The following is a 57,671-nucleotide window of genomic DNA, read 5'->3' on the forward strand; positions in this document are numbered from 1 at the left end:
CCGATCGCGCGATCGAAATGCCGCCGAGAAGGACTCCGCCGGTTTGCTGTCTTCGCGGGTGTCGCGGGCCCCGGCTCCCAACTGAAGCTGAAAGCTAGTGCCATAGGGTGCTGGGCGATCGAGCGTGAAGGCCATGCGAGTTCCGGCCCAGCTAACTTTTCCTTCCAGGGGAGGATCCAGTTTTAAATTAGCCTCCACACTGTCTCGATTCATCGGCCGATTGAAGGCCAACACAAAGGCGCGATCGTCCGCTCCAATGGTGCGATCGGCCCATGAGAAATCGCGCACCCGCGCCGCCGATCGATCGCCCAGCACCAACAAAGCCGCGATCGCCACCACCAAAGCCGCGATCACCAGCCAGGCGGCTCGGTCAATGGGTTGCCATTGGGGATTGCCCTTGGGGCTGTTTTGCCATCGATGTTGCACGGATCGCCACATACCCAATCAGAAATTCCTCAGTTGATTGCACCGGATTGCGCCTTTGCTGCCGCCCGATCGCCCCTAAAAATTACGCCCAAGAGTCATGCCCAAGAGTCACGCCCAAGGGTCACACCCAAAACTCATCTAGAACTCATAGGGATTTTTGGGAACCGGAATCGGGCGCATCGTTTGTGGCGCAATGCTCAACACTCGCTCGCCCTTGATTTCATCCACCGCCATTCGCCCCTGAATTTCTAGCCAAGTATCAGGGGGATAGTCCGGCATATTGGCCGGCCGGCGCACGGGCAGCCCGATCGGGTAAGCATCCGCCGCACAGCAGGTGATCGTAAATCGCGAAATCCAAAACACATCTGCCGGATAGCCCTCCACCTTGGTGACAAAACCGCTGATGTTCACCGGTTGGTTTCGGTAGGCTTCCGGTTCGGGATAAACCTCCAAAGTCCGCACCCACTCAATCAGCGATCGCTGTTCTGGGCGCTTGTTGCTGCGAAAGGCCTTGGGCGCACGGGCGATCGCGGTGGTGGGGTCGCCAATGCCCCGTTGCAAAGCTTTGTGGCTGGTGAGGGGCTGCGGCGCAATCCAAAACCCCCCGATCGCCGCCAACAGCAATAACAGCGTTGCCCACCCCTTGGGCAGCAAACTGATGTGTTGTTCTGAGTCAGGATCCGCCGCCAACGACAATCGCCGCCGCAACAACCGCCCAGATTGCACCAAATTAATCGCCAGACTGGCCGCCGCCATCAGCAACAAAAACCCCGTGACCACCACCAAGCCGTGATAGGCGGGATGGATCAGCAGGGCCAAGCGGCCACCGTGCCAGTAGTGCAACATCAGCGCTCCCCACGCTGCGATCGCTGCCACATCGACCCAAGGCAGCCAGTTCGATCGACTTGGTTGTGACAACACGGCCGAAGCAGCTCCCATTGGAGCCGTCGCGCTAAGGAATGGCTTCATTGTACGGGGTGGTTTTGACCCCAACCTAGCGTTCCCGTGGTCATGCCGCCCCTCAAATGCCCAGTGAATCAGCCTTTCAGCCCCCTTCGGCCTCCATTCTGAGCCAACGACCACCGGAAGATTCAGAAGGGGCGCGAGACGGCCCCACGGCCCAAAAAGTTCCGAGGGCAAGACAATGCAACAAGCGGCTAAAACCCACCCAAATTCGGCTGCTGTCCCCTTTACCGTTAAACACAGGCTTGATCGTTTATGGCTGGTTTTGTTGATAGTTTCATGGGTAGTTTTGTTGATAATTTTTCGGGTGATTACTTGGGGAACTTCATGAATGGTTTCACAGAAAATTTCATGAACTATTTCGTGCTGTTTCACTGAGCCATTCACTGATGTTGACGGAAAAACAACAGCAGGACTAACAACCCAAATTTGGCCAATGCGTCTTGAATTTATTTCAATGGTTCATGATGGTTAATGGTGACCTTCCGGTTAGCAAGTTACGGCAACCAACGTGATGGGGAGATCATGCCCCATTGCGCCACCAAAATCGCCTCAAGATCCGCTGACATCACCACCAAGCACCTAAGCGCCAACTGTCATGCTGCTGGCAAAAACCCAAAAAAATCCTTGCAATTCCTGAATTCCGCCCCCAGAGTCGAGAGACTGAGCCTGGAGGTTTGTGGCTAATTCAGAGTGATGCCAAACAATCAAAAAACAGTTCATCCATCGTGACATCTCCCCAGGAGACACAATGGAGGCTCAACCATTCAATCAGGAGATGATTCCTATGAACCGTTCTGTGAACCGCACCTGTACTGCATTGGCAGCATTTTTGTTAGGGTTAGGAGTGGCCCATGGGGGCGCGATCGAGCCAGCCATGGCCCAAAGTTCCTGCCGCTGGGAAGGGGGCCAGTTGCGCTGTGATGATGGCAGCCGATCGGACAGCGATCGCAACCGGAATCGAGACCGCGATCGGGATGATTATCGCTACTACGATCGCAACGAAGAACGGTATCGCGACGACTACGACAACGATCGCAACAACTATCGAGGCGATCGACAGGACTTGGAAGATCGGATCGATCGGCTCTATCGCGAAGTGTTGGGCCGGCCAGCCGATCGCAACGGACTGCGTACCTACGTGGATCGGGTGCGCGATCGCAACTGGTCGCTGCAACGGGTGCGGGACGAATTAGCCAACAGCCGCGAGGCCGAATCCGCCATCGATCGCGCCTATCAAGAAATTTTGGGTCGCCGGGCCGACAACCGAGGCATGCGCACCTACCTCGAACGGCTGCGGGGGGGCTGGTCAATCCAGCGCGTTCGGGAAGCCCTCATGAACAGCCGCGAGCGACGATAACACCCAGCTCAGCTCCACTTGCCCGGGGAATCTCGGCATTGCTGGACGGTTCCTAACCCATTCCTAAAAACCACCCATTCCTGAACAGAGGACAGATTCTTCACCATGGCTCGGACGGATATTGACTATCTCGATCTCACCAACAACAGCGAAACCATCTCCCTCGCAGCCGGCCAGCAGGGCCGCCTGGGTGTGCGGGCCCTCGCAGGCAACGATTACATCAACGGTTCCAGCGACAACGACACCCTCTATGGCAACAGCGACAACGACACCCTGATTGGCAACGAAGGTAGCGATGTGCTCTTTGGGGGCCAGGGCTTTGATTTTGTGATTGGTCGCGATGGGGATGACCTGCTCACGGGCAACCTGGGCAACGACCAACTAGAAGGCGGCGCAGGACGCGACACCCTCCGTGGCGGTCGCGACAACGATATTCTCTACGGCCAAGAGGGCGATGATCTTCTGGCCGGCGACTTGGGCATCGACACCCTGATCGGCGGCACTGGGCGCGATACCTTCGTCCTGGCGGTTGATGATGCCACCACAACCATTGCGAACGCCGATGTGATTGTGGATTTTGACTTCAACGGTGGAGATTTCATCGCGATCAGTCGTCAGGTAGACCTATTTTTTGATAATTCCCTCGACTATTCGCGGATTGTGGGTTTTGGCAGTCCCGATGTGAAGGATGTGTTGATTCGTGTGGGCGGAGCTGTGGGGCCAATCATTGGAGTTGTGGTGGATGCGACTGATCGCCAAGTGGCCCAAGCCTTTGCTGAAGGGCCAAGGGTTCTGTAGCCCGCTGCCAATTGAGGGCTGATCAAAGGGTTGATCAATTCGTTGCTACGGCGATCGCACCAAAATCTGGCGATCGCACTAAACCAAAAGCGCCCCGCTACGGGTTCGTAGCGGGGCGGTCTTTAGGGTTTCAGATTTCGAGACCTTTGAGGGGTCTCTTCTTCAGTTCGCTCTGACTTGATGTTCAGATGATTTGGTGGCGGGGAGCGGATTTGAACCACTGACCTTCGGGTTATGAGCCCGACGAGCTACCAGACTGCTCTACCCCGCGGCGCGAATTCAAATATAACCGGAAGCCCTAGAAAAAGCAACTACTTTCTGAAAATTTTCTCCCGCGCCACCCACAAGGGCCCAAAGGGAGGCTGAAAAAGCTGAAAAAACGTTGAGCGAACGGTTTGAGCAAACGGTTCAACCAGACCCAGCCTTAGCCGCGATCGGCTCCATCCGCCCACCGGTCAACTGAGCGATCGCCCCAACCGCCGGTCAAAACATGTCGAGATCGTCTACCTGCACAATTTCGCCATTGAACAATTGCGCCAAGCTACGGGCACTGCGGGCCACCAAGTCATCGGGCCCTGGTGGCGGGGGTGGCCCCGCTGGCGAAGGGGGCGAAACGGATTGGGGAGAAGCGGCGGGGGGCGGTTGGGGCGATCGCACAGGGCGATCGGGGGCGGGCGCGGGGGGCCGGGCCGGGGCCGGCAGGGGATTCGCAGCGGGAGCTGTGGGCAACAGGGCTGGGGATGCGGTGGGCGGGGGAGCCACCCTAGTCGCGATCCCACCAAACCCGCCCGCCGTTGGGTTCGCGGCCGTAGTTGGCATCGGATTCGGGTTCCGGGCTGGGTTCGGGGGCGGGGGGGGCGTTCCCCTGGGTGGATTTTTTGGGAAGGACGCGGGCGCGCTGGCCTGGGGGGACATCACCACATTCGCCCGAATCGCAACCGTGACGCTCCGTTGCAGGTGCTGCTGAAAGGCCGTTTCGATCGCCTTGGTGCGGGACTCAAACTTGGCGACCCAACTGGGCGGAATCCCCACGACGGCGTTTTGACCATCAAAGGACAGCAGTTGCCCCATTTGCGACAACATCATCTTGGTGGCCGGGGGTTGCACATGGACCAAGATCGCTTGCCACAGTTGATCCAGCTCCGCAGAAGCGGGAACCGGCGCGATCGGGCTGGGTTCCGGTGCAAAGGTTTCATCGGGCCCAGCGCTGACCGGGGCCGACTCCGGAACGGGAGTTGGCGCGGGGGCCGGAGCAGCGGCCACCGGAGCGATCGTCGCCGGAGTCGTTGTTGCGCTTGGGGTAGTTGCGGTGGGGGTGCTTGTTGCGATCGGGGCTGGAGCCACGCCTCCCATGGACTGCAACAAACCGATCAACTGCGTCAGCGCAGCAGGATTCGTTTGGGCCCATTGGGTCACGCCCTGGGCAAATTGGGCGATCGCCCCCGGATCTAGCCCCAACTGGGCCAACAGAGCCGAGAGCGGATCGCTCGACGCAGGAACCGAAACGGGCGCGATCGGGGCCGGCATTGGAGCCGGAAGCGCGATCGGGGCGATCGGGCGAGGCGGCATCGGAGCCACCGACCCAACAGCCCCCACCGGAGCCACCGCCCCCGGCAACAGCCCCATTAACGTCACCTCCAACCACAACCGAGGCTGGGTGGAGTTTTTCAGCAGCGATTCGCCGGTTTTGAGGTACTGCTGCCCATGCAAGATCCAGCTCAGTTCCTGACTGCGGGCAAATTCACAGAGTTGCTGCCAAGTTGGCTCCGTCAGGGCCACCAAATCACCCCGATCGGGCGCAGTCTTCGCAATCAGCAGATCTCGATAGAAACTCGCCAAATTTTGCAGCACGATCGTCGGTTCCCGCCCCCGATCCATCAGCCGACGCAAACAATCCACCGCCCCTTCCGCATCACCCGCCGCCAAACTGGACACCAAAGCCAGCAAATCTCGCTCCGGCACAGCCCCCACCAGATCCCAAACGGCCTCCACCGTCACCCCCGTGGGAACCAGGCTCAGTTGATCCAGCAGGCTTTCCGCATCGCGCAAGCCCCCCTGTGCAATTTGGGCCACGAGAGTCAACGCTTCCGGCACAATCTCGATCGACTCCTGTTGGGCGATCGTCCCCAAATGACTCACCATATCCACCAGGGGAATCCGCCGAAAGTCAAACCGCTGACAACGAGAAATAATCGTCGGCAAAACCCGCTGCGGATCCGTCGTGGCCAACACAAACACCACATGGGCCGGCGGTTCCTCCAGGGTTTTCAGCAGCGCATTGAACGCCGCCCCCGACAGCATATGCACCTCGTCCAGCACATAAACCTTGTAGCGGCATTGCACCGGGGCAAATTGGGCCCGCTCAATCAGCTCCCGGATGTTGTCAACCCCCGTATTGCTGGCTGCGTCAATTTCCACCACATCCAGCGCCCGCCCCTGCGTAATTTCCACGCAAGTTTGGCAATGGCCGCAGGGTTCCGCTGTGGGCCCCTCGCTGCTCAGGCAGTTCAACGATTTCGCCAAAATCCGAGCGCTGGAGGTTTTGCCCGTTCCCCGAGGCCCCGCAAACAGGTAAGCCGGCGCAATTCGATTCTGCTGAAGCGCGTTGGTCAGCGTTTGGGCGATCGCCTGTTGGCCCACCAAGTCGGCAAACCGTTGTGGGCGATATTTGTGGTGCAGCGGTTCGTAGGGCATGGCTAGGAGCGGGTCAATGAAGCGACCAGACAGCCATCTTACAACCGCCACAAAGAGGGGAATGATTGATCGAGATTTTGCGGAAGATCGACGCTTGTGTTAAACCGCTAGAGGGTTAATCAACCGGAAATTGGCGCTTAGGAGCTTGGGGATGGCAAAACGATCGAACGAAGGCACCGTCGCAGCCCCCGTTTCGCCAATGCCCGATCGCCCCGCTTCTGGGGTTTATGTGGTGGTGCACGGGCATTTTTATCAACCCCCTCGCGAAAATCCCTATTTGGAGGCGATCGTGCGGCAGCCCAGCGCGGCCCCTTGCCACGATTGGAATGAGCGGGTTTATCGGGAATGCTATCGACCCAATGCCTTCGCCCGAATTTTTAATGATTCGGGGGCGATCGTGGGACTGGTGAACAATTTTGAGTGGATGAGCTTTAACGCGGGGCCAACGCTGCTGAGTTGGTTAGAGCGGTTTGACCCGGCCACCTATGCCCGAATTTTGGAGGGTGATCGCCTGAGCGCGGCCCGGCTGGGGGGCCATGGCAACGCGATCGCCCAGGTCTATAACCACATCATCATGCCCCTGGCCAATCGGCGGGATAAGCAAACCCAGGTGCGATGGGGCGTGGCAGATTTTCGATCGCGTTTTGGTCGATCGCCCGAAGGCATTTGGTTGGCGGAAACAGCCGTGGATTACGCCACCCTTGATGTGCTCATCGAAGAGGGCATTAAATTTGTGATTTTTGCCCCATCCCAGGCCCAGCGCTGCCGACCGCTGCCCACGGAAGCCGATCCGGAGCCGGATTGGGTGGATGTGGGATCGGGGCAAATTGACCCCACTCGGTCTTATCGGTGTTTTGTGCCCAAGGGAGGGGAACCGGAGCCGATCGACCCGGCAGCGCCTTCGGATCCGGCGGCCACCTTGGCCCGCGATCGCTACATTGATCTGTTTTTTTACGATGGGCCAATTTCCGGCGACATGGGTTTTGGGGATGTGCTGACCAGTGCCGCCTCCTTTGCCGATCGGTTGGGATCGGCGGTGCGGGCCGATCGCCCCAGCCAGGTCATTTCCGTGGCCACCGACGGGGAAACCTTTGGTCACCACAAGCGCGATAAGGAAAAGTGCTTGGCCTATGCCCTCAGCATGGAGTTTCCGGGGCGAGGCTGGTGTACCACCAATTTTGCCCATTACCTAAGCCTGCACCCGCCGGAGTGGGAGGTGGCCATGAAGCCGGTGACGGCCTGGAGCTGCTCCCACGGGGTCGATCGCTGGCAGGATGATTGCGGTTGTGGCGGCGGCGGCGGCTGGCACCAGCGCTGGCGGCGACCGTTGCGGGACAGTTTGAACTATTTGCGCGATCGACTGGTGGCGGTGTTTGAACGCTATGCCACACCACTGCTGCGGGATCCTTGGCAGGCCCGCGATGAATATATTGAGTTGGTTTTGGATCGATCGCCCGATCGGATGACAGCGTTTTTGGAACGTCATCGGGCCCGCCCCCTGTCAGCCCAGGAGCGAATCGATGCCCTGCGGTTGCTGGAAATGCAGCGCCATGCCCTGTTGATGTTCACCAGTTGCGGCTGGTTTTTTGAGGAAATCTCTCGCCCGGAAGGAGTGCAGATTTTGCGCTATGCCAGCCGGGCGATCGAGCTGGCGGCCGAAGTGGCGGGCGTGAATTTGGAGCCGGACTTTGTGGCCCAACTGGCGGCGGCTCCCAGCAACGTGCCGGAATTTGGCGACGGGGCGGAGGTTTATCGACAGTTGGTTTTGGATGATCATGTCAGTTTTGAGCAGGTGGTGGCGGCCCACGCGATCGGCTCTTTGATTCCCAACCAACCGCGCCAAAGCCGAGCCTATTGCTACACGATCGAACAGCAGGATTACCAACTGCAACGGCTGGGATCTCTGGCTTTGGCCGTGGGCGAGTTGGTGGTGACTTCGGATATTGCGGGCGAGTCTGCCCATTTTGTCTTTGGAGCCTTGCACTTGGGCGGTTGGGATTTTCACTGTTGTGTGCAGCCGTTTCAAGGCCGGTTAGCCTACAGCAAGCTGAAGGAGCGGCTGTTTGCGGCGTTGGAGTCTGCCAGTGCGGCCCAGGTGGTCTTGGCCCTGAGTGCCACCATGGGCGGCCAGTCCCGGGGATTTGCCTTGGCGGATCTCTGTGCGGAGGATCGCGATCGGCTGATGCGGGTGCTGGTACAGGAAACGACGGCAAGGCTGGATACGCTGTACGATCGCGCCTATCGTGACAACTGCGGGATCATGACCCGGTTCTATCGAGATGCGCTGCCGGTTCCCCGCGAATTACAGGTGGCGGCGGAGTTGGCCTTGGGTCAGCGGGTGTTGTCTTTGGTGCAGCGGTTGGCCGGCGAGTTGGAAACTTGGCCCTTGGCAGCGATCGAGGCCGGGCCGGGAACGCTAACGGAGTTGGAAGCGGTGGCCGCTGAAGCCCAGCGCCTCCACTGTCAATTGGATGGGCTGGAAATTGCCCCTTGGATTACGCGGGCGATCGGGCGGTTGCTGGAACGGGCATTGGGCTTGGTGGAAACGGAACTGAACGGGCATCCTGCCACTGACCCAGAACAGTCCCTGGGCGGGTTCCGGGTGGCTGTGGATGCGATCGAGCGCCTGACCAGCCTCAGCCGATCGCTTCAACTCACCTTAGATCTGGATTTGGTACAGGAACGGCTCTTTTTCTGGTGGCAGGGTTCCATGGCCGCCGCGCCCTTGGATGATCGGTGGTTGGGCTGTTTGGGGGATTTGGGGCAGGCCCTGGCCGTGCGGCTGCGACCGGGCCCCTACAGTAATTTGCTGATCGATCGCCCCCGATCATCTTGAGCCAATTGGCAGCAATCTGAATCGATCAGGGGCAATCCGAGGCGATCGCCCCAAGGCTAATCCCGTCGGGCCGCCGTATCTCCTAACCCGGATCGCAAAAATCTCGGAAATACCGGAGATATCAGAGGTTTACCCTGCTTTTGTGGTGGCGGTTTTCAGTATCATAAAGGGCGGTCAAAATGTCAGCCCTATGACCTACAACCCTCGGATTCAGGATCTACCCGCCACAGAACGCCCCCGGGAGCGGTTAGCCGCCTTTGGCCCCCGCAGCCTCTCGAATGCGGAACTGTTGGCCATTTTATTGGGCACAGGCCAGGGGCCGGGCAAACTCTCGGCCGTGGGGTTGGGGCAACTGATTTTGCAAACCTTGGGGGGCGATCGCCAGGATCCGCTAGCGGTTCTGCGCGATGCATCCTTGGCGGAACTGACCCAAATTCACGGGGTGGGGGATGCCAAGGCGACGGCAATTTTGGCGGCGGTGGAGTTGGGCAAGCGGATTTTGCAAACCCGACCACTCGATCGGGCCGTGATTGACACCCCAGCCGCCGCCGCCGCTGCCCTCAGTCAGGATTTGATGTGGCAACCGCAGGAACGGTTTGCCCTGTTGTTGTTAGATTCCAAAAATCGACTCCTAGCCACCCAAGTCCTGACGATCGGGACGGAAACCCAAACCCTGGCCCATCCTCGCGATATTTTTCGGGAGCTGATTCGTCAGGGCGCTGCCGCCTGCATTGTGGCTCACAATCACCCCTCGGGCGACCTAACCCCCAGTCCTGAGGATTTGACCCTCACGGAGCAGCTTTTGGCAGGGGCCCATTTTCTGGAACTGCCGCTGTTGGATCATTTGGTGGTGGGCTATGGGGAATTTCGCAGCCTGCGCGAGACCACCGATCTTTGGGCCGCCTATCCCGACATGGGCTAAGGGGGCTAGCTCAAGGTTGGGCGGGTGGCTCCGGCGGTTCGGGATTCTCCGGGGGATCTTCCGGCGGGTCAAAGGTGGGCCCATCCCAAGCACTCGACCAATAGACCCGACCGCCGCCGGTCATTGGTTTGGCCGGTTGCCAGCCGTTCAGCATCTCTTGCAGGGCATCCAAAGAGATCGATCGAGTCTCCCGCAGCTTGTGCCAAACCGATCGCGACAGCAGCAAGGAATGCTCAAATCGCTCGGCCCCAATGCTTTCCAGATAGGCTTCCCGCTCCGGCTGGTAGTCCGCAGAAGCCAGCAAGAGGGGCAAATCGGGATTGAGCGATCGGGTAATCCGCGCCATTTGAGCCATCAACTCGGGATAGAGCCAGGTATAGGCCGGATGCACGGTTAACTCCGCCCGGTGGGGCAGCGCTGCATATCGGTGCGATCGCACTTGGAAATAGCCGATCGCGGCCTTCCGTTGGGGTTCAAACACATAACCCATCGTGGTTTCCAGCCCATCCATCCGCTGCCGGGTGTCCGCCAGGGCCGCCAACCAATCCGCCTTGAAGTCATCCACGCGCAAATCAAAGGTCTGGCGCACATGGGGGGGCATGGCCGCCGTATCCAGTTGATACAGCAAGGGCGCATCGGCATTCCCCACCGGCATCAGGTTGGGCAAGTCCGGTTCCCGCTCCGCCAGGGCTGTGAGGGCGGCCGGCGGAATAGACCAATAGGTTAACTGGGCGATCGGCTGGAATCCGTTTTGGCGATAGAGCGCCAGGGCATCTTTGCCATGCACATTCACCTCCAGCATCCAGGTGCGTGCTTCCCAAATGGTTTCAAAGCAGTAGCGCAACAGCTCGGAACCGATGCCCTGGCTGCGACATTCCGGCATCACAGCCACCTGCTTCACACGCCAAGTGCTGCGCGATCGATTCACGGGCATCACTGCGATCGCGCCGCAAACCCGCCGATCGCGCTCAGCCACGCTGGCCCGTAACCGTCGCTGGCTGGGGGCCATCATATCCATCAGTGCCGATAAGCCATACCAAGTGCGCAGCCGCGACCAATCCACCCCTGCCGTTTCCAGGGGGCTTCCTAGCCCGTCAAAGTCCGCTGAGTCCGCCGCAAGCTGGGCGATCGCATCCAAATCGCGATATTGGGCCCCTCGCAGGACAAGATCGGCATTTTGAGGCAAAAAAGCAGGCATCGCGCAGCCGCTCCCACATGGCAGGTTGCTCCTACTGTAGCGGTTTTGATTCCCAGGTGGGGTAACCGTTGGCGAATCCCGATCGTCAATCCCAAACGCCAGTGCTGCGATCGGGGCTAGGGCCTTAATTTTCGGGTGAGTAATTCAGCCTCTTCCTTAACCGCTATTCAAGCCGTTGGATTGATTATTTTCAATTTTGCACTTTCGGTTTCTGATTCAAGAATCGCCTGATTCTTTATTCGTCAACATTCCAATTTTCAGTGGTTTATATCCAAATTCTTAATTGTCACAAGCTTCCAAAATTCAGAAAATTCAACACCCTGATTCGTTGCTTCAAGTAGTTGCAAACCTGACAGATTGATAACTGGCCCACCCCAGGAAACCAACCGAGAACCGCAGTTGTCTGATAAAGCAACTGAGAAGGAAAACCTCGGAATTCAATCGGGTTTGGGAATTTTGAAATACTCGGCTCCGTCAAGATCTGCCAGTTTTTCAACTGTCCATCCCTCCGATCTCCGGATTTTAAACCCCTTTTCAGAAGTATGCAAAGAAGCGCACAGAATGCTTCTCTCAGAATTTTTCAGGGGATTCTTGATCGGGTTCCCCCTCGCTCCTCAGGATTTAAAACCATGCTGAATCGCAATCGCTGGAAAGCCGCCGCCGCTCTGTTGATGACCTTCGGAATGAACGTCACCACCATCACCCCGATGCTGGTTGCTCCTTTGGCTGCCCCTGCTCCGGCCGTGGCCCAAACCATTTCATTCCCTGATGTACCTGCCAATCATTGGGCCAGTGATTACATCCGCGCGCTGGTTTCTCAAAACATTTTGGCGGGTTTTCCCGATGGCACTTTTCGTCCCGATGCACCGGTCACGCGGGCAGAATTTTCAGCCATGTTACGCAAGGTTTATCAACGGGGCAGCATCCGCAGCGCAATCAATTTTGTAGATGTGCCCAGCAGCCATTGGGCCTATGATGCCATTCGCCGCGCCTATGAAATGGGCTTTGTTTCTGGTTATCCCGATGGCATCTTTTTGCCGGAGCAAAACATTCCGCGCGAGCAGGTTTTGGTGGCGTTGGCAAATGGTTTGAACTATCAAGCAGCGGCTCCCACGGAACAGGTTTTAGGCAATTTTGCGGATAGTGGGGCCATTTCCAATTTTGCCCGCGGCCCGATCGCAGCAGCCACTGAAAAACGGATGGTGGTGAACTATCCAAACATCAGCTATTTGAACCCTGGACGCAATGCCACCCGAGCGGAAGTGGCGGCTTTTCTCTACCAAGCCTTGACCAGTGAAGGGCGAGTGGCGGCTCTGAGTTCGCCTTATATTGCCAATGCTCAAACCGTGGCCACCAACTATCGGATTGCGGCGGGCACATCCCTTCCTGTGAGCTACATGAAGGAAAAAATCCTGTTGATGCCGGATGAAACCTTGCCGGTGACTTTTAATGTGCGCAACAACATCACCACCACCACGGGCCAGGTGTTGATTCCGGCGGGCAGCCAAGTGAAGGGAAATCTGCGGCCGGCCGGCGACAAGGCGACGCAGTTTGTGGCGCAGGAAATTGTGATGCCCGATGGTTCAACGCGCTCCCTGAAGGCCACGTCCAGTGTGATTACAACGACGGAAACGGTGCGCAAGGGGGCTGATTTGGGTCGGTTGCTGAAGAATACGGCGATCGGGACGGCGGCAGCGGCGGCCATCTCGGCGGTGACGGGCGATCGGGCGATCGCCACGGAAGAGTTGCTGATCGGTGCGGGTGGCGGTGCGCTCTTGAGCCTGATCGATCGGTTCTTGGGTCGCAACAGCATCGATGTGCTGGTGGTGCAACCGGAAACGAATCTGAACCTGACCCTCACGGATGATTTTGTGGTGGCGGCTCGCTAGGCGGGAAGTCCGCAAACCCGGCAGCGGGACTGAGACCCTGATTCAGAGCGTTCTCAGTCCCGTTGAGAGCATCCCGTTGAGCGCGATCGAGCGCCATGGCCCTTAGCTTGCGGGTTGCGGTTTCGATTTTGCTTCCAAATCTTCCAGGCGCGATCGCAGGGTTTGGTTGTCTTTTTTCAGTTGATCTAACTCTTGGCGCACCTGATCCAAGGCGCGATCGGAACCCGCATTGTGCTGCACTCGCTTCACGGCTTCTTCTGCCATCCGGCGCACGCGGCCATCGGGCGACTGGCTGGCCAACCCTTGCAAAATCCCGATCGCTTTGGTGGTTTCCATTTGTCCCAGGGCAGCCACCACCGCCACTTGGGTTAGGAAAAAGCTCTCGCGGGCGTAGGTTTGCAGCCCATTCAAGACCCGATCGACCGCTGGGGCTTCTTGACCGTTGGCCACCGCGCCCAGGGCCCGAATGGCCGCCAAGCGCAGGGCCTGGGGAATGCCCGGTTGGCTGGTTTCCAAAATCAGTTCCAGGGCGGCGGCGGAGGTTTTGAGGGCGCTCAGGCCACTGATGGCCCCCGATCGCACCACTTCATTCCAGCCCGATCGCTTTTTCAGGGCAGATTTGAGCAGCGTAATCGCCCGATCGGCCAAGGCCGGTTGGGCAGACGCGATCGACCCGATGGCCGCCAAGGCCGCCGACTCGGTGGAATAGCTGGCATCACCCTTTTTGGCGATCGGCTCCAGCACTGAATAAGCCGCCTCGGTTTTGAGGGAAGCAATGGCCTGAATCACCGATCGACGCACGCGGGGATCCGAATCCTTCAACCCCGGCTTCAGGGCCGCCAACACCCCGTCCAAGCCAATGGTGGCCAGGTGATCGGCCACCTCGGCACGCACCCCCCAGAAGCGATCACGAGTCAGGGATTGGGCCAAAGCATTCAAGGCCTCCAGCGTGCCTTTTTGGGCGATCGCCTTAGCCGCAAACACCCGGGCGATCGGGTCAGGATCAAACTGCAATTGGGCTTTCAATTCCGGCAGCGGATAATCTAACTCCACCGTTTTGAGCCAATGATTCCCCGGATCAAAACTGACGAAATCTGGTTTTTGCTCCAAGGGGAAATAGAAGGTCTGTTCCCGATCGTGAATGGCCAGCTTCACGGTTTTGAACGTGACCTTGGGGGCGGGGGCTGACGCTTTTTTTGACTTTTTCGATTTCGGAGCGGGGCTGGCTGCTTCATAGCTGAGGGTCGCAAAAGCCACCGGAATTTTTAAATTAAACAGCGTCTCCAAATCCCCTTCCTTAGCTTGGGTTTGGATCACAGTCAATTTTGCAATGTTATTTTCCCCATCCCAGCTATAGGCAACCTTGAAATCAGGATGGCCTCCTCGAAACACATACTGATCAAACAGAAACAACAAATTGCGACCCGTTGTCTGTTCAATGGCTCGCAAGAGGTCGATCGTTTCGATGGCACCAAAGGCGTGATTTTTGACAAATGTTTGAATTGATTTCCAAAACAAATCATCGCCCAGTTCCTGATGCAGCATGTGATAAACACAGCCGCCCTTTTCATAGGTATGGCAATCGTAAAGTTCGATCGGCTCGCGATAAACATGGGTCACCATGGGCCGCCGGTAGCGCCGCCGATCTTCCCCTAAATAGGCCCGCTGATCACCCAGGCGATAATAGGCCGCTTCCTCCGATCCATATTCATGCTCAGTCCAGAGGGTTTCGGAATAGGTAGCCATGCCTTCTTTCAGCCAAGCATGAGACCAATGCTTAATGACCAGCAAATCGCCAAACCACTGGTGAGCCAGCTCATGAACCACCAAAGCTTCGGAATTGCGATTATCGCTCGCCGCTCGTTCATCTAACAAACAGCGATCGGTTAACAGGGTCATGGAGGTGTTTTCCATACCCCCGAAAATGAAATCCTCCATGCAAGCTTGTCCATACTTGCTATAGGGATAGTCATAGTCAAATTTTTCGCTGAGAAAATCCATCATCGCGGGCGTTTTGCCCATGGTGCGCTGGGCTTCCGAAGCCCGATTCTGAGCGGTGTAATAGCTCACAGGTCGGCCGCGCCACTCATCCTTAATCTCTGCAAAATCTCCCACAGCCAGGGTAAACAGATAAACCGGATGAGGCTGTTTTTGATGCCAATGGTAAGTGGTGGTTTTGCCTTTAGTGGTCTGATTAATCAGCTCTCCATTTGAGAGCACCAGCAAACCACTGGGCACTTGCACTTGCATTTCGGAGGTGCAGAGTTGCCCTGGAAAATCAAAGCAGGGAAACCAAAACCGAGAATCTTCATCCTCGCCTTGAGTCCAAACCTGCACATTTTTATTGGGATAGTCCGCCGTGGGCTGCACAAAATAAATGCCTCGTTGGGGACGATCTAATTGATAGTCAATGACTAATTTAAAGAGGTGATTGCGCTGGGTTGGTTGCGCAAGGGTAATGGCTAATTTTTCGCCGTCATACTCAAATTTCTGGGCGGTTTTGCCCACTCGCACCCCTTGAATTTGCATCGCCACCGCATCTAATTCCAGGCGATCAACTCCATCTTGTACGGGTAACAGGTCGATCGAGCAAGTTCCCGCGACCTGGCAATTGGGAATATCCAACACCAAATCAAGGGCCACATGTTGCGTGCGCACCGGGCGATCAGGGAGATAGTGGGGCTTGGCTCCGGGAAGTTGAAACGATCGCGCTTCATCTGCACTCAAACCCCAAAATGCTTCCAAAAACCGATTCCGCGACATGGTGGATTGCCCCTAACGATGATGGACTAGCGAAAAATTGCTGACCAATTGAACAATTCGAGCCAGCCTGATAAATTATTGATGGTCTTGGGCGCGAAATTATTGGTTCATTCCAGACTCGCCGTAGTTATTTTTAACATAACCATCGAGAAATGACTGCGTTTAATCCCTAGAAGTCTATAATATTTGCCCAAAACTCAAAACAAGTAGGCTATCATCTCTATAGTCTGGTGTTAAATCACAGGGGTAATCAGGTGAGATCAAGTAATTTACTAGGATCATGATTTTGCTTTTTTGATTTAGTAGAAATCAACTAATATTCAATATCAACTCTTAAAAAGTTGTTGACTCTTAAAAAATTTAGACTAATTTTATTTTTAATTTCAATTTCGAGTTGAATTTCAAATTCAATTTCAAGTCTAAAATCTATTCAAGCCATTTTATTAGCTTACATGATTCGTTGATCATATCCATCAATCATAAATAAAGATGAGCTTTGCAACCTATCTTCATCTTCAATCGTTCAACCTTTCCAAGCCACTCGACGATATTACATTCGGCAGATACTCATTGCCCTATTATCAGCAAGTTTGCCAAGCCCTTGCTCAAAGCTGTTCACAATATCAGTCCTTGCCCCTTAGAAAAGCTCAGTTAGCAGACTATGCCAGTGTCCATAGTCAAGCCTATCTGAAAAAGCTAATTCTGAAAGCGCTCGATCGTCCATTAGATCAGGCCAGCCTTGCGCTGCCAGCTATTGGTTCTGACTGTCAAGGACTTGAGTATGCGATTCCAGGCTATCTATATGGCTTGGGCGGTATGCTAGAGGCCATTGATTGGATGAAACAGGGCATTCTTCAGCGAGCTTATTGCTTTAGTATGGTTGGTCATCATGCCCATCGTGAATGGGGTCATGGATATTGTTTACTTAATCCTTTAGCGGCAGCAGTACGTTATGCCCAACTGAGTGGTTTCGCCAAGGTCATTGTCATTGATTGGGACATTCATCATGGTGATGGCACTCAAGAAATTTTCAGCCATGATTCATCTGTTTATTGTATTAGTATTCATAGCACTGTAGATATTTACATGGCCAAGGCTTCTGGTCTTCAGTGGGGAACTACGGAACAAGCCGATCGCGTGGGTCATTGCAATATTCCAATTATTCCCAAGAATTTTCCGCGCACTGCGCTTGCAGAAGACGGTTTAGGTGGTGAATTTTATGAGGGTAAGGAAAGTATCAAGGTATTTCAAGAACGGTTGAGTCATTTACCATGGAAACCTGATTTGATCACTATTTTCTCAGGATATGACTCTCATCGAGAAGACTGTGGAGAAGATACAACCAACTGGACTAATGAAGACTTTGTGCAATTGACTGAGATCACCTTACGAGTTGCCCACCATTTTAATTGTCCGGTGCTATCTTGTCATGGTGGAGGATATCGATTACCGACTACAGTATCGGCAGCTAGTGATCATATAAGCACTCTAGCCAAGTATTTGATTTAGTGGTGAACAACGACTTTAAACAGATTGAAATATAGCCTTTATGACAGATTCTAAAATTGCTACTTCTATCAATAATCTCTTTCAAAATCTCCCGATCGAGTTACCCGAAGAGATCTTTGAGACGATTTTGCAAACTCCCGAGATCAAAATTGAGCGAATCTTATCAAAGGGACACCGATCAGAACCTGAGTTTTGGTACGACCAAGCGCAATCTGAGTGGGTTTTAGTGCTTCAAGGTCATGCCCATTTGGAACTACCGGAAGGCAGGGTTGAGCTAAAGCCTGGCGACTATTTCAATATTCCTGCTCACCAAAAACATCGGGTTGCTTGGACAGACCCGGATGTGGAAACCATTTGGCTGGCAATTTTCTATTGAAATTTGTGGTCTGATGAGAGGGAATGAATTATCGTTTTTGAGGCTTGATTAGCCCCGAAATGTTACTTTCAAGATTGATTTCAAGATCAACTTTTAACCTTTGGTTCTTTTAATTTTGGGTTCTTTTAACTTTGGGCCACAACGACTCGATCGCGCCCGGCCCATTTCGCTTGATAGAGAGCGGCATCGGCCGCTTGCAAAAGGGTGGCTACGGTAACCGCATGTTGCGGAAAACTGGCCACCCCAAAGGAGGCAGTAATTGCCCCCAGGGTTTGCCCACCGTGACGCAAGGATAAATACTTCAGCTCTTGGCACATCACCTCCGCCCGTTGCACCGTTTCTTCGAGGGTGGCTCCGGGCAAAATCAGTGTCATTTCCTCGCCACCATAGCGACAGGCGATATCGGAACCTCGGATGCGACTTTGCAGAAATTGCGCCACTTCCTGCAACACCAAGTCTCCGGCATCGTGGCCAAAGGTGTCGTTGAATTGTTTGAAATGGTCAATGTCCAAAATGATCGCCCCGATCGGGGAGCGATCGCGCCGGGCCCGACAAACCGCTTGCTCCAGGGCTTCCTCTAAATAGCGTCGGTTATAGAGACCGGTGAGCGGGTCGCGGATGCTTTGTTGTTGCAGGGTTTCCCGCAATCGCAGGTTGGAAATGGCCAAGGCCACCTGCTCCGCCACGGTGCGGGCGAGCTGCTGTTTTGGAGCCGAAAGGGAATCGTGCTGCGGGGTGCAAAGATACAGCAGTCCTAGGGTTTCACTTTGGGCCATCATTGGCAAACAAAGGGATTCCGCTTGGGATCCCAGGGGGTGGGCATGGCGACAGAGCAACCCCGTGTGTTTGTGCTCGGCCCAATGGATGCGGCCACGACGCAGGGCCCAGCAATCATCGGGGTAGAACAGGGTTTCCCCGATCGGGTCAGGGCCCCAAGTGGCCACCGCCTCCAGGGCCACGCGGGTCGATTCCAGGGTAAACAGGGCCCCGGAACAACCGGGAAACAGAGCCTGCACCAGGTCAGCCACGGCGGTGTAGGCTTCCTCCACGGTCACGCAAACCTGCAGGAAATCAATCATTTCACTCAGCAGCGCCATTTCGCGGTTGCGAAACTTCAGCTCCTCAATGCGTCGCTCCAGTTGTTGATTGGTTTCCTGAAGCACCTGTTCGGCCTGCTTGGTTTGGGTCACATCCCGAAAAGTCAGGGTCAGGCCGTCGCCTAATTTCACCGCCGTGAGTTGCAACCAAGCGTCGCGGCCGTCAACTTGGGTGATTCGGAGCGATCGACTGAAGGCTTGGCCAGTTTCCACCACCCGCACATAGGCTTCAAAGAGGCCGTCTTGGCGCACAAGGGGCACTTGATCAAGCAGTTGTCGATTCAGTAGTTGATTGCGCGATCGCCCCAGCACCATTTCGGCCGAGGCGTTCACCGCCGTCCACAAAAAGTCCACAATTTGCCCGGCCCCGTTGCGGATCGTGCGCAGGGCAGCAATTCCATCGATCGAACTGTCGAGAATATCCGCCAGCTCCTGTTGGGTGCGGGCCAATTCGCTAATGTCCGTCAGGACTCCCCAAAAGATATCTTCCCCGTTGACTGCGCTGTGGCGCACCGCCCGCACCAGGCCATGAACAATGTTTTGATTGCGGTGCTCAAACCGCTGAATCAGTTGAATGCAGTTGGCCTGGTTCACCTGCACCGCCTGCCGCAGATTGTTCAGGGTCGATCGATCTTCCTCAATGAGCCGCTGTTCCCAAGTGGCCCACTCATCGGCCAACTCCGAGGGGCCATAGCCCAACAGGGCCTTCCACCGAGGCGACAACACCAGGCGATCGGTCGTTAGGTTCCATTCCCAAACCCCATCGTTCACCACTTGGGCAACCCCATCGCCCACTTGTCCCAGGAAATGGGTCAAACCGGCGGACCAGTAGCCATGCACCGGCTGCGAACAAATTAGCGGGGAATAGTCTGAGTCTGGGGCTGGTTCTGACAACTGACCAGCCAGACCGCCCCGTTCCACCACCGCTTCCAGCAAAGCAGTACGAGAAATAACCCCCGCAAAAACTCCCTGCTCCTCTAGCAACACTAACCAGGCGCATTTTTGAGCCTGAAACGTGTCCCAAGCGGTTTGCAAATTGGTCTGAGCGGGCAAGGTCACGGGTGGTCTAGCCAGGCTCATGAGGGCAGAGGTGGCCAATTCCCGCTGGGTCGCCACGGCCCAGGCCAGCTCGCTCACCGTCAGCACCCCGATCGGCTTCTCGCCCTGGGCCGTCGGCAACACCAGCACAATCAATTGTGATTCAGCAATCTGCGATGGGTGAATTCCCTGAAGATGCTGCACCATGTCTGCGATAGTTTTGTCCGCTGAAATCACCAGCGCTTGCGTTGCCGCAAGGTAGCCAGCTTCGCCCAGGGACAGGGAACGGACAGCGGGAATAATTTGGTGAGAATCAAGCACAGGATAGGAAAAAGCAAACGCCTGAATCAGTGAAATCGTTTGAATCGTTTTTGGCAGCCGTGATGCAGTGTTTGGGCTGATGGGGCCGGCTGACCATGAGCAACGTCCCCAGCGATCGCTAAGAGGTAAGCGGGCGGCTTGGGGCTAATTGATCACGACTAATATCCAAATTAATATCCAAAATCAGTACTCAAACAGTGCTAGGGCTGTTTATCGCCGCACAGAGCCGCGCGATCACCTGATCCTAACCCATTCATCCCAAGACCCTGATGGATTGCCTGATGCATTTCCCGATGTACTAGATCTCCAGATCTCCGACTAGATGCACGAACTGAGGTGCTCGTTATTGAATTTCCATTGAATCCCCATTGAATCGCCGAATTGAATCACCGATTGGATTACCGGATGGACTGCTGAATCAGTTGTTGGATGAATCGAGCGTGGACAGCTTGCAGCAACCACCAAGCTGAGTGGCCAGTCACCACACGGCGGGACTAACCAGCAATCAACAGCTCCGCATTTATTATGAGTGGGTTGGCCCGGTCTTCACCAAGGGTTGTTGATGATCAGCCCTGTTGTTGAGGAATTGGGGGCGGCAATCCAAGAAAGTTCGCCTCAAAATCCGTATGGATTGATACAAATCACCGCAAGCTCTCTACCAATTGCTAGGATTGCCCTAATGATGGCGGTCGGTATGTGATCAGCGAGGCGGCGTGATGACTGATAATGCGGCCTTTTGGGAGGGCATCGAGCAGGCAAAACAAGGCGACCAAGCAGCGGCGATCGCTTGCTTTGACCAAGCCATTGCGGCGGATCCCCATTGGTCTGAAGCCTATTACCGGCGGGGTTTGGCCTATTTTGATATGGGCCGGTTGCAACAGGCTGCCTTTGACTATTCACGGGCGATCGAACTGGCCAATGATTATCAACCGGCTCTCTATGGCCGAGCCTTGGTTCGTGTGGTTTTGGATCACTTTGATGGAGCGTTGGATGATTTAGCCAGCCTGCTTCAGCTCAATCCCCAAAATCCAGCGGCCCACCAACTGAAGGCAACGGCCCTGCGCAAGCGAGGAGATCTGGCCGCCGCGATCGTCAGCTTGCGCAAGGCGACGGAGCTTTATCTCGATCGCCGCGATCCCGTGGGGGCCCGGCAATGTTTGGATTTACTGAAGCAGCTACAACCCAACGCCAGTCCGCCCGTGCTGACGGAACCGTTGCCCCCGCTTAATGCGCCGCCCACGTTGGCCAGTTTGCAGGCCACCGCCACGGGGGCATCCACTGCGGGCACATCCAGCACGGGCACATCCAATACAGGTACACCCAATGCGGTCGCACCCGTGGGAGCAATGATGCGCCCAGAAGCCTTTTATGCCCAGGCTTTGAACCGGGCGGAGTCGGGAGATGTGCAGGGGGCGATCGCGGAGTTAGATTGGGCCCTGAAGTTGGATCCACAGGATCCAAAGGCGCTGGCTTGTCGGGCAGCGGTGCGCATTAAGCAAGGCAACTGGCAAGGGGCGATCGCGGATTGCAACCGGGCGATTCAAGGGGGTGGGGCTGATGCCACGCTTTACCGTTACCGGGCCAGGGCCAGGCTGGAAATGGGCGATCGGGCGGGGGCGTTGACGGATTTAGATCAAGCCTTAGCCCAAGATGACCAAAACCCGCTGCTGTGGTTGGCGCGGGGCGATGCCCAACAGGCACTGGGCAACTACAGCGCCGCGATCGGGGACTATAACCAAGCATTGGAGCTGGGGGGCGATCGGCCCGCCATTTTGCTGTTGCGGGCCCAAGCGGCCGTTCGCCAAGAAAACCTAAAGCAGGCGATCGAGGACTACCAAACCGCCGCCAGCTTGTTTTGCGATCGCAACGACTGGGAACGCTATCGCGCCACCTTGGAACAACTCAAGATGTTGCAGCAGCCGGTGAACCTGTCTCCGGGGTTGCCCCAAAAATCCCAAAATCCCCTTTGGCAGCGGCTGTTGGGGCGGGTTGGCGGCCAGGAAGCGATCGCACAAACCCTGCTCGATCGGGCCCGAGACCATTACCCCAACATGGATGAGGATTGGTATTTGGAAAAGGTGCTCTATGACCTGGAACGGGATGACCTCCCGGAGGATTAGGGCCCGTCGTCAAATCGCCTGAAACCCTGATGACCTCGTTCTTCAAACAATCAGTCGTAGGGGCGAGGTCTCCTCGCCCATTCCCGTGATCCTTGGGTGTTCCCAGGGGTGGACAGGGTTGTGGCGATCGCCCGGGTTAGGGTTGGGAGACCCAACCCCTACGACGATTGGGGCAATGAAAACAGGCCCCAAAGACCCATGATTTCGATTCGCGAAAAGTCTGGGAACTGGCTTTGGGAACTGGCAACGAAAGGGTTGATCAGCTTTCGCCAGCCACAGGGGTTGCGATCGGGGAGAACATAATCGATTCCAGTTGAATCAGCGCCTTGTCTAGGTCGTCGTTCACCACCTGCTGATCAAATTCATCGGCGGCGGCCACTTCCTCGCGGGCCCGGGCCAAACGCCGCTCGATCGCCGCTTCGGCATCTTGGCCCCGCGATCGCAACCGTCGTTCCAACTCATCCAGCGACGGCGGCAACACAAACACCCGAAACGCCTCGGGAAACGTGGTTTTGACCTGACGCGCTCCCTCTAACTCAATTTCCAACAACACCTGCTCGCCCCGCGCCAGACGCTCCACAATCGGTTGGCGCGGGGTTCCATAACAATTACCGGCAAACTCAGCCCACTCCAGCAGGTCACCCGCTTCGGCCATGGCCATGAACCGATCGCGCGACACAAAGAAATAATCCTGCCCGTCCACTTCGCCGTCACGGGGCGATCGCGTGGTGGCAGAAACGGATAAATACAAATCGGGATGGCGTTCGCGTAACAGCTTCACCAATGTGCCCTTACCCACGCCGCTGGGGCCTGTTAATACCGTTAGCGTTCCGTTCGCCATTTGAGTTGCGCGCCGATCTTCAAATGCATTAATACTGGTCTCAATCAAGGGAAAACAATGCTGATTTAAAGCTGACCTAAAGCCATCTTAAAGCCAACCTAAAGCCGACTGAAGCCAACTTAAGCTGATCTAAAAAATCGAAACCTCGTGAATTAAAAATCGATCAATCAAGAACTTATCAACCGAAAGCCTGTCAAGTGATGGAGCCAGGTCGCTCCTAGTCCATCAGCCTAGATCCCAATCATCCTGTCAGTTTTAGCGATTTTGAGCGTGGCTTTAGCCCCTTAGGCACTAGGCCCATGGTTGCATTTTCCATAATCGCTCGATCGCATTCTTGGGGCTATCTGGCTTGCCACAAAGTGTAGTCAGCCAATGTCATTAGCCTAATAAATTAGCCGGTGGTTACTGAACCACAATCTTGCCGGCCATGCCAGCGCCACGGTGAGGTGCGCAGTAGTAGCTGTAGGTGCCAGCAGGCAGGTCGCTCGGCAGGGTGAAGCCAGCTTCGCCTTTGCCCAACAGTTGGCCCAGTTTCTTCACTTCAGCCGCGTCAAACTTCGAGGCATCTTCCAACACCACGTTGTGGGGCAAACCAGCGGGGTTCGACCAAACGATCGTGTCGCCAGCCTTGGCGGTCACGGTTTCAGGGGAGAACTTCAGCAGGTTGGTCATTTGCACGCTGTGGGTTTCGGCCAGGGCGCTGGGAGCCACGGCGAACAACACACCAGCAAACAGAGCGACGGCAGCCACCAGCAGGCTAGCGCGACGGGCGATCGATTTCATCCAAGCTTTCATTGGTCAAAAACTCATGAAAGGGGTTTTACAGGTTGAATTCTATCGCTCTCCCGTAGCAACGGTGCTGGTTTTGACCAATTTCCTTTGGCCGATTCGATTTGATCGATTAGGTCAGATCGATTGGGTTAGATCGATTGGGTCAGATCGATTAGGTCAGATCGATTGGGTTAGATCGATTGGGTCAGATCGATTAGGTCAGATCGATTGGGTTAGATCAGCTTGATCGAGCCTATCGCTCCAAGGAACCGTGACCACAGCCGATCGCCTGGGTGATGGATGACCAGCCACGCTCCGCCAGCTTGGCCGCCAAGCCCTCAGCAATGCGGCGGGGCAGTCCCGGCCCCTCGTAGACAAAGCCGGTGTAGACCTGCACCAAGCTGGCCCCGGCGGCAATTTTGTCCCAGGCATCTTCGGCGCTGAAAATACCACCCACGCCAATAATGGGCAGTTGGCCAGCGGTTTGGCGATAGATATGGTGAATGACTTCCGTGGCCCGATCGCGCAGGGGTTGGCCGCTAATGCCCCCGGCTTCGGCGGTGATTGGATTGCCCGTTTGCTTCAGGGTTTTGGTTTGCAGTTGGTCGCGGCGAATGGTGGTGTTGGTGGCAATCACCCCCGCTAGGCCAAAGCGCTGGGCAAGGCCCACTACGTCATCGATCGCGCTCCATTCCAAATCCGGCGCAATTTTCACCAACAGGGGCTTCTGGCCTTGGTTGTCTTGCTGAAGGCTGTCCAAAATTTCCCCGAGTCGATCGGCATCTTGGAGCGATCGCAGGCCGGGTGTGTTGGGCGAAGACACATTCACCACGAAATAATCGCCCCAATCCTTCAGCAGCCGGAAGCTGCCCAAATAGTCGGCGGCGGCCCCTTCCAATTCAGTGATTTTGGACTTGCCCAGGTTGACCCCGATCGGGATGTTGGGATTTTCCCAGGGGGAAGGGCGAAGGGCGGCCAGCCGTTCAGCCAGCGCCGCAGCCCCTTGGTTGTTGAATCCCATCCGGTTCAGCACTGCGCGATCGGGCAGCAGGCGAAAGAGCCGAGGTTGCGGGTTGCCCGGCTGGGAATGGAGCGTCACCGTGCCCAACTCCGCAAACCCAAACCCCAGTTGCTCCCAAGCCCCGGCGGCTACCCCATCTTTGTCAAAACCAGCCGCCAGGCCCACGGGGTTCTCAAACTTCAAGCCCCAGAGGGTTTGACTCAGTTCCGGTGTTTGGGCAGTGAACCAATGGCGCAGGTTGGCGAGCATCGATCGCCCCGTGGCCGATCGCCGCAACTGAGCCAACCCTTGCAATAACTCCATGGCTTGGTCGTGGGCCCGTTCGGGGCTAGGAGCCAAGGGCGAAAACACCAACGGACGAAGGACGCGATACCAATCCATAAAACGGCAACAGGAAACGGCAACAAGAGGCTGATGCGGGCTTGAGTTCGCCAACAGCAGAGCAGACCCACCCCGATCGCGCAGGTCGCCAATCAAGTCGCCAAGGACGCAATCGGCGGTTTTAGGGGGTTTTGAACCGACGGCGGCTTGGAAACTGCTTAGGACGTAAGCGATCGAGACAATTCCACTTGATTCACAGCGCGGTTTAGGTGGCGCAAAAACTCTTCTTTGCCTTCAAAGCGATCGAGCCGAAAAATTGGTTTTCCATCCTGAAACAAAATCACCGTCGGCAGGGTGGTGAGGCGATAGGAATTGGCTAATCTCAGATTGCTGTCTGCATTGACATTAACCAACTTGATCGACTCACCCCAGTCCGATCGCAGCTTATTCAGGAGGGGATCAATCAAACGACACAATCCACACCAAGGGGCCCAAAAGTTCACCAACACCAAACCGGGCGTTTGTAGCACTTCCCGATCGAAGCTGGAGTCATCCATGGTATCTAGCATTATGAACCGGCAAAGAAATATTAAAAAACGCTGGACGAGAAATAAACGAAAATAATCAAAAATCGCCGGGAATTTGGCACATTTCAGGAAGGCTAGTCACGCAAACCAATCTAGAAATGTCCTCTGTCCCCGGCGATCGATACCTACCAGTTTACGCTAGCCGTTAGCCGAATGAGCGCCGGATGGGCCCACCAAAATCCCAACACAAAGGCCGTGACCCCCACATAGGCCGGACGCAAAAATTCCGCAAGCTGAAGGGTTTGGCGGCCGTCAAAAATTGCCCGAAAAGGAATGATTGATGTGCGTTCCTTGACTTTTAAGAATGCATCGCCATAGCGGCCATACAAGCGCCGATCCCCGTGCCAAATTGCAAACAGGTGATGGGCAATCAAACCGGCACAGGTCACCATCATGAAACTGGTTCCCAACCAAAGGGCATGGCCCACGCACCAAATAATTTGCCCGATCGCCTGGGGATGGCGAGTGATCCGAATAATTCCCGTTTCGTACAGGTGAACTTGGGGCTTGGCGACGGCGGCCACTTCCAACAGGTTAAAGGTGGCCGGATAAAGGAACAGAAATGAAATGGCCGACAAGATCCAAACCACCGGCTGCACCCAAGCTTCCCCTTGCAGTTGCCAAAGTTGGATCCCGTCGTAGCGATGGTTGAAAAAGTAGGTAATCAACAATCCCGCGGCCGGCAAACTGACCAAGGCGAACAACACCCGGTAAGCCCGCGCGCCGATCAGGGCTTCGCCTTTGATCCGCAGGGCTGCTAGGCCGCTGTGCAAAACCGCAAACCCCACCAACAAACCCAGCATGATCCAATGGCTGGCGGGAAACCAGGCGGGAGTGAGCCAAGGGGCCAAACCCAGGAGGGAACTCATTGCCCCGATCGAGCCGATCGATCCAGTAAATCCGAGGGAGAAAATGGAAATCATGATGCAATCAATCACGCAATCGGCAGTGAGGGCAGAGGGAGGATCGTTGATCCAGTCGGGCAAAACCCGAAATAATCGAAAATGACCAAAGGTGACTGGAAATCGCCACAGGTGACCCGAGAGCGCCAGAAATCGCCCCGAAAATTGCTGGAAATCACCAGAGACAACCCAAGATAGCTGGAAACAAGCCCAGAGAGAGTTGGAGATCCCCAAAGGTGGCTGGAAGACGGCAGCAACCGGCCTCAGCGCTCCAGGATAGGAATTTACCGGTTTTTGGTCGGTGCGCCGCAGGGATTGGTGCTGTGTTTGATCCTGGGTCTATCAGGGAACCGAAATTTTCTCATAAATGTTTTTAATCAAATGGTGGGGGTCTGCTTCAGAATAATGAAGAACGGGCGATCGTGCGGCTAGGTCGAGATGAGATCCTAGGTTGATGATCATTTGTCACCGTTCGATCGCCTAAGGTTCACTGTCTACGGTTCAGTCGCCCCGTCACCTCTCGATTCACGCCCCCTTTCTCCAGAATGGTGGGCCTGTGAATTTGGCCCGGGCCCTGATGGTTGTCGTTGGGGACTCTTCCCAGTGCGACCTTCCGCCAAAAGGCTGTTTCGCCCTGTGTTGTTTCGCCTCGTGTTGTTTCGCCTCGTGTTGTTGCGCCCTGTGCCGTTTCACCCTGTGCCGTTTCACCCGATCGCGCCGCAACATCTTGCAGCAACGGCTTTCTTCGCCAACTCCCGATCGATTTCCATCCCATTCCACTCGATGGCTTTCTCCAGGCTGTAGTACTGTCTATGTCCGATTTGCCATTCACGCTTGACCAACTCCGCATCCTCAAGGCGATCGCCGCTGAAGGGAGCTTTAAGCGGGCCGCCGACAGCCTCTATGTTTCGCAACCTGCGGTGAGCTTGCAGGTACAAAACCTAGAGCGCCAATTGGATGTGCCCCTGTTCGATCGCGGCGGTCGCCGGGCCCAACTAACCGAAGCAGGCCACATGCTGCTGAGTTACGGCGAAAAGATCCTGACCCTTTGCCAGGAAACCTGCCGGGCAATCAAAGATTTGCAAAACCTCCAAGGCGGAACCTTGATCGTGGGGGCCAGCCAAACCACCGGGACTTATTTGCTGCCTCGGATGATTGGCATGTTCCACGACAAATATCCCGAGGTGGGGGTGCAGTTGCATGTGCATTCCACCCGCCGCACCTCCTGGAGCGTGTCGAACGGCCAAATCGACCTGGCCATTATTGGCGGCGAAGTGCCGGCCGAGCTGCAAGAGTCCTTGGAAGTGTTGGCCTATGCCCGCGATGAGCTGGCGCTGATTTTGCCACCTCAGCACCCCTTGGCCCAGCTTGATCCCATCGATCGGGAACATCTCTATGGGTTGTCTTTCATTGCCCTTGACTCCCAATCCACCATCCGCAAAGTGATTGATACGGTCTTGAGTCAGTCGGGAATTGACACCCGCCGCCTCAAGGTGGATATGGAATTGAACTCGATCGAAGCCATTAAAAACGCAGTTCAAGCAGGTCTCGGCGCGGCCTTTGTCTCCGTAGCGGCGATCGAAAAAGAACTGCAATTAGGTCACCTCCACCGCAGCCAAATCGAAAACTTCCGGGTTGAACGAATCCTCAAGGTGATTACCAACCCCAACCGCTATCGCTCCAAGGCCGCAGAAGCCTTCACTCGTGACATTTTGCCCCATTTTGCTTCGGCTGATTTATATCCACCGCCCCCGAGCGTCCCTAGCTCTCCGGAGCCGGAAATGCTGATTAGTTTGGATTAATTAATCTGAGATTCATCAATCTTGAATTAATCCATCTTGGGTTAATCAATCTTGAATTAATTCATCTCGAACTAATCAATTTCAAACTAATCAATCTTGGGTTAACCGATTTTTAGAAAAAAGTGATCAAAAAACAATAGGCAACCAAATCGGAAACCAATTTTAAAATTTTGATCAGAAACCGGTTGATCAGAAAGTTGATCAGAAATCTGAACCATCGACCTTCTGGGGAATAATTGCCGGCCGTTGCGGCCCCTGGCTTAGACTGGAGGCAGCGACCGAAGGCAATCCCCATGGAGGTTTACTGCACGCGGCCGGGGTGCGATCGCCCCCGGAACGAGTTTCTCGATCTGGATCACCCTCAGACCCTGGTGTCTGTGGGGCAAAAGTTTTGTTCGCGCTGCGGGATGCCGCAAATTTTGGGCGGTCGCTATTTGCCGATTCGTCTGTTGGGGCAGGGCGGCTTCGGAGCGGCTTATTTAGCCATCGATCGCTACACCCCCGCAACCCGTAAATGTGTGGTGAAACAGTTTTTGCCGCCGGCCGACCTTCAGGGCGATCGCCTGGCCCTGGCCCAATCTTTGTTTGTGAAGGAAGCGGCGGTGCTGGAATCTTTGGGCCATGAGCATCCCCAAATTCCGGATCTGTTCGCCTTTTTTCCGCTCACGGTTCCCACCCCAACGGGCGATCGCACGCAGGACTACTTCTACATTGTTCAGGAATTCATTGACGGGCAAAATCTGGAAGAAGAGCTAGCGGATCAGGGCCCTTTCTCAGAGGCAGAAACGCGGATCGTGTTGCGAGAAGTGCTGAAGGTGCTGCATTTCATTCACGATCGGGGAGCTATTCACCGAGACATCAAACCCTCAAATCTGATGCGGCGGCGGGATGGGCGGCTGTTTTTGTTGGATTTTGGTTCCGTGCGGTTGGCGGCCCAAGGCTCGAATAACCAGTCCACCAGCATCTATTCCACCGGATTTGCGCCGCCGGAGCAGGTAACCGGCGGGATGGTTTTCCCATCCACGGATCTCTATAGCTTGGGGGTGACTTGCCTGGTGTTGTTAACGGGGCAAGCGCCTGAAACCCTTTATGACTCGTTTCAGGGCCAATGGCGCTGGCGATCGGGGGTGACGGTCAGCGATGAGTTGGCCGTGGTGCTCGATCGGCTGGTGCAGCTCACGCCCAATCAACGGTTCAGCTCGGCCCAAGAGGTACTGGCGCGGCTTGATCAGGTGACCATTTTGCCGTTGGTGAATCCCGGCGCGGGCCAGCCCAGTTTGCAAATTTTGAGCGTGCCACCCAAACTCAGCACCTCTCAGCCCATGGCCGCCGGCCCCGCCCCCCTTGCGCCCCATCCTCCAGCGCCAACCCAACCGCAACCCGCCACCTCCCCAAAACCCAGCAAGGGCAAGGCGCGATCGGGCACACCATTCAGCACGCGCGAGTGGATCAGCCACAGCCTGTTTACTGGTGTTCAGGGCACATTAATTTGGAACTTTGGGCAAAGTTTGGGGCAATTGTTCGGCATTGAGGCGGCCGTGCCGGGCCTGTGGTTGCTGATTATTTTGGTGGCGCTGCAACAGTCGCGGACGATCGAGCGGTGGGATTTATTGCTGTTGCCGGTGATTACGATCGGGGTAGTCAGCCTGATTCCTCTGTTGCGAAACGGGTTAGCCCTGTTGGAATTGATCGTGCTGGCCGGGGCGATCGGGCTGGTTTGCGTCATCATCACCTGCATCATTCGCCTCGGATTTCTGCTCACAGGTCGCTCTCGACCCTAATCAGAATCTATGGACATCCTCAACACAACCAGACAAGGGGCTGAAGCCCCTTGTCACCCACGATTTCGCGAGAATTTTCGGCAGATTTAAGCCAAGGCTTTCACGATTTCTTCATCAGTTGAAAAGTCCACTTCCGCGCGATCGGCTCCCGACGGTAAGTAATCGTTTTCAAACGCATCTCGCAACCCAGAAACCAAATCGTAGACAGGTTGCCATCCCAAATCCTGTTTTGCTTGTTGATTGCTGGCAAAGAAATGCTGTACGCGCATTGGAAAAGCCTTTCGCTTGCCAAAATCAAATTGCTTGGGATCGTAATGAATCAATTGCAATTGCTCCGGATCTTTACCGGCAGCCAATGCACAGGCCCGCGCCAAGCCATCGAACGTGACGTAGCGATCGCCCGAAATGTTGTAGATTTTGCCAATGGTTTTGGGGTTACCAGCCGCCGCCACCATTGCACTAGCCAAGTCAGCCACATGGCCCAGTTGGGTGATGTGTAATCCGTTGCCGGGAATGGGAATCGGGCGATCGCGCACAATCCGATCAAAAAACCAAGATTCCAGCGGATTGTAATTCAGGGGCCCGTAGATATAGGTTGGTCGAAACGATGTGAAAGGTTCATCATGGTGGGCTAAATAACTTTCCGTTTCATGTTTGCCCTTGTGACGACTTTTGGGATCAACGGGGTCTGCTTCGCAGTGGGGCAATTGGTCGGTTTTCAGGTAAACACCGGCCGAACTCATGTAGAGAAAATGCTCGGTTTTGCCGCGCAACACTTCGACCAGCGGTTGCGTATCGCTGAGTTCGCGACCGTTATTATCAAACACCCATTCAAAATGGCGATGAGCTAGTTTTGATTTCAATTCATCGCCTTGGGTGCGATCGCACTGAATCACTTCCAAACCTTCAACGGGCGAGGGCTTGCGACCACGATTCAACAGGGTGACTTCATGACCTTTTTCCACCAGTAATCGGGTCAGATAAACGCCAATAAACCGCGTTCCACCCATCACTAAAACACGCATAAATCCCTTGCACCTTTCAAAAAATGGAGTATTGATCGCTTGGAAAACGAAATTGGGGAAAGAAATAGCCCGGAAGCTTTGAGACCACAGCGACGAGGCTATTTTATCGATTTATTCCCCACACAAACGCTCCACCGCCCCTTAAGATTTGATCTGTTACCGCTTGCGATTGATTGTGCCTGCCCATGAGTCGGTTTGACCCCGCTGAAGATGCTGCCTCGGGCGATCGGGATGCGCGATCGCGCCGCAGCTTTGGATCGGCGGCCGATTGGCAAGGAGCAGGAGACGATTGGCCCTTGGAAGCGTTCAACGTCAAAGCATTTCGCAAACGGGGCGATCGCCCCGGTGAGCCGGGCCCCAGCGCCCGATCGCGCCCTCGATCGCGCCCTCGATCTTGGTTGGGGCCAACGCCCGATCGGGATGACTCACGAACCCAAAAATGGGAGCAAACCTGGCGGCAAATTCGCGCCCAGTTGCCCGACCCACGCCAGGTGAACCCGTCCCGCCAACGGGTGACGGTTGTGGGCGGCGTTTTGCTGGCGGCCGTGGCGGGGTTGGTATTGCGGTTGGTGTGGCTACAGGGCGTTCAGGGCGAAACCCTCACCAACCGGGCCCGCGCCCAACAGCGAGTAACGGTCAAACCCTTTGCGCCTCGCCGCTCAATTGTCGATCGACGCGGGGTGGCGCTGGCACTCGATCGGGTCACCTACACCCTCTACGCCCACCCCAAGCTATTCAACAAGCCCAAATCCGTGGTGGCGGCCCTTGTGGCTTCGATTTTGCAGGAACCGGTGACAGAGGTGGCCCAAAAACTGGAGCGGGGCCGCAGCGGCATTCGGCTCCACGAGTCCCTGACGGAAGACCAGGCCCAACGGATTCGGCGCACGGCCTTGGATGGGCTGGAGTTGCATGAGCGGCCCGGTCGGGTCTATCCCCAGGATGAGATGGCGGCGGAGATTGTGGGTTATGTGAACCTATTTGACGGCCAAGGTAAGACCGGCTTGGAATATTCCATGGGGCGACTGTTGGCGCGATCGGTCAGTCCTGTGACCCTGGAACGGGCCCCGGGTGGCTATGCCCTGCCGCGCTTGGGCAGCCTGGAAAACGATCGGCTGAACCAGTTGACCTATTTAGACGATTTACAGCTCAAATTAACCCTTGATTTGCGATTGCAACGGGCCGCCCGGGCCGCCGTGCAGGCTCAAATGACCGCCAGCCGCGCCAAAAAGGGAGCCGCGATCGTCCTGGATGTGCAAACGGGAGCCATTCGGGCCCTGGTTTGTGAACCCAACTACAATCCCAATCGCTACTCAGAGGCGGATGTTGCCCGTTTCCGGAATTGGGTGGTTTCGGATTTATACGAACCGGGGTCAACCTTCAAGCCGCTGGTGATGGCCATGGGGTTGGATTCGAGGGTGTTGAGTTTGGATGACACCTTTGATGACAATGGTTCGGTGCAAGTGGGCGATCGAATCATTCGCAATTTCAACTTTGCCAGGCTAGGGAAATTGAATCTGAGCAAAGTCATCCAAACTTCGAGCAATGTTGCCACAGTTCGGATTGGTTTGCGATTAGATCCAGGGGTGTTTTATCAATACTTACAGCGCCTGGGTTTTAATCAAGCTAGCGGGGTTGATTTGCCCTTTGAAACCCCTGGTCAAATTAAAGATCGTCAGACTTTTTTAGCCTCCAAAATTGACCGCGCCACCACCTCTTTTGGTCAAGGGGTTGCCATCACACCGCTACAATTGGTGCGGGCGATCGCGGCCCTGGCCAATGGGGGAAAACTCGTCACGCCGCACATTGTGGACAGCCTCAGCACCGTTGAAGGGCAACCCTATTGGCAACCGGCCCACCCGGAACCGATGCCCGTCTTTTCCGCCGCCACCACCCGCGAGGTGCTGAAAATGATGGAAACCGTGGTGTCTCAGGGCACGGGCAAACGGGCCCAAATTCCGGGTTATCGGATTGCGGGCAAAACCGGCACTTCCCAAAAACAAGATGAACGGGGCGGCTATCGGCGCGGGGCTGTCATTGCCAGTTTTGTCAGCATTTTTCCCGTTGAAAATCCTCGATATGTGGTGATGACCATTTTTGATGAACCTCCGGGTGGTTCTGGCGGGGTGGTGGCGGCTCCGGCGGCTAAGCCAATTTTGGAATCGATTATTACGCTCGACGGATTACCGCCCCAATAGGTTTTTCGAGATCAAGTTCGCTCAATTTTCTGACCACTTGGGAACAGATTTAGCGCGATCGAATCACCGATAGCAAACTGGAGCGATCGTCTGTCCAAAGTTGGCTAGGGGGTTGGGGTGGAACCGGTTGCCATTGGGTTTGAGGGCGATCGATTAACCAATTCAGATCCTGGGGCGATCGGGCGATCGCCACCCAATGGGAAGGGGTTTTACCGATTGCTTTTTCCGCTTCCAAAACCCGCAAATCCCAGCGATGAATTGCCGTTAAGCGCAAATCTTGGCTAATGGCTCCCAAGACAGGCAACAGGTCAAGATAGCGATTCGTAATGTTAACCAAAATCAAGCCCCGATCGGTCAGTTTGTTGAGATAGCTGGCAATGGCTTCACGGGTAATTAAATGCACGGGAATGGAGTCGGAGCTAAAGGCATCCATAATTACCAAATCGAGGGAGCGATCGCCCACCGTTTGCATTTTTAAACGGCCATCCCCAATTTCCACTGTCACCTTGCCCTTTGACAGCTCCAAGAAACTGAAATAGGCGGGATTTTGAGCGATCGACTTCACCGTGGGATCAATTTCATAAAATGTCCATTGCTGATCCGGTTGGGCATAGCTGGCCAACGTACCAATGCCCAGGCCCAAAACCGCCACCCGATCGCGCCGAGATTGATTAAACCCCGCAAAAAATTCCCCGATCGGGCCCGTTTCTGTGAAGTAGGTGAGCGGTCGATCGCGCCGTTGGGGCAGCAGGCTTTGTTGGCCGTGGAGTGTGGAGCCGTGGAGCAAGGACATGACCTGTCTTGAGCGATCGCGCACCACCCGATTCACTCCAAAAAAGCTGCGATCAATTAACAGCACCTCGCCCCGTAAGCCCACGGAAAATTGCATCATTAAAATAATGGCCAGTCCCGCAGAAATAATTTTGGTTTTGCGCAATTGCAGCGCCCAACCAATCGAGGCCAGCAAGCCAAAAGCAACGCAATAGGCGGCCCAATAGTCTGCCAGATGATTGAAATTAATTCCTGCTAGCAGTGCGCCCAACCCCAGCCCGATCGCGATCCAACTCCACTTGGGCAAGCGGTGGGAGTTGATCACCGACAGCAGCGTCAAAATCAGAATCAGGGGATATTCCTGGGTTGTGGAAAACAGGGAGGGCGCAGCGATCGCGTTAAACGATCCGCCCAAAGCTCCCCCCAAAGCAATCCAGAAATAAAACTGCGTCAGGTAAGTTACGGATGGCTTAATTAGCGCCAGAGTTTGATGGCAAACAAAGGCCGCGATCGCAAATCCCAGCCAGTGAAATGGCAACATCACCCACAAATTTTGGGCCCCATCCAAGCGCGACCAAAACACCAACGGAGTCACCAATAATGGCAAGCTGGCGATCGACAGTGGGTAGGCGATCGCGCTCCATCGCCAATTGGAAAAAGCGACAATATAAGTTAATAGATAAAGGCTGAGGGGAATTGCCCAAAAGAGGGGAATTGCCGCCAAATCCGTAGTGACATAGGTGGTGACACCCAGCGATAAGCTGGCTGGCAAGAAGGCAAATAGGGCCCATTGGAGTCGATCGCGCCAAGTGGGTTGCAAGGGTTTGTTTGGCGAGCTTTCCGGCTCAGAAGCAAACGTCAGGCGATTAACCACTGCGCCATTTTTTGAACTAGCTGGTGTATTACCGAGGGTGGTTAATTGTTCTGGTAATGTTGTTAATTCTTCTAGATTTTCGAGGTTTTCTAGTTTTTTAAAATCTCCTAAACTTTCAAAATTTTCTAATCCTGGTTGTTGTTTTGATTGCAGAAATTGTTCTAAGTTATTTGAGTCGCCCGCAGAATTCCAATTGCGATCGCGCCAAGTAATTAGCACACAGGCCCCAATGAGAAGCAGCTCAATCCCATAGCCCAATTGCCAAAATTGTCGCTGTTCCAGCAGGGAAAAGAGCGGCTCAATAGCCCCTGGATATCCCAAAACGCCTAACAAGCTGCCCGCATTACTCGCAGCATAAAGGACATAGGGATCCTTACCTAAATCTAACCGAGTTTGCGATACCCACCGTTGCAACAAGGGAGCCGTTGCTGAAAGGGCAAAAAACGGCAAAGCCACTCCTAAAAACAAAATTTGGAGCAGAGTAATTAAGGGGCGATCGACAGTAATGGTTGATTGACTCAAGACTTGGTTAAACTGACTCCAAAGCGCCAACCCACCCCCGATCGCCACAGCTCCATGAATCCAAAACTGAGAGCGTAACGACGGGCGATCGCTCAACCAAGCCGCATAGCCATAGCCGGCCAACAGCATCATTTGAAAGAAAGCCTGGCAAACATTCCAAACGGCCGGTGTTCCCCCCAACAGAGGCAGCAGGCTTTTTGCAACAATAAATTGCACCCAAAATAGTAAAAAAGCGCTACCAAAGAGCGCTACCGAAAATATTGTTTTTTTCATGATTCTTGTGAACCAAGGAAGTTTTATAAAACCAAATCATTACCTATCCAGTTCTGGCTAGCTCTGATCCTGCTGTCACCCATACCGAACAAGCCGGTTTGATCTTAACTCAGCACCTATTTAGCCCAAATTATCTTAAGCTAGTTCCCCAAAAGACAAGGGGCTTAAGCCCCTTGCCCCCGCACTTTCGCACAATCACGGTCTGCCAAGATCACGATCTTTCAGGGTTATGATCTTCCAGGGAAATTATTTTCCAAGTTCGTGACTTTTAAGCCTTCAGGATTTGAGGTGACGGAAACCAGATAATCAACGCTAGACCTTAGCGGGTTCTGAAAAGCGAATTTTCAGATAATCTTCTTCCATTTTAGCGCCCGTTGGTTGCAGAGCCGCCAGGGCTTGGGGCAACACCAAATTACGGCGATGGTTACCGATCCGAACATTCAGTTCATCACCGGTTTTGCTCAGTTCAATCTGGCTCTTAGGAATGCCCGGCAAGTACATTTCCAGACTGTAGGTGTTGTCCACCTGCACCACACGCAAGGTCGTTTCTTTGTAATAAACCTGAGCAGGATCTTCGTTGTTGGGGTAAAGAGTTTCCTTCAGGCGATCGAGCGCTGCCAATCCGCACAATTCCTCAGAAAAAAGCGGTACTTCTTTCACCGGCAAGGGACGGAAATTCTCGTGAATTTCATCCTTATATTTCTGCTGATCGGCTTTCCAGCGATCAAAAAAGGGATCGCTCACCTCCGCCGGAATCACCCGATTGGCCACCACCATATCGGTTGCCACGTTATATAAACTCAGGTAAGCATGGGCCCGCAGCGATTCCTTGATCACCATTTTTTCTGGATTGGTCACCAGCCGCACCGAAGTTTGGGAACTGTCGGTCAAGACCTTTTCCAACGCCTCAATTTGTTCATAGAACTCGTAGGGCGCGTCCATCACTTCCTTATCCGGCAATGAAAAACCAGCGATCGGGCGGAAGATCGGTTCCACTAATGGCCGCAGAGCAACAGACATGCTTTGCAGCGGCTTATAGAAGCGGCGCATGTACCAACCGCCCACCTCCGGCAGGCTCAAAAGCCGCAAGGCCGTGCCCGTGGGGGCTGAGTCAATGATCAAGACTTCGTATTCACCCTCGTCGTAGTGCCGCTTCATGCGCACCAGGGCGAAAATTTCGTCCATTCCCGGCAAAATCGCCAATTCTTCCGCTTGCACACCTTCTAGGCCACGCGCTTGCAGGACTTGCGTGATATAGCGCTTCACTGCGCCCCAATTTCCTTCTAATTCTGCCAGGGCATCCAACTCCGCCGCCCACAGGTTCGGTCGCACCGCGATCGGGTCGTGACCCAACTCTAAATCCAGGCTATCGGCTAAGGAATGGGCCGGATCGGTACTGAGGACGAGGGTTTTGTAGCCCAGCTCGGCACAGCGCAGGCCGGTGGCTGCGGCGACGGAGGTTTTACCGACTCCGCCTTTGCCGGTCATCAAAATTACGCGCATGATGGAATTGCCTTTGTTTCGGAGGAGACGATCGCCCAGTGCGCCTCCATTATGGCGTTTTTTGTAAAGCTTTTTGAAGCCTGTCTCAGGTAGGTTGCGCGATCTGTCAACCGTTTGCGCGAGCAAAATGCTGTTTCAACACATCCCAGATGGAACATTGCCAATAGTCAATGTGGGAGTTGATTAAACCCTGGGAATTCAGCCCCAGCTCACTCCAACCGGTGATCGAAATTCGCGGTTTCCAGGGGATTGGTGTCGTCCAAGTCAGAGTCCAGTCTGTGCGGATCGTGCGATCGGTTGTCACAGCAATTTCATGCAGCCTGAGGCAAGGATCCTGAAACCATTGATCAATAAAGGCGATCGTTTTTCGGTAGCGATCAACTCCTCGAAATTCGCTCGTTGGATCTTTGAAATAAACCTCCTGATCGTAAATTTCAAATGTTTGATCCTTAGGAAATTTCTGATAGTCTGCTTTCAAAATTTCAACAACTGATTCTATGTCCATCTGTCTATCCATTTGATTCTCGATATTGATCCAGGGAGTATTTTCAGCATCAAAGCCAACGTTCAATTTGTTTCATCAACCAACACACCAAATGGGCCTTAATTTTTAGCTTAGGCGATTGATGAATTTTTGTGATCACTACAATCACTCTTTGGTTATGGTTTCGGAACAAAATTTCTTGAAAATGCTATTCTTATTATGGATTTTCAGTATAATTTCTGCTGAGATTTTTTGAAATTAATTTCTCAATAAATTTTTAATCGCATTTTTAAGTCAATTCTAAAGCACAATACTCAATGATTTTCAAAATAACTATTTAGTTATAAAACATTCAATAATTCATTATAGAGCATTCTTTTAACATAGCTCTGCTTGATTATTGCTGAACTTAACTCAATTTTTTGCCCATTAATCTAGCAACTTGTGATTGCAATTGCTATGATTAGAGCCGAGCTAACGTGATCTCAAGCAGTCGTCAAGTTAAGCCCCAAAACTCTTCAAACCACAATCAAGACCATGGCCCAATCAGCCTCGATCAAGGCTTGGGTCAGGACTAAGGCGCTGAATCCACCCCTCAACTGCATGACCGTGGCCCATGACTAGCCCACTGCAACAAACCTCACCCACTTTGTGGCCCAACCTTGATGGTTACGAAATTACTGAGCAACTTTACTCAGGATCTCGCACAGCCGTTTACCGGGCAATTCAGACGGATACAGGGCGATCGGTCGTCATCAAAATTCTTTGCCATGAGTATCCCAGCTTTAACGAGCTGACACAATTTCGCAATCAATATAGCATCGCCAAGTCTTTGAACATTACGGGTATTGTACATCCCTATAGTTTAGAAGCCTATGGCAACAGTTATGCCCTAGTGATGGAAGATTTCAACGCCATTTCCCTAGAAAATTACCGAAAACAATACTCGATTTCGTTAACTGATTTTCTGTTAATTGCCTTACAGGTATCCGAAATTCTCCATGACTTACACCAAAGCCGCGTTATTCATCGAGATATCAAGCCCGCTAATATTTTGATTCAACCCAGCACCAAAGCAATCAAGATCATTGACTTTAGTATTGCTTCCGTGCTGCCCAAGGAAACTCAGGAAATTCAGAACCCTAATCTTCTTGAGGGAACCATTGCCTATTTAGCCCCTGAACAAACCGGCCGCATGAATCGCGGCATTGATTATCGCACGGACTTTTATGCCCTTGGAGTCACCTTTTATCAATTGTTGAGTGGTCGGCTCCCCTTTGAAGCAGCGGATCCCCTCAAACTCATTCACTGTCACATTGCCAAAACACCCACAGCGCTTGACCAGGTGAATCCCGCGATTCCTTCCATGGTGGCAGCCATTGTCTCTAAATTAATGGCAAAAAACGCAGAACATCGCTATCAAACCGCGAAAGGGTTAAAGCATGACCTGGAGGAATGTTGGACACAGTGGGAGGCCACTCAACAAATTCAGCCTTTTGAGTTGGGAACTCGAGATTTAAGCGATCGATTCCTGATTTCTGACAAACTCTACGGGCGCGATCGGGAAGTTGCTCATTTATTAGCAGCCTTTGAACGCGTTGCCCAAGGAAGCACAGAATTGATGCTGGTAGCGGGATTTTCCGGAATTGGCAAAACCGCCGTCATTCATGAAATTCACAAGCCTATCACTCGCCAAAAAGGCTATTTCATTAAGGGGAAATTTGATCAATTCAATCGCAATGTTCCTCTCTCGGCTTTTGTGCAAGCTTTCCGCGATTTAATGAGCTATTTGCTTTCTGAGCCAGATAGTCACTTAAACCAATGGCGAACCAAAATTTTGCAAGCCTTGGGAGAAAGTGGACAAGTTTTGGTTGAAGTCATTCCCGAGCTGGAGACCATCATTGGGTCTCAACCAGCCGTGCCCGAACTATCAGGAGCAGCCGACCAAAATCGGTTTAATTTTCTGTTTCAGAAATTTATTCAGGTTTTCACAAGGCCCGATCATCCCCTGGTCATTTTTTTAGATGACTTACAGTGGGCAGATTTAGCTTCTTTGCAACTTTTGAAGGTTTTGATGGGGGATAGTGCCCACTTACTCATGTTGGGAGCCTATCGCGATAATGAGGTTTCGCCCATTCACCCCCTCCTGGTTACTCTGGAAGAATTGATCAAAGAAAAAGCGATTGTTAACACCATTACCCTAAATCCACTGAGTCTAGAACATACCAATGATTTAGTGGCTGATACATTGCGTTGCCCGCCCGATCGAGCCTTACCCCTAACTGAATCAATTAATCGGAAAACCCAGGGCAATCCTTTTTTCACAACACAATTTCTAAAGTCGCTCCACGAGGAAGGCTGGATTACATTCAACCGAGAAGCCTGCTATTGGGAATGTGATATTTCCAGCATCTACACCCTAACCACGACTGATGATGTGGTGGAGTTTATGGCGGCGCGGCTTCAAAAGCTGCCTGAATCCACGCGATCGGTCTTAAAGCTAGCGGCTTGTTTGGGTAACCAATTCGACTTAACAACCCTCTCGATTATTGCTCAACAATCTGCCGCAGAAACAGCCAATGCCCTTTGGAAGTCGTTGCAAGAGGGCTTGGTTTTACCCAACAGTCAGGTCTATAAATTTTTCCAGCCGGAGGTACTAACCCCAGCCGATCGGGAGGTGCAGGAACCGCAGGTTAATCCAACCTATCGTTTTTTACACGATCGCGTCCAACAGGCCGCCTATTCCCTGATTGATCCGGCTCAGAAACCCATGACCCATCTGATGATTGGTCAACTTTTGCAGACTCAGCTCTCTGGTTCAGAGTTAGAAAATCGACGATTTGATATTATTAACCACCTAAATTTAGGCCAAGACTTACTCACCACCGATACAGAACGGTTTTCCTTGGCTCAAAGTAATTTGGAAGCTGCCCAAAAAGCCAAAATGGCAACGGCCTATGCGGCTGCCAGCAACTTTGTTAACACGGGGTTATCGCTCCTATCCAATGATCGTTGGCAGAAACAATACCACCTGAGTTTGGAGCTACATATCTTAGCGGCCGAGGTGGCATGCCTCATGGGCGACATTGCCGAGATGGACAATCATTGTCAGCAGGTTTTAACGGCAGCCCAAAATCCATTAGACAAGGTAGAAATCTACAAAATTCAAATTAATGCTCTCGCCACTCGCAACCAAATGTTAGAGGCGATCGCAGTCGGGGCCAATGCACTTTCGGAACTGGGTGTGGCCTTGCCCACCCAAGCCGACTCAACCATGAGTCATCAAGTGCTTGAAGCATTAGCTCAGCAACTTGAAGATTATGTCATTGAGGATCTGGGGCATCTTGCTCCCATGACCAATCCTCGGATCATGGCAGCTATGAAGTTAATGGCGGCACTTTTTGCACCGATCTACATGGTGAAGATAGAACTCTTTCCATTGGTTTGTGCGCGGATGGTGAGCTTATCCTTGGAATTTGGTAACAGCTCTGTTTCCATGATTGGCTACAGTGGCTATGGCCTAATTTTGACCAATTCTTACAATGAGTTTGAAAAGGGATATCAGTTTGGCAAGGTGTCCTTAGAGTTGCTCGATCGCTTCAGTGCTCCTGAATATCGGGCCATGACCCTTTTTCTATTTAGTATTTTTATTCAGCATCGCCATAATTCTTTGCGATCAACCATTCCCATGCTCAAGGAAAGCTATTTATTGGGAATGGAAACCGGCAATTTACTCTACGCAGTTTATAGCATTAATAATTACTTTTTTAATCAATTTTTCTCTGGCTTTTGTCTAACTGATATAGAACCGGAGATGGAGCAATATTGCATCATTTTGAGCCAAATGAAGCGAGAAAATCCTGTAAGTTATCTGCGCATGCAGCAGCAAGCTTTTCAAGGCTTTGTGACCAACACTGATTACCCCGATCGGCTAATTGGTGAGAGCTATGATGAAACTGTGATGTTCCCCCAGTATGTACAAAAAAATGAATCGTCTGGCTTGGCATTTGCTTATATTTATAAATTGATTTTGGCTTATCTTTTTGATCATTATGAGCGGGCTATTGATTATATCAACGCAGGCTCCCCTTGCATGTATATCATCACGGGACATATTCATATTTCAGTTTTCTATTTCTATGCAGGGTTAACTTACTTTCGGGTTGCCACTACTCAGTCCAGCTTAGGGCGATCGCGGGCCTTATCTCTCGGAGAACAGCAGCAAGCCACCTTAGCCACTTGGGCCAATCAATCGCCAATTAATCATCAACATAAGGTGGATTTGTTAGAAGCAGAAAAGTGCCGCGTGCTGGAAAAGTTTTACGAAGCCGGTATTTTGTATGATCGCGCCATTGATGGAGCCAAGGCACAGGGATTCTTACAGGAAGAAGCTTTAGCGAATGAACTCGCTGCCAAGTTCTATTTAGATTGGAATAAGGAAAAATTCGCCGCCAGCTATATGCAAGAAGCCTATTACTGCTATGCCCGATGGGGTGCAAAGGCGAAGGTCAGTGACATCGAACAGCGTTATCCCAAATTGCTGGCTCCTATTCTCGAATCGACTTCCGAGAAATTGAATCCTCTGGAAACATTTGTTTCTGTTGCGACAGCAACCTATAGCTCCACCGCCACACAAAATTCCAGCAGTAATAATCTCAATGTCATGCTCGACTTGGTAGCTATCATTCGAGCATCTCAAAGTATCGCTAGCACCATTCAACTAGAGGAGCTACTGCAACAATTAACGCAAATTATTTTGCAGTATTCCGGCGGTGACCAGTGCGTTTTGATGGTTCCTGATCATGATGGTGAATGGTTAGTGCGGGCGATCGCCTCCACGGAAACGACCAAGCTTTGCACCATCCCTCTTCAGAATGAAAATTCCCTGCCTTTACCCCTAATTCAATGGGTGAAAAATACTAGAGAGTCAGTGGTGATCAATGAAGGTCAAACCCATTTGCCGATCAGGGATGCTTTTCTTGATCGCCCGATGCCCCAAAGCATATTGTGCTTACCAATTCTCAACCAAGCGCAATTGGTAGGCATTTTGTATCTCAGTAACCAAGCTGCGAAAAATGTATTTACGAGCGATCGGCTCTTGGTTCTGAATTTTCTTTGTGCCCAAGCAGCGATTTCACTGGAAAATGCTCGGCTCTATCAGCAAGCACGCACCTATGCTCAACAGCTTGAACAATCTCAACTACAAATTGTTCAAAGCGAAAAAATGGCATCTTTGGGAAACTTGGTGGCGGGAGTTGCCCATGAAATCAATAACCCGATCGGCTTTTTAAATGGCAGCATTCAAAATTTACAAGATTCTTTTCAGGATCTCATTGGTCATTTAGAACTCTATCAACAACATTATCCCAACCCTGAACCCAGCATCACGGAAAATGCAGAAGAGATTGATTTAGACTTTCTGAGTGAAGATTTGCCAACCTTGTTGAAATCGATGCAATTGGCAACCGATCGCATTAAAGGTATTAGCAATAGTCTGCGCACCTTTTCGCGGGCAGATACTGAATATAAAGTTCAAGCCAATTTACATGAAGGAATCGACAGCACATTATTGATTCTGAAATATCGACTAAAAGCCAATGAGCATCGTCCCGCCATTGAAGTCATTCAAGACTATGGGGACATTCCGGCAATCGATTGCTTTCCGGGACAGCTTAATCAAGTGTTTATGAATCTTTTGGCCAATGCGATCGACATGTTTGATGAGCTAGCACAAGGGCAAGCATTCGAGGCGTTAGCGGCCCATCCGCAAACCATTACGATTGGCACTCGACGGGTGGATGATCACGTGCAAGTGACCATTCAAGACAATGGCAAGGGCATGAACGAGGAATTGCAGTCCAAGATTTTTGATCCCACTTTCACTACCAAGGCCGTTGGCAAAGGCACAGGGTTGGGCTTGGCGATCGCTCGCCAAATTGTGGTGGAAAAACATGGCGGTAGCTTAATGGTGCGATCGGAGTTGGGCCAGGGGTCTCAGTTTCTGATGAGTTTGCCCATTCACGGATCTTGAGCAGCTTGCGGAACGGTTGGAGATTTCGATCACAGATTGCCTGAAATTAATAACCTGGAGCTAATAGCCTAGAACCAATAACCTGGAACCAATAGTCCGAAATTAATAACCTAGGCCCCATAGCCTGAAATTCAATGCCGATCAGCGAGCAAAAATCAGAAACAGAGATCAGAAACAGAGATCAGAACATGAGTGATTACAGTTTTGTCGATGGGTTGCGCGATCGCCGTCGCCGGTTAAGCGATCGAGTGTCGTTTCCGGTGGCCCTGTGGTCTGGGCAAGGGGCGGCGCGAAATTTTCCCGCCAATCGCTATCCTTTTCGGGCCAGTAGTCATTTTTTATATTTTGCGGGTCTGTCCCTTGAGCGGGCCGTGCTGCTGATCCTGGACGGGCGCTCCATTCTGTTTTGGGATCAGCCCACGGTTGATGATGCGTTGTGGCATGGGCCGGAACCCTCGCGGGCGGAATTGGCGGCCCAAATGGGGGTGGAGGATGCCTATCCCCTGGCGGAGCTGGCGAGCTATTTGGGCGATCGGGTGGCGGAGGTAGCCACCATTGCGGTGCAGTCGCCTGCGGCTCGGGCCGATCAGGAAACATTGCTGGGGCGATCACTTCCCCAACCGGCCCAGGCGAACGGCCCCGATGGGGCCCTGGTGGATGCGATCGTGGCGGTGCGATCGACCCAGGATCCGATAGCCCTAGGAGAGTTGCGGAGATCGGCGGCGATCGCGGTGGCTGCCCACCGGGCCGGCCTCGCGGCCACTCGCCAAGCCCCCACGGAAGCGGCCGTGCGGGCGGCCATCGAAGCCACTTTGATCGCCCAGGAGGCTTGCCCCGCCTACAACAGTATTGTCACCACCCGGGGCGAAGTGCTCCACAATGAGCGCTACCACCACCCCCTCACGCCGGGAGATTTGTTGTTGGTGGATGCGGGGGCTGAGGTGGCCAGCGGCTGGGCTTCCGACATTACCCGCACCTGGCCCGTATCGGGGCAGTTTTCCGCCACGCAGCGGGCAATTTATGAGGTGGTGTTGGCGGCCCATGATGCGGCGGTGGCGGCGGTGCGGCCGGGGGTGGAATACCGCGACATCCACCATAAGGCGGCTTGGGTGTTGGTGGAAGGCCTGGTGGACTTGGGCATTTTGCGGGGGCAACCGGCGCAGTTGGTCGATCGGGATGCCCATACGCTGTTTTTTCCCCATGGTGTGGGTCACCTGTTGGGGCTGGATGTGCATGACATGGAGGATCTGGGCGATCGCGCGGGTTATGCGCCCGATCGCCAACGCAGTGAGCGGTTTGGCTGGTGTTTCCTGCGGCTCGATCGCCCCTTGGAGGCGGGCATGGTGGTGACGATCGAACCCGGTTTTTATCAAGTGCCAGGCCTGCTGCAAGACCCCGCTCGGCGCGATCGCTATGACGACTGTGTTGATTGGGAACGGTTGGCCCAATTTGCCGATGTGCGCGGTATTCGGATTGAGGATGACGTGTTGGTCACGGCGACGGGGCCGGAGGTGCTCACGGCCGATTTGCCCACGGATCCCGACCAAATTTGCGCGCTGATCACTGGTGCTTAGCGGGTTCAAAAGTCAGCCTCAAGTCTGGCTCCTGGACTGAAGCGCCCGTCAGTCCAGGAGCCAGCCCCTAGCTAGACAGCAACAGAGACGGCATCGATCGCCCGCCACCATTGGGCAGCATGGGCGGTATGGGTCGATCGCCCAAATTACCCCGAATCAGAAATCGATCGGGCAAATCCGCCGCTGATTCTGCCTCCTCCAGCGCAGGCGGTGCAGGGGGCAACTCCACCACAAAGGTCGTGCCCTGATTGGGTTCCGACTCAAACCAAAGCCGCCCCCCATGCTGCTCCACAATGGTTTGATAGGCGATCGACAGGCCCAACCCCGTCCCCTGCCCGATCGGCTTCGTACTAAAGAAAGGATCCAAAATGCGATCGTGCACCGCTTCCGGAATGCCGAGGGCATTGTCTCGAATTCGAATCACCGCCCGCCCGCTGGCCGGATCCAGGGCCGTGACCAGCCAAATGGTGGGGCGTTCTTCCTTGGCTAACCATGGGGGCGACTCGATCGCCACCGTCAAAGCATCGATCGCATTTTCAATCAGCGCCGCCAACGCCTGATTCAGCGGGCCCGGATAGCAAGTGATGGCCGGCAGTGCTCCCCACTCATGAATGAGCTGAATTGAGTGGAGTTGATCACCGCTGCGCAAAGCATTCAGCCGCCCTTGAAACAACACCAAGGCACTATCCAAACTCTCGTTGAGGTTAATGCTCTTGACAATTGCCTCATCCAACCGCGAGAAAGCCCGCAGCGATCGAACAATCTTTTGGATTCGCTCCACGCCCGATCGCATCGATTGCAACATTCGTGGCCAATCCTCAGCAATGTAAGCAGGATCCACCTCTTCCACCAACGCTTCCACCTCGGCCGCAGGAGCCATCCCCGATCGCGCCCACTCCGCTTGGTAGACATTCACCAAATTCAACAAATCCTGGATATAGTGCCCCGCGTGGGCCAAATTGCCCGCAATGAAGGCCACCGGATTGTTCACCTCATGGGCCACCCCCGCCACCAACTGTTCCAGCCCCGCCAACCGTTCCGCCTGCACCAACTGGGCCTGCTGCCACTTCAGGGCCTGCAATGCCGCCTCCAATTGAGCCGCCTTATCCGCGAGCTTGTCCTCCGCTGCCTGTCGCCGCCGAATTTCCGCTTGGGCCTGTTCGTACAGTTCCGCCTGCAACACGGCCACGGCCAATTGATGGGACAACCGCTCCAACAAATGAATTTCGTTCGGATGCCACTGGCGCGGACTGTGGCAATGGTGAGCAATTAACAGACCCCAGAGCCGGCCATGGTCAGAGATGGGCAACACCAAATTAGCCCGCACTTGGAACCGACGCAGCAAATTGCGATGGCACTCGCTCAGGGGAGCCGTTTCAATGTCGCTGATGGCGCTAATGCGTCCCTGTTGGTAATCCTGGGCGCGGCTGACCTGAAAACAGGTGTCCTCGATCGTCACATCCAACGACGCATCCCAATCCTCGCCCACGGACTCGGCCACCACAATGCCGCTCCAGTCGGGGTTAAAGCGATAGACCACCACCCGATCGGTCTGCAGCAGTTGGCGCACCTCATTCACCGCCGTGCTCAACACCGCCGTCAAGTCCAGGTCTTGGCGAATGCGTTGGGTCACGCCGCTCAGGAGTTGTTCCTCTTGCAATTGCCGATTTTGGCGCTTGCGGGCTTCCACCGCTTCGGTCACATCCGTTTGCACGCCGATGTAGTGGGTCAAATGGCCCGCCGCATCATGCACGGGGCCGATCGAAAGGCGATTCCAAAAGGGCCGGCCATCCTTGCGGTAATTGAGCAACACCACCTCACAGGCCTCGCCCCGGCGAATGGCCTGGCTGAGTTGCTCCACCGCCACCGGATCCGTGTCAGGCCCCTGCATAAACCGACAGTTACGCCCCAACACCTCTTCCCGGCGGTAGCCTGTCATGGTCTCGAAGGCTTCGTTGCAATAGATCAGGGGGCGATCGGGCCGGCTCATATCGGCGATCGCAATGCCACAACTAGCCGAAGCCATCGCCCGTTCATACAACTCCAGGGTCACTGGCAATAACCCTGGACTCGCTTGATTTTCCATAAGCCTCCAAGCTTCAGGATCTGACTCGTCCTCTGATTGGTTTGTGGTTTGCCATCCGGCCAAACATTCAGAAACATTCAACAGCGCTGTTGAATCTTCAGACACCCTCTCGGATGACTGGGCATTCATGGTGTTTTCCGCCGCACCCTGCAACGACAAACAGCGTTCAAGGTCGATCCCTGGTGGATCCCGAATCCTTCATTGTTCCGGGCCAGTCCATGGTGATCAAGAGCTTGGTTAAAAAATTTCGCGATTCACCCGATTCAAATGCTGTTGATTAGGATTGATTTTTGCTGAATTTTATTTCCCTAATCTCATTCTAGAAGTGATTTCAGGAATTGATTGGGTCGGCGGCGGCTACCGGCCACGGAGCGATGGGAGCAGTGGGAGCCATGGGAGCATTGCGGGGACGTTGCGGGAGCATGACAGGGACGTTAATCGATCGCACGAGACAGACTAAGGCAGACGGATTATTGTTGGCTGTTATTGTGGTTTTCGATTGATGTTGTGGTGTCTGGTGGCGATTCATGCCTAACCTGTTTTGGCCTCGGAAATGGACAAGGGCGATCGCTCCGGCTCGATCACCCCAGTTGCGTCAGTCGTTGGGGGCGATCGGGCTGGTGGCCAGCTTGCTGGTGGGGGGCTGTGGCGGCGGCGCATCCACCAACTCCGCCAACCGTCCCAGCGCCAGCGGCCCAGCGGATAAAACCCTGAAGTTGCTCTATTGGCAAGCCCCCACCATTTTGAATCCCCACCTGGCCACAGGAAATAAGGATTTTGACGGGGCGCGCGTGGTCTATGAACCCCTCGCCAGCTACGACAAAACGGGCAAATTGGTTTTGTTTTTGGCGGCAGAAGAACCCACCCTGGCCAACGGTGGTGTGGCCAAGGACGGGCGATCGGTCACTTGGAAGCTGAAATCCGGCGTGAAGTGGGCCGATGGCAAACCCTTCACCGCTGAGGATGTGGTCTTTACCTATGAGTTTTTGAGCGATCCTAAAACCGGCGCGGCCACCCTCACGGACTACGCCATGGTGAAATCGGTGCGGGCGATCGATCCGCAAACGGTGCGGATTGAATTCACAGCGCCCACGGCCAGTTGGTCTCAGCCCTTCACTGGCTACAACGGCATGATTTTGCCCAAACACATTTTTCAGGACTATGTGGGAGCCAGGGCCAAGGAAGCACCGGCCAACCTGAAGCCGATCGGGACGGGCCCCTATCAAGTGGAGTCCTTCAAGCCGGGTGATTCGATCGTCTACAAACCGAACCCCAACTACCGCGATCGGGCTAGCCTCGCCTTCGAGCAGGTGGAAATTAAAGGCGGCGGCGATGCCACCTCGGCCGCCCGGGCCGTGCTGCAAACCGGCGATGCCGACTATGCCTACAATCCGCAGGTGGAAGCGCCGATTTTGAGGCAACTGGAAAGCGGCGGCAAGGGCAAACTGCTGGCCGTGACCGGGGCCCAATCGGAGCGGATTCACTTTAACTTCACTGACCCCAACCGGGCCACTGCCGACGGGGAGCGATCGAGCGTGCAGTTTCCCCACCCCTTCTTCACGGATAAAACCGTGCGCCAGGCCTTTGCCCTCGCGGTTGATCGCGCCACCATTGCCCAGCAGCTCTATGGCCCCACCGGCAATCCCACAGCCAATCTGATCATCGCTCCCCAGCAGTTTGCCTCACCCAACAACCAAGTGGAATTCAACCTGCAAAAAGCAGCCCAACTGTTGGATCAAGCGGGTTGGAAAGACACCAACGGCAACCAAATTCGCGACAAAAACGGTGTGGAAATGCGGGTGCTGTTTGTCACTTCGGTGAATCCCCTGCGCCAGAAAACCCAGGAGATTGTGAAGCAAGCTTGGGAGTCGATCGGGATTGGCGTGGAACTGAAGTCCGTGGATGCCGGAGCCTTCTTCTCCGGCGACCCGGCCAACGCCGACACCGTAAACCGCTTCCAAGCCGATTTGCAGCTCTACACCACCGGCAACACCTCCCCGGATCCCAGCGCACACCTGAAATGGTGGACTTGCGCCGAAATTGCCAGCAAAGCCAACGACTGGAACCGGAATAACTACACCCGCTATTGCAACTCAGCCTATGACCAAGCTTGGGCCAAAGCCGACCAGGAATTGGATCCGATCAAACGGCAGGCGGCCATGATTGCCCTCAATGACCAACTGATTCAGGATGTGGCCCTGATTCCCCTCATTGCCCGGGCCAAAGTGGGAGCCGTCAGCGATCGATTGCAGGGCGTGGATCTCACCCCTTGGGACAGCGACACCTGGAACATCGCCACCTGGAAGCGTCCCTAACCCTCCATCCATCAATCGGGTTCAGAAACCGCCGAGTTTCTCGCCCTTGCGTTAACGGGGGCCCTTCATGGTATGGTTATTGCGACCTGGATCCGCGCAATCCCAACGCCCGAACCGTGTCAGAGCCGGAAGGCAGCAGCACTAAGGGATGCTTGAGATAGGCGCGGTCTCCGGGTCTCTTTTTTTGTTGATTGCTTTTGTTGATTGCTTCTGTTTATTGCTTCTACTTATTTTTTGTTCGTATTCAATCTTGTAAAGTACCCCGGTCGATCGCGGGATGGATCGCCGGATATATCTCGGGATATATCTCGGGACGCATTGCGGGATAAGTCGCGGGACACATCACGGGACACATCGCGGGATACATAAATCAACGGGCGAATTTCCTGAGTTGTTGATGAATCCAACAACCACAGACCTGAATTGCATAGGATTGAAGTATTCAGCCTGTTGAACTGAAATCGAGACAGTCCTAGCGAAGGCTGAGGTACTGGTTTTGGCAGCCGATCGATCGGGAACGTCTCAGCGGCAGCCCAGTTCAATCACCAGGGTCAGGGCGCGGGGATTCGCGATCGCACAGCCACTAGGAGCGTAATTAACAATGATGGAGCGGCATCATGGGGCCAGGCAGGCGGCCCAACAGGCCTTCTTAGAGGCCCTCGAACGCCTACGGGAAAATCTGACCGATCCTGAAGATGCGGCCGCCCTTGACACGGTGGAACCCGAAGCAGCCCCCAGCCCCCAGGCCGCAACCGAAACCGCACCTCCCGCCAACCAGGAAATTACCCTGGAGGATTTAGAAGCGGCGATCGAGGACATTGAGCGCTATATGGGCAGCCAGTACCCACAGGACGAAGACCCCCAGGCTCCCGTAAATCCTGAAGATCCCGAAAATTCCGAGAATCCCGAAAGCTCTGAAAATTCCAAGGTGGCACAGGGTGAGGCAAGCAACCCCGATCGCCCCTTGGATCAAGGGATGGAACCAGCGGCCGAAACACCCGATCCCGCAGACTCAAACGCGCTATGGGCAGAAATTCTGTTGGGACTGGAGCAAAAGACCGCTCCTCCGCCACCGCCTGCGCCCCCCGATCGGCGGCGCTCAGGGGAAACCCATTGAGTGGTTCCCTCAACGATTAGTGAGCCTTTAGCCGCGCCGCCCCTCTGCGATGCCCTCGATCGCCTCAAAGTAGTCTGCGGCCTCTTGCCACACTTCCCGAAATGACATGGCTCCCGATCGCTCGTTGGGCGACACAAGATGTTCCCATTCGGCAATGTAGCTGGTCACTAAATCCACCATCGGTTCACTGATGCTGCTGGTGGGCATTCCCGCTCCGGCAAACCGATAGACCTGATCGGTGGAAAAAGATTGCAGTTGAAACCCTCCCGGCTGGGTGATGGCTTGGTAGGGGCCAATTTGCACGGACGTTTGCGGTGACGGGGCGGGCTGTTCGATCGTCATGGTTCCAAGCAATGGGGAATTGGGGGGCAATGGGAGGCGATCGGCTTGGGCATCGATCTCATTGGATTTCAATCAATCCATTCAGGCCAAGCAAACTAAGTAAGTCGGGACGATTAATCGAGATCAAGCCAACGCGATCGACCCAAAGCAATCGATTTTGATTAACCGATCTAGAGCAATCAAGCCAACGCGATCGACCCAAAGCAATCCAGATCAATTCAGGGTGATCGATCCAGAGCGATCGGGCGATCGCGGTTCTAAACCCTGGCCGCAGCCGGGTTGCCGACATTGCTGGCTTGACGCATTTGTCGATCCTCGGGGTAATCCTTGTCGGGAATTGGGACGTAGGAACGAACAATTTTGCGGAATTCATCCCCTTCGATCATTTCTTCGTCGAGCAGTTGATCAACCAATCGATCGACCAGTTCTCGATGCTCACGGAGGATCTGACAGGCCTTTTCGTAGCAGTTGACGGCAATTTCCCGCACGGCGCGATCGATTTTGGCGGCCACCTCTTCGGAATATTCCGGCTGCGACATCCAACCTCGTCCCAAAAACACCTCGCCCGATTGGCTTTCCAGGGCCAACGTACCCAGATCAGACATGCCATAGCGAGTGACCATTTCGCGGGCCAAGGTGCTGACCACCTTCAGATCGTTGCTGGCTCCGACGGTGATTTCGGAATCGCCAAACACTTCCTGCTCGGCCGCCCGTCCCCCCAGGGTCATCACAATTCGATCGAGAATCCAAGCACGGGTATAGAGACCGCTATCCACCATTTCTTCATTGAAAACCTGTTGGGCAAACCCACCAATGCCGCCCGATCGGGGAACGATCGTTACCTTATTCAACGGGTCAGAATGCTTCAGCAGCGTCATCAACAGGGCGTGGCCCACCTCGTGATAGGCAATCAAGCGTTTTTTCTTGCTATCCAACAGGGGAGCCAACTTCAGGCCAATGGTGATCCGGTCGATCGCGTCGTCAATTTCCTCCAGGCTGATGGCCGGCTTCCGTCGCCGGGCCGTCAAAATCGCCGCCTCGTTGAGCAAATTCGCCAAATCGGCCCCCGCAAAACCGGGAGTGCGCCGGGCGATCGCCTCGATCGACACGCCTTCTTCAACCTTTTTGGTGCGGGCATGGACTTGCAAAATTGCCAGCCGACCCGTGTAACTGGGCAAATCAACGGTAATTTGGCGATCGAACCGGCCTGGCCGCATCAGGGCCGAGTCCAGCACATCGGGGCGGTTCGTGGCGGCAATAATAATCACCCCCGAGTTGCCCTCAAACCCATCCATCTCAGTCAGCAGTTGGTTGAGGGTTTGTTCCCGTTCATCGTTGCCGCCGCCAATGCCCGCGCCCCGTTGGCGACCCACCGCATCAATTTCATCAATGAACACAATGCAAGGGGCGCTCTCCTTTGCCTTGCGGAACAAGTCCCGCACCCGAGACGCGCCCACCCCCACGAACATTTCCACAAATTCCGAACCGGACATGCTGAAAAAGGGCACGCCCGCTTCTCCGGCGATCGCCTTGGCCAAAAGGGTTTTGCCCGTTCCCGGCGGCCCCACCAACAACACCCCGCGCGGAATTTTGGCCCCCACAGCCGTGAAGCGTTCCGGCTGCTTCAGGAAAGTCACCACTTCCTGTAGCTCCTCCTTGGCTTCCTCCACCCCGGCCACGTCATCAAAGGTCACGCCGGTTTTGGCTTCCATCTGAAACTTGGCGCGGGATTTGCCAAAGTTCATGGCCTGGCCCGAAGCGTTGGCCGTGCGGCGCACAATGTTCACCAGTAGGGCAATCACCAACCCCACAAACAGCAAATTGGCAATGAGACTGAGGGCTGCGGTGCGATCGACCGACTCTTGCACCGAGAGTTCCACCCCCTTCGCCCGGGCAATTTCGATCAATTCCGGGTTGCGCTCAAACAGGGTCACTTCGTAGGGCGAGCTGGCGCGACCATTTTGATCCAAAAAGACCCGGGCCAGTTGTTCTGCGGGAAATAGATCAATTCGCTTGACCTGACCCGCCTCCAACTTTTCCATCAGATCGCCATAGGTGAGGGTGCGGCCGCGGCGCTGGTTGGCAGGCTGATTGGCCGGTTGGTTGGCGGATGAGCCCGTTGTGGAAGTCGCTTCCGAAGAAGAGCGATCGTTATGTTGGCCTTGGGCCAGTTGACCTTGGGCTAAGGCGGGCGCGGTCACCGTCAACAGGTTAAACAGCAGCAGGGCCGAGGCGATCGCCCGTCGCCGACGATGGCGCGATCGGGTGGGTAGGATCCATGAACCGGGATGCCCCCCACCGGTTCGATCGGCCTGCGATCGGTTAGCGGTGTGGTGCGATGATTCCGAGGGAGATCCCATTCCAAAAAAGCGCATCATGCTGAAAGCTGCTGGCGGTGTGGACTGTTTCTAGTCTAGCTTGCTCCGTCTAGGCCCTTGGCGGTTTGCACAGCCCGGTTCGATCTCTGGGTCAGTGTTTGATCGGTGTCTGATCGGTGTCTGATCGGCGGATCGGGGCAATCTGCGATCGGCGCAAGCGTTCGATCGGGCCAAACGTTCGCAATCCCCAGACCTTTAGCGATCGCCCACCCGTTGGTCATCAACGGCCCCAAAAATCGCCTCAGGATGGACATAGTGCTTAAATTCCAGCAAATTGTGGAACGGATCGGCTAAAAATGCCGTGTAATGCTCCAATTGTTCCCCAGGAAACCGACGGCGCGGGGTCTGTTCAAAGGTGAGTTGTTTGGCCTCGGCTCGATCGATCAAGGCTTGCCAGTCGGCCAAGGCCGCAAACACCAACCCAAAATGGCGCGGATAGATCCCCTTTTGCGGTTGGCAGGCCCCAGGACTCACGTGGGCCACAATTTGGTTGCCATAGCAATTCAAAATCAGCGAGTTGGGCCCCTCGCGTCCAGCGGTGCAACCCAGCCCATCCATATAAAAGGCTTTGGTTTGGGCCAGGTCGGCCACCGGAAAGGCTAAGTGAAACAGGGCGATCGCCCGGGAATTTTCGGAACCGAAGGGTTGACCCGTGGGAGTTACTTCCAAATTTGTGGGAGTAGCTGCAGCCCCGGTTGCCGAAGTTATCGCTGTTGAAGTGATCATGATGAGAACGGTTTAGAGAAATTGCCAAAGTCAGAGGGAGCCACCATCCACCTGATAGCATGACAGAAGAAGTCTGAAGGAAAAGGCTGCCGTGGATTTCAGCGCGATCGCAACGCCCATTACCCAGCAAACGACCCAACACCCTTGGCTCACGGCCGCGGTGCTGAACACACTGCTGCTCACCCTAGTGGCGATCGCCCCCAAAAAACTGCTCACGCCGGCCGGCATTGTCCATGCTTGGATTTTGGGTGTGTTGGTGTGGGGCTGCATGGGCTGGCCGGGCTATGCCGTGGTGGGGTTCTACTTTTTGGCGGGGTCGGCCGTCACTCGGGTGGGTTTGGCCCGCAAGGAAGCCGCTGGCATTGCCGAGAAACGATCGGGCGCAAGGGGCCCGGAAAACGTTTGGGGATCGGCCCTTGGTGGGGCCCTCTGTGCCGGGGCGATCGGGCTGTTGTCCTTAGCTGCTGACCAGGCGATCGCCCAAACCTGGATCCCCCTTCTCAGTTTGGCCTATGCCGCCAGCTTCAGCGCCAAACTCTCCGACACCTGCGCCAGCGAAATTGGCAAAGCCTATGGCCGGCGAACCTTTTCGGTGATTTCCTTTCAGCCCGTGCCGCCGGGAACCGAAGGAGCCGTCAGCCTGGAAGGAACCCTAGCCGGTTTTGCCGCCTCGATCGCCCAAGCCCTTGTGGCCTGGGGTGTGGGCTTAATTTCTCCCTTCGGAATTTTGGGATGCGCGATCGCCGCATTCCTGGCTACAACAGTGGAAAGTATTGTGGGCGCGACTTGGCAGGAGCAGCAACCGTGGTTAACAAACGAAGTCGTGAACGGTCTGCAAACCCTGCTGGCGGCCCTGCTGGCGATCGCGATCGGGTGGCCGGCGATCAGCCCGATCAGCCCCTAGACTCGCCCGCCAACCCCAACTCCCGCAGCCTTGGGGCCACGGCCCAAGCCGCGATCGAAAAGCATTGGGCCAAGGCCGGTCGCCACGAAGCCGCCGTCCTCAAAGACCAGGATCCCGAAGAGCTACACCAAATGCGCGTGGCCCTGCGACGGCTGCGATCGGCCATTGTGGGTTTTGCCGTGGCCATTGACCTGCCCAAACGAGCCAGCGAGCGGGCCGTGGGGCAAGTGGCCAGAATTTTGGGAGAACTGCGCGATTTGGACGTAATGGACGAAGCCTTGCGCGATCGCTACCTGCAAAACCTGCCCCCGGAAGAACAGCCCCTTTTGCAAACGGTTCGCGAAGAGCTGGCCGGCCAACGCCAAAAAGCCTTCGGTCGCGTCAGCAAAACCCTGCAAAAACGCGAATGGCCCGCCATCAACACAGCGCTGGGGCGTTGGATTGCCCAACCGCGCTTGCGACCCGCCGCCGATTGGCCCGCCGTGGTGGTGGTTCCCGACCTGCTGTTACCGGTTTTGTCCCACTGGTTAATGCATCCCGGCTGGTTGGTGCAAACCGAAGGGCGATCGGTCACGGATCTTTCGCTGTTGGAGTGGGCGGTGATCCATGACCTGCGCAAGGTGGCCAAGCGGGTGCGCTACCAAATGGCCCTTTTTACCGATTTCTATGGCAGTGACTACGAGCAATTGCTCGACACCATTGGCGATATCCAAACCGTGTTGGGCGATTTGCAAGATATCGCTGTGCTGGAAAACTTTTTGGTGAAAACGATCGGGATTCAGTGGGCCACTGATGCGCCCGTTTGGGCTGGCTTGCTGGAACAACAGCGCGATCGGGCCTGGGAAAACTGGCTGAAGCTCCAGGAGCAGTTCGATCGCCCCAATCAACGGGAGCGGATCCGAGACGTGGTAAACCGCCCCCGCCTCAACTCCTAACCATTGGCTGACTGTCTTAGTCGTTTCAAGCCTTAAAGGACATTGATCCCTTAAGCTGTGCCATCCTCGCCCAGACCATACCAACCTTGGAGATAGGTTTGCAGCATGGTGGCGGCCGTCGTGCGGCTGGGGGCCCGATCGGGCACAGACCACCACCCCCAGGCTCGATCGGGCGATCGCCAAAAAGCCTGATGGGCCAAGGGGGGATCAGCCCAAAACTGCGCCCGCCCGGGCCCCAACCAAGCGGAACTGCGGTGCGTCCATTGATCGTGGCTGAACCGATAAATCGGCAGTCCCCCCGGCAGCGCCACCCCCCAACCATCCCAGGCAAACACCGCCCGCACTCGCCCACCGCGCCGCTGCCAAGCCTGGGCGGCTCCCAAGGCTGCCACCACGCCTGCACTGAAGCCAATTAGCCCGATCGCCCGTTGGGGATCGATCGCCCGCAGCGCCTCCAGCACCCGATCGCCCTGATAGGTGGCCTCCCAAATCACCAAGGGCTGGGGCCAGGCGGGTTTCCAGGTGGCTGCTAAAAACTGTTCCGTCGCCGATCGATCCGCAAAGCCGGGACAAATGCAACAAATCGGCATGGCGGCCTGGGTGTGTTGGGGCTGAGGTCTGGACGCTTGAGCCTCGCAAGTCAGTGGAGCGTCATTTTGAGGGCCATGGAGTTGAAAATCAGGGGCTTGGCCGATTCCATTGCAACAATTGCCAGCGCCCCAAGCATTTGCATACTTATTTGAATTTTTCATGGAGATTGTTATCCCATTTCCCATTAATGTTTGCGTTTAATGATCAAGCATTACAAAAAGACCAGGAATCTGTTCAAGATCTCCAAAGAAACTTGTCTTCTTCTCAAGAATTTCCCTCAACTGGTTCCGATTGACCAACTGAAATCTGATTCCGCTTTCATAATAGAAATGAATCCCCCCACGAGGCATTTGTTGTGGCTGCGTCTTCCCAAAAGGCTGAAGGTCAATCCCCCCTGATGGCAACCCAAATCAGCGCGATCGACCCATCAGAAGTCGAAATCGGGCCCGGCGACGATCGGGTAGCCGTTTTGCTGATGGGCTATGGCGAAGTGGAATCCTATGCGGATTTTGCCAATTACAACGAACAGGCTTTGAACCTGTTGACGGCCAAGTTTGCTCCAGTTCCCCAGTGGGTTTATCCACCCCTGGCGAAATTATTGGCGGCCTTTGATTTGCATGAGTGGAGTCACCAACATGGTCAATTTATTTCTCCCCACAATGCAATTTTTGAGCGCCAACGATCGGGCA

General features: G+C 54.6%; 39 protein-coding genes, 1 tRNA gene and 1 other RNA gene (2 of these 41 running past the window's edge). 20 read left to right on the plus strand and 21 right to left on the minus strand.

What is annotated here, in order from left to right:
• Together H6G52_RS07860 and H6G52_RS07865 are read right to left on the minus strand one after the other, a co-directional pair.
• Window positions 1–426, minus strand: the beginning of a protein-coding gene (locus H6G52_RS07860; RefSeq protein WP_190527543.1) for an Ig-like domain-containing protein. Its footprint begins 1,218 nt before the window's first position; only the first 426 of its 1,644 coding nucleotides appear in the window; it begins with the start codon at window positions 424–426; the stop codon falls past the left edge of the window.
• 138 nt (window positions 427–564) lie between these two features.
• Window positions 565–1,395, minus strand: a complete 831-nt coding sequence (locus tag H6G52_RS07865; RefSeq protein ID WP_199312253.1) for a TIGR03943 family protein — start codon at window positions 1,393–1,395, stop codon at window positions 565–567.
• 781 nt (window positions 1,396–2,176) lie between these two features.
• On the opposite strand from H6G52_RS07865, the gene H6G52_RS07870 reads away from it, so the two are divergent.
• Complete coding sequence (locus H6G52_RS07870) at window positions 2,177–2,749, plus strand: DUF4214 domain-containing protein (RefSeq protein WP_190355211.1); 573 nt, start codon at window positions 2,177–2,179, stop codon at window positions 2,747–2,749.
• Between the two features lie 105 nt (window positions 2,750–2,854).
• Window positions 2,855–3,547 carry a calcium-binding protein gene (locus H6G52_RS07875; protein WP_099534363.1) on the plus strand — a complete coding sequence of 231 codons (693 nt, stop codon included), beginning with the start codon at window positions 2,855–2,857 and terminating at the stop codon, window positions 3,545–3,547.
• A gap of 194 nt (window positions 3,548–3,741) precedes the next feature.
• On the opposite strand, the gene H6G52_RS07880 is transcribed toward H6G52_RS07875, so the two are convergent.
• Both H6G52_RS07880 and H6G52_RS07885 read right to left on the minus strand, forming a co-directional pair.
• Window positions 3,742–3,818, minus strand: a tRNA-Met gene (locus tag H6G52_RS07880).
• Window positions 3,819–4,030: 212 nt separating this feature from the next.
• Window positions 4,031–6,241 carry a DNA polymerase III subunit gamma/tau gene (locus tag H6G52_RS07885; protein ID WP_190527650.1) on the minus strand — a complete coding sequence of 737 codons (2,211 nt, stop codon included), beginning with the start codon at window positions 6,239–6,241 and terminating at the stop codon, window positions 4,031–4,033.
• A gap of 151 nt (window positions 6,242–6,392) precedes the next feature.
• Between H6G52_RS07885 and H6G52_RS07890 the strand changes: the two genes are divergently transcribed.
• Both H6G52_RS07890 and radC read left to right on the plus strand, forming a co-directional pair.
• Window positions 6,393–9,077: a DUF3536 domain-containing protein gene (locus H6G52_RS07890; RefSeq protein ID WP_190527545.1), complete on the plus strand. Its 2,685-nt coding sequence runs from the start codon at window positions 6,393–6,395 to the stop codon at window positions 9,075–9,077.
• A 190-nt stretch (window positions 9,078–9,267) separates the two neighbouring features.
• Window positions 9,268–9,999: a DNA repair protein RadC gene (gene radC / locus H6G52_RS07895; protein ID WP_099532570.1), complete on the plus strand. Its 732-nt coding sequence runs from the start codon at window positions 9,268–9,270 to the stop codon at window positions 9,997–9,999.
• Between the two features lie 10 nt (window positions 10,000–10,009).
• On the opposite strand, the gene H6G52_RS07900 is transcribed toward radC, so the two are convergent.
• Window positions 10,010–11,197, minus strand: a complete 1,188-nt coding sequence (locus H6G52_RS07900) for a GNAT family N-acetyltransferase (protein WP_190355216.1) — start codon at window positions 11,195–11,197, stop codon at window positions 10,010–10,012.
• Window positions 11,198–11,826: 629 nt separating this feature from the next.
• On the opposite strand from H6G52_RS07900, the gene H6G52_RS07905 reads away from it, so the two are divergent.
• Window positions 11,827–13,086 (plus strand): S-layer homology domain-containing protein, encoded by a 1,260-nt coding sequence (locus H6G52_RS07905; RefSeq protein WP_190527547.1) that lies wholly within the window; start codon window positions 11,827–11,829, stop codon window positions 13,084–13,086.
• A gap of 102 nt (window positions 13,087–13,188) precedes the next feature.
• Here the strand turns inward: H6G52_RS07905 and H6G52_RS07910 are convergent, their stop codons facing one another.
• Entirely contained in the window at window positions 13,189–15,849 is a 2,661-nt protein-coding gene (locus tag H6G52_RS07910; protein ID WP_190527549.1) for a M1 family metallopeptidase, read from the minus strand.
• A gap of 489 nt (window positions 15,850–16,338) precedes the next feature.
• Between H6G52_RS07910 and H6G52_RS07915 the strand changes: the two genes are divergently transcribed.
• Complete coding sequence (locus tag H6G52_RS07915; protein ID WP_190527551.1) at window positions 16,339–17,358, plus strand: histone deacetylase; 1,020 nt, start codon at window positions 16,339–16,341, stop codon at window positions 17,356–17,358.
• 40 nt (window positions 17,359–17,398) lie between these two features.
• Window positions 17,399–17,734 (plus strand): cupin domain-containing protein, encoded by a 336-nt coding sequence (locus H6G52_RS07920; RefSeq protein WP_190527553.1) that lies wholly within the window; start codon window positions 17,399–17,401, stop codon window positions 17,732–17,734.
• A 125-nt stretch (window positions 17,735–17,859) separates the two neighbouring features.
• On the opposite strand, the gene H6G52_RS07925 is transcribed toward H6G52_RS07920, so the two are convergent.
• Complete coding sequence (locus tag H6G52_RS07925) at window positions 17,860–20,190, minus strand: diguanylate cyclase (protein ID WP_190527555.1); 2,331 nt, start codon at window positions 20,188–20,190, stop codon at window positions 17,860–17,862.
• A gap of 716 nt (window positions 20,191–20,906) precedes the next feature.
• On the opposite strand from H6G52_RS07925, the gene H6G52_RS07930 reads away from it, so the two are divergent.
• Window positions 20,907–22,310, plus strand: coding sequence for a tetratricopeptide repeat protein (locus H6G52_RS07930; protein WP_190527557.1), 1,404 nt, complete (start codon window positions 20,907–20,909; stop codon window positions 22,308–22,310).
• A 259-nt stretch (window positions 22,311–22,569) separates the two neighbouring features.
• Here H6G52_RS07930 and gmk read toward each other — a convergent pair whose 3' ends face one another.
• From gmk to H6G52_RS07955, 5 genes are all read right to left on the minus strand, one after another.
• Window positions 22,570–23,151 carry a guanylate kinase gene (gene gmk / locus H6G52_RS07935; RefSeq protein WP_099532560.1) on the minus strand — a complete coding sequence of 194 codons (582 nt, stop codon included), beginning with the start codon at window positions 23,149–23,151 and terminating at the stop codon, window positions 22,570–22,572.
• A gap of 402 nt (window positions 23,152–23,553) precedes the next feature.
• Window positions 23,554–23,946 carry a plastocyanin/azurin family copper-binding protein gene (locus H6G52_RS07940; protein WP_199312255.1) on the minus strand — a complete coding sequence of 131 codons (393 nt, stop codon included), beginning with the start codon at window positions 23,944–23,946 and terminating at the stop codon, window positions 23,554–23,556.
• 229 nt (window positions 23,947–24,175) lie between these two features.
• Window positions 24,176–25,324, minus strand: a complete 1,149-nt coding sequence (locus H6G52_RS07945) for a quinone-dependent dihydroorotate dehydrogenase (protein ID WP_190527559.1) — start codon at window positions 25,322–25,324, stop codon at window positions 24,176–24,178.
• A 158-nt stretch (window positions 25,325–25,482) separates the two neighbouring features.
• Window positions 25,483–25,821, minus strand: coding sequence for a co-chaperone YbbN (locus tag H6G52_RS07950; RefSeq protein ID WP_234406677.1), 339 nt, complete (start codon window positions 25,819–25,821; stop codon window positions 25,483–25,485).
• 155 nt (window positions 25,822–25,976) lie between these two features.
• Window positions 25,977–26,720, minus strand: a complete 744-nt coding sequence (locus tag H6G52_RS07955) for an NnrU family protein (RefSeq protein WP_099532584.1) — start codon at window positions 26,718–26,720, stop codon at window positions 25,977–25,979.
• 669 nt (window positions 26,721–27,389) lie between these two features.
• On the opposite strand from H6G52_RS07955, the gene H6G52_RS07960 reads away from it, so the two are divergent.
• From H6G52_RS07960 to H6G52_RS07970, 3 genes are all read left to right on the plus strand, one after another.
• Complete coding sequence (locus H6G52_RS07960) at window positions 27,390–27,557, plus strand: hypothetical protein (protein ID WP_190527561.1); 168 nt, start codon at window positions 27,390–27,392, stop codon at window positions 27,555–27,557.
• An 8-nt stretch (window positions 27,558–27,565) separates the two neighbouring features.
• Window positions 27,566–28,555, plus strand: a complete 990-nt coding sequence (locus tag H6G52_RS07965; RefSeq protein WP_099532556.1) for a LysR family transcriptional regulator — start codon at window positions 27,566–27,568, stop codon at window positions 28,553–28,555.
• Between the two features lie 293 nt (window positions 28,556–28,848).
• A complete protein-coding gene (locus H6G52_RS07970; RefSeq protein ID WP_190527562.1) occupies window positions 28,849–30,336 on the plus strand; it encodes a serine/threonine-protein kinase in 1,488 nt (495 codons plus the stop codon).
• Between the two features lie 86 nt (window positions 30,337–30,422).
• On the opposite strand, the gene H6G52_RS07975 is transcribed toward H6G52_RS07970, so the two are convergent.
• Window positions 30,423–31,361, minus strand: coding sequence for an NAD-dependent epimerase/dehydratase family protein (locus H6G52_RS07975; protein WP_190527564.1), 939 nt, complete (start codon window positions 31,359–31,361; stop codon window positions 30,423–30,425).
• Between the two features lie 185 nt (window positions 31,362–31,546).
• On the opposite strand from H6G52_RS07975, the gene H6G52_RS07980 reads away from it, so the two are divergent.
• A complete protein-coding gene (locus H6G52_RS07980) occupies window positions 31,547–33,556 on the plus strand; it encodes a penicillin-binding protein 2 (RefSeq protein WP_199312257.1) in 2,010 nt (669 codons plus the stop codon).
• Between the two features lie 49 nt (window positions 33,557–33,605).
• On the opposite strand, the gene H6G52_RS19060 is transcribed toward H6G52_RS07980, so the two are convergent.
• The 3 genes from H6G52_RS19060 to H6G52_RS07995 all read right to left on the minus strand — a co-directional run bounded on the left by H6G52_RS19060 (window position 33,606) and on the right by H6G52_RS07995 (window position 38,004).
• A complete protein-coding gene (locus H6G52_RS19060) occupies window positions 33,606–35,939 on the minus strand; it encodes a fused MFS/spermidine synthase (RefSeq protein WP_190527566.1) in 2,334 nt (777 codons plus the stop codon).
• Between the two features lie 369 nt (window positions 35,940–36,308).
• On the minus strand, window positions 36,309–37,499 hold the full coding sequence (locus H6G52_RS07990) for a TRC40/GET3/ArsA family transport-energizing ATPase (protein WP_099532551.1): 1,191 nt from the start codon (window positions 37,497–37,499) through the stop codon (window positions 36,309–36,311).
• Window positions 37,500–37,605: 106 nt separating this feature from the next.
• The gene (locus H6G52_RS07995; RefSeq protein ID WP_190527654.1) at window positions 37,606–38,004 is read right to left on the minus strand and encodes a DUF2358 domain-containing protein; all 399 of its coding nucleotides are present in this window, start codon (window positions 38,002–38,004) and stop codon (window positions 37,606–37,608) included.
• Between the two features lie 595 nt (window positions 38,005–38,599).
• Between H6G52_RS07995 and H6G52_RS08000 the strand changes: the two genes are divergently transcribed.
• Together H6G52_RS08000 and H6G52_RS08005 are read left to right on the plus strand one after the other, a co-directional pair.
• The gene (locus H6G52_RS08000) at window positions 38,600–44,014 is read left to right on the plus strand and encodes an ATP-binding sensor histidine kinase (protein WP_190527567.1); all 5,415 of its coding nucleotides are present in this window, start codon (window positions 38,600–38,602) and stop codon (window positions 44,012–44,014) included.
• A gap of 188 nt (window positions 44,015–44,202) precedes the next feature.
• Window positions 44,203–45,588 (plus strand): aminopeptidase P family protein, encoded by a 1,386-nt coding sequence (locus H6G52_RS08005; protein WP_190527569.1) that lies wholly within the window; start codon window positions 44,203–44,205, stop codon window positions 45,586–45,588.
• Between the two features lie 67 nt (window positions 45,589–45,655).
• Here H6G52_RS08005 and H6G52_RS08010 read toward each other — a convergent pair whose 3' ends face one another.
• Entirely contained in the window at window positions 45,656–47,674 is a 2,019-nt protein-coding gene (locus tag H6G52_RS08010; protein ID WP_199312259.1) for a GAF domain-containing protein, read from the minus strand.
• A gap of 527 nt (window positions 47,675–48,201) precedes the next feature.
• Here H6G52_RS08010 and H6G52_RS08015 point away from each other — a divergent pair.
• The 3 genes from H6G52_RS08015 to H6G52_RS08025 all read left to right on the plus strand — a co-directional run bounded on the left by H6G52_RS08015 (window position 48,202) and on the right by H6G52_RS08025 (window position 51,106).
• Window positions 48,202–49,989, plus strand: coding sequence for a peptide ABC transporter substrate-binding protein (locus tag H6G52_RS08015; RefSeq protein ID WP_190527573.1), 1,788 nt, complete (start codon window positions 48,202–48,204; stop codon window positions 49,987–49,989).
• An 83-nt stretch (window positions 49,990–50,072) separates the two neighbouring features.
• An RNA gene (ffs, locus tag H6G52_RS08020) (signal recognition particle sRNA small type) lies at window positions 50,073–50,169 on the plus strand.
• A gap of 421 nt (window positions 50,170–50,590) precedes the next feature.
• Window positions 50,591–51,106 carry a hypothetical protein gene (locus H6G52_RS08025; protein ID WP_190527575.1) on the plus strand — a complete coding sequence of 172 codons (516 nt, stop codon included), beginning with the start codon at window positions 50,591–50,593 and terminating at the stop codon, window positions 51,104–51,106.
• Between the two features lie 27 nt (window positions 51,107–51,133).
• Here the strand turns inward: H6G52_RS08025 and H6G52_RS08030 are convergent, their stop codons facing one another.
• The 3 genes from H6G52_RS08030 to H6G52_RS08040 form a co-directional block, all read right to left on the minus strand.
• Window positions 51,134–51,448: a hypothetical protein gene (locus tag H6G52_RS08030; protein WP_190355230.1), complete on the minus strand. Its 315-nt coding sequence runs from the start codon at window positions 51,446–51,448 to the stop codon at window positions 51,134–51,136.
• Between the two features lie 257 nt (window positions 51,449–51,705).
• A complete protein-coding gene (gene ftsH / locus H6G52_RS08035; protein ID WP_242026265.1) occupies window positions 51,706–53,826 on the minus strand; it encodes an ATP-dependent zinc metalloprotease FtsH in 2,121 nt (706 codons plus the stop codon).
• A gap of 195 nt (window positions 53,827–54,021) precedes the next feature.
• Window positions 54,022–54,495, minus strand: a complete 474-nt coding sequence (locus H6G52_RS08040; RefSeq protein WP_242026266.1) for a VOC family protein — start codon at window positions 54,493–54,495, stop codon at window positions 54,022–54,024.
• A 175-nt stretch (window positions 54,496–54,670) separates the two neighbouring features.
• Here H6G52_RS08040 and H6G52_RS08045 point away from each other — a divergent pair, with 175 nt between their 5' ends.
• Together H6G52_RS08045 and H6G52_RS08050 are read left to right on the plus strand one after the other, a co-directional pair.
• Entirely contained in the window at window positions 54,671–55,456 is a 786-nt protein-coding gene (locus H6G52_RS08045; protein ID WP_190527659.1) for a TIGR00297 family protein, read from the plus strand.
• Window positions 55,357–56,391 (plus strand): CHAD domain-containing protein, encoded by a 1,035-nt coding sequence (locus H6G52_RS08050; protein ID WP_190527579.1) that lies wholly within the window; start codon window positions 55,357–55,359, stop codon window positions 56,389–56,391. Before H6G52_RS08045 ends, H6G52_RS08050 begins: the two co-directional genes overlap by 100 nt.
• 50 nt (window positions 56,392–56,441) lie before the next feature.
• Here the strand turns inward: H6G52_RS08050 and H6G52_RS08055 are convergent, their stop codons facing one another.
• Window positions 56,442–56,981 carry a hypothetical protein gene (locus H6G52_RS08055; protein ID WP_190527581.1) on the minus strand — a complete coding sequence of 180 codons (540 nt, stop codon included), beginning with the start codon at window positions 56,979–56,981 and terminating at the stop codon, window positions 56,442–56,444.
• A gap of 398 nt (window positions 56,982–57,379) precedes the next feature.
• Between H6G52_RS08055 and H6G52_RS08060 the strand changes: the two genes are divergently transcribed.
• On the plus strand, window positions 57,380–57,671 hold the beginning of the coding sequence (locus H6G52_RS08060; RefSeq protein ID WP_242026278.1) for a ferrochelatase. 974 nt of this gene lie beyond the right edge of the window; 292 of the gene's 1,266 nt are visible here — the first part of the coding sequence; the start codon lies at window positions 57,380–57,382; its stop codon lies off the right edge, out of view.

It is taken from the genome of Limnothrix sp. FACHB-881, assembly GCF_014698135.1.
In the GTDB taxonomy this organism is placed as follows: Bacteria; Cyanobacteriota; Cyanobacteriia; order CACIAM-69d; family CACIAM-69d; genus CACIAM-69d.

Coding starts and splice junctions, on each gene's coding strand:
- H6G52_RS07945 (WP_190527559.1), bottom strand. CDS start 25,324: ATGGATTGGTATCGCGTCCTTCGTCCGTTGGTGTTTTCGCCCTTGGCT.
- H6G52_RS07885 (WP_190527650.1), bottom strand. CDS start 6,241: ATGCCCTACGAACCGCTGCACCACAAATATCGCCCACAACGGTTTGCC.
- H6G52_RS08025 (WP_190527575.1), top strand. CDS start 50,591: ATGATGGAGCGGCATCATGGGGCCAGGCAGGCGGCCCAACAGGCCTTC.
- H6G52_RS07870 (WP_190355211.1), top strand. CDS start 2,177: ATGAACCGTTCTGTGAACCGCACCTGTACTGCATTGGCAGCATTTTTG.
- H6G52_RS07995 (WP_190527654.1), bottom strand. CDS start 38,004: ATGGACATAGAATCAGTTGTTGAAATTTTGAAAGCAGACTATCAGAAA.
- H6G52_RS07905 (WP_190527547.1), top strand. CDS start 11,827: ATGCTGAATCGCAATCGCTGGAAAGCCGCCGCCGCTCTGTTGATGACC.
- H6G52_RS07900 (WP_190355216.1), bottom strand. CDS start 11,197: ATGCCTGCTTTTTTGCCTCAAAATGCCGATCTTGTCCTGCGAGGGGCC.
- H6G52_RS07965 (WP_099532556.1), top strand. CDS start 27,566: ATGTCCGATTTGCCATTCACGCTTGACCAACTCCGCATCCTCAAGGCG.
- H6G52_RS07875 (WP_099534363.1), top strand. CDS start 2,855: ATGGCTCGGACGGATATTGACTATCTCGATCTCACCAACAACAGCGAA.
- gmk (WP_099532560.1), bottom strand. CDS start 23,151: ATGGCGAACGGAACGCTAACGGTATTAACAGGCCCCAGCGGCGTGGGT.
- H6G52_RS08010 (WP_199312259.1), bottom strand. CDS start 47,674: ATGGAAAATCAAGCGAGTCCAGGGTTATTGCCAGTGACCCTGGAGTTG.
- H6G52_RS07950 (WP_234406677.1), bottom strand. CDS start 25,821: ATGGATGACTCCAGCTTCGATCGGGAAGTGCTACAAACGCCCGGTTTG.
- H6G52_RS07975 (WP_190527564.1), bottom strand. CDS start 31,361: ATGCGTGTTTTAGTGATGGGTGGAACGCGGTTTATTGGCGTTTATCTG.
- H6G52_RS07865 (WP_199312253.1), bottom strand. CDS start 1,395: ATGAAGCCATTCCTTAGCGCGACGGCTCCAATGGGAGCTGCTTCGGCC.
- radC (WP_099532570.1), top strand. CDS start 9,268: ATGACCTACAACCCTCGGATTCAGGATCTACCCGCCACAGAACGCCCC.
- H6G52_RS08030 (WP_190355230.1), bottom strand. CDS start 51,448: ATGACGATCGAACAGCCCGCCCCGTCACCGCAAACGTCCGTGCAAATT.
- H6G52_RS07990 (WP_099532551.1), bottom strand. CDS start 37,499: ATGCGCGTAATTTTGATGACCGGCAAAGGCGGAGTCGGTAAAACCTCC.
- H6G52_RS07980 (WP_199312257.1), top strand. CDS start 31,547: ATGAGTCGGTTTGACCCCGCTGAAGATGCTGCCTCGGGCGATCGGGAT.
- H6G52_RS07970 (WP_190527562.1), top strand. CDS start 28,849: ATGGAGGTTTACTGCACGCGGCCGGGGTGCGATCGCCCCCGGAACGAG.
- H6G52_RS08005 (WP_190527569.1), top strand. CDS start 44,203: ATGAGTGATTACAGTTTTGTCGATGGGTTGCGCGATCGCCGTCGCCGG.
- H6G52_RS07910 (WP_190527549.1), bottom strand. CDS start 15,849: ATGTCGCGGAATCGGTTTTTGGAAGCATTTTGGGGTTTGAGTGCAGAT.
- H6G52_RS07955 (WP_099532584.1), bottom strand. CDS start 26,720: ATGAGTTCCCTCCTGGGTTTGGCCCCTTGGCTCACTCCCGCCTGGTTT.
- H6G52_RS07940 (WP_199312255.1), bottom strand. CDS start 23,946: ATGAAAGCTTGGATGAAATCGATCGCCCGTCGCGCTAGCCTGCTGGTG.
- H6G52_RS07920 (WP_190527553.1), top strand. CDS start 17,399: ATGACAGATTCTAAAATTGCTACTTCTATCAATAATCTCTTTCAAAAT.
- H6G52_RS07890 (WP_190527545.1), top strand. CDS start 6,393: ATGGCAAAACGATCGAACGAAGGCACCGTCGCAGCCCCCGTTTCGCCA.
- H6G52_RS08015 (WP_190527573.1), top strand. CDS start 48,202: ATGCCTAACCTGTTTTGGCCTCGGAAATGGACAAGGGCGATCGCTCCG.
- H6G52_RS08000 (WP_190527567.1), top strand. CDS start 38,600: ATGACTAGCCCACTGCAACAAACCTCACCCACTTTGTGGCCCAACCTT.
- ftsH (WP_242026265.1), bottom strand. CDS start 53,826: ATGATGCGCTTTTTTGGAATGGGATCTCCCTCGGAATCATCGCACCAC.
- H6G52_RS08055 (WP_190527581.1), bottom strand. CDS start 56,981: ATGCCGATTTGTTGCATTTGTCCCGGCTTTGCGGATCGATCGGCGACG.
- H6G52_RS07930 (WP_190527557.1), top strand. CDS start 20,907: ATGACTGATAATGCGGCCTTTTGGGAGGGCATCGAGCAGGCAAAACAA.
- H6G52_RS07915 (WP_190527551.1), top strand. CDS start 16,339: ATGAGCTTTGCAACCTATCTTCATCTTCAATCGTTCAACCTTTCCAAG.